At 63.1% G+C, this 57,671-nt stretch carries 46 protein-coding genes and 1 pseudogene; 36 read left to right on the forward strand and 11 right to left on the reverse strand.

Annotated elements, in window-relative coordinates; translation table 11 throughout:
- Nucleotides 1-88: 88 nt before the first annotated feature.
- A complete protein-coding gene (locus ACTV8E_RS19185) occupies nt 89-871 on the reverse strand; it encodes an enoyl-CoA hydratase (protein WP_273538160.1) in 783 nt (260 codons plus the stop codon).
- Between the two features lie 130 nt (nt 872-1,001).
- Between ACTV8E_RS19185 and ACTV8E_RS19190 the strand changes: the two genes are divergently transcribed.
- Entirely contained in the window at nt 1,002-1,778 is a 777-nt protein-coding gene (locus tag ACTV8E_RS19190) for an SDR family oxidoreductase (RefSeq protein WP_443200509.1), read from the forward strand.
- 49 nt (nt 1,779-1,827) lie between these two features.
- On the opposite strand, the gene ACTV8E_RS19195 is transcribed toward ACTV8E_RS19190, so the two are convergent.
- Nucleotides 1,828-2,661 (reverse strand): alpha/beta fold hydrolase, encoded by an 834-nt coding sequence (locus ACTV8E_RS19195; protein ID WP_443200510.1) that lies wholly within the window; start codon nt 2,659-2,661, stop codon nt 1,828-1,830.
- A gap of 235 nt (nt 2,662-2,896) precedes the next feature.
- On the opposite strand from ACTV8E_RS19195, the gene ACTV8E_RS19200 reads away from it, so the two are divergent.
- The 4 genes from ACTV8E_RS19200 to ACTV8E_RS19215 all read left to right on the forward strand — a co-directional run bounded on the left by ACTV8E_RS19200 (nt 2,897) and on the right by ACTV8E_RS19215 (nt 6,226).
- The gene (locus ACTV8E_RS19200) at nt 2,897-3,631 is read left to right on the forward strand and encodes an SDR family NAD(P)-dependent oxidoreductase (protein ID WP_443200511.1); all 735 of its coding nucleotides are present in this window, start codon (nt 2,897-2,899) and stop codon (nt 3,629-3,631) included.
- A gap of 14 nt (nt 3,632-3,645) precedes the next feature.
- Nucleotides 3,646-4,416 (forward strand): SDR family NAD(P)-dependent oxidoreductase, encoded by a 771-nt coding sequence (locus ACTV8E_RS19205; RefSeq protein WP_443200512.1) that lies wholly within the window; start codon nt 3,646-3,648, stop codon nt 4,414-4,416.
- A gap of 7 nt (nt 4,417-4,423) precedes the next feature.
- Complete coding sequence (locus tag ACTV8E_RS19210) at nt 4,424-5,053, forward strand: nuclear transport factor 2 family protein (protein ID WP_251837519.1); 630 nt, start codon at nt 4,424-4,426, stop codon at nt 5,051-5,053.
- 108 nt (nt 5,054-5,161) lie between these two features.
- Nucleotides 5,162-6,226, forward strand: coding sequence for an alkene reductase (locus ACTV8E_RS19215; RefSeq protein WP_443200513.1), 1,065 nt, complete (start codon nt 5,162-5,164; stop codon nt 6,224-6,226).
- A gap of 88 nt (nt 6,227-6,314) precedes the next feature.
- Here ACTV8E_RS19215 and ACTV8E_RS19220 read toward each other — a convergent pair whose 3' ends face one another.
- Both ACTV8E_RS19220 and ACTV8E_RS19225 read right to left on the reverse strand, forming a co-directional pair.
- Entirely contained in the window at nt 6,315-7,499 is a 1,185-nt protein-coding gene (locus ACTV8E_RS19220; protein ID WP_443200514.1) for an acyl-CoA dehydrogenase family protein, read from the reverse strand.
- The gene (locus ACTV8E_RS19225) at nt 7,496-8,656 is read right to left on the reverse strand and encodes an acyl-CoA dehydrogenase family protein (protein ID WP_443200515.1); all 1,161 of its coding nucleotides are present in this window, start codon (nt 8,654-8,656) and stop codon (nt 7,496-7,498) included. Before ACTV8E_RS19225 ends, ACTV8E_RS19220 begins: the two co-directional genes overlap by 4 nt.
- A 223-nt stretch (nt 8,657-8,879) precedes the next feature.
- Here ACTV8E_RS19225 and ACTV8E_RS19230 point away from each other — a divergent pair, with 223 nt between their 5' ends.
- The 20 genes and pseudogenes from ACTV8E_RS19230 (at nt 8,880) to ACTV8E_RS19325 (ending at nt 30,773) form a co-directional block, all read left to right on the forward strand.
- On the forward strand, nt 8,880-9,773 hold the full coding sequence (locus ACTV8E_RS19230) for a VOC family protein (protein WP_443200516.1): 894 nt from the start codon (nt 8,880-8,882) through the stop codon (nt 9,771-9,773).
- A gap of 9 nt (nt 9,774-9,782) precedes the next feature.
- Complete coding sequence (locus ACTV8E_RS19235) at nt 9,783-10,661, forward strand: CoA transferase subunit A (RefSeq protein WP_251837524.1); 879 nt, start codon at nt 9,783-9,785, stop codon at nt 10,659-10,661.
- Nucleotides 10,662-10,671: 10 nt separating this feature from the next.
- Nucleotides 10,672-11,469, forward strand: a complete 798-nt coding sequence (locus ACTV8E_RS19240) for a CoA-transferase subunit beta (protein WP_251837525.1) — start codon at nt 10,672-10,674, stop codon at nt 11,467-11,469.
- Nucleotides 11,470-11,485: 16 nt separating this feature from the next.
- Entirely contained in the window at nt 11,486-12,379 is an 894-nt protein-coding gene (locus ACTV8E_RS19245) for an enoyl-CoA hydratase (protein WP_443200517.1), read from the forward strand.
- Entirely contained in the window at nt 12,376-13,479 is a 1,104-nt protein-coding gene (locus tag ACTV8E_RS19250) for an NAD(P)H-dependent flavin oxidoreductase (RefSeq protein ID WP_443200553.1), read from the forward strand. The genes ACTV8E_RS19245 and ACTV8E_RS19250 overlap by 4 nt, the downstream gene beginning before the upstream one ends.
- Nucleotides 13,476-14,228, forward strand: a complete 753-nt coding sequence (locus ACTV8E_RS19255; protein ID WP_251837527.1) for an enoyl-CoA hydratase family protein — start codon at nt 13,476-13,478, stop codon at nt 14,226-14,228. The genes ACTV8E_RS19250 and ACTV8E_RS19255 overlap by 4 nt, the downstream gene beginning before the upstream one ends.
- An 8-nt stretch (nt 14,229-14,236) precedes the next feature.
- The gene (locus tag ACTV8E_RS19260) at nt 14,237-15,403 is read left to right on the forward strand and encodes an acyl-CoA dehydrogenase family protein (protein ID WP_443200518.1); all 1,167 of its coding nucleotides are present in this window, start codon (nt 14,237-14,239) and stop codon (nt 15,401-15,403) included.
- Nucleotides 15,404-15,413: 10 nt separating this feature from the next.
- Nucleotides 15,414-16,463 carry an acyl-CoA dehydrogenase family protein gene (locus ACTV8E_RS19265; protein ID WP_251837529.1) on the forward strand — a complete coding sequence of 350 codons (1,050 nt, stop codon included), beginning with the start codon at nt 15,414-15,416 and terminating at the stop codon, nt 16,461-16,463.
- A 3-nt stretch (nt 16,464-16,466) separates the two neighbouring features.
- A complete protein-coding gene (locus ACTV8E_RS19270) occupies nt 16,467-17,618 on the forward strand; it encodes an acetyl-CoA C-acetyltransferase (RefSeq protein ID WP_443200519.1) in 1,152 nt (383 codons plus the stop codon).
- A 51-nt stretch (nt 17,619-17,669) separates the two neighbouring features.
- A complete protein-coding gene (locus ACTV8E_RS19275) occupies nt 17,670-18,554 on the forward strand; it encodes an SDR family oxidoreductase (protein ID WP_443200520.1) in 885 nt (294 codons plus the stop codon).
- A gap of 164 nt (nt 18,555-18,718) precedes the next feature.
- Nucleotides 18,719-19,504: an SDR family oxidoreductase gene (locus tag ACTV8E_RS19280; RefSeq protein ID WP_443200521.1), complete on the forward strand. Its 786-nt coding sequence runs from the start codon at nt 18,719-18,721 to the stop codon at nt 19,502-19,504.
- A gap of 10 nt (nt 19,505-19,514) precedes the next feature.
- Entirely contained in the window at nt 19,515-19,985 is a 471-nt protein-coding gene (locus ACTV8E_RS19285) for a MaoC family dehydratase (RefSeq protein ID WP_443200522.1), read from the forward strand.
- Between the two features lie 7 nt (nt 19,986-19,992).
- Complete coding sequence (locus ACTV8E_RS19290; protein WP_443200523.1) at nt 19,993-21,195, forward strand: acetyl-CoA C-acyltransferase; 1,203 nt, start codon at nt 19,993-19,995, stop codon at nt 21,193-21,195.
- 473 nt (nt 21,196-21,668) lie between these two features.
- Nucleotides 21,669-22,619 (forward strand): WD40/YVTN/BNR-like repeat-containing protein, encoded by a 951-nt coding sequence (locus ACTV8E_RS19295; protein ID WP_443200524.1) that lies wholly within the window; start codon nt 21,669-21,671, stop codon nt 22,617-22,619.
- Entirely contained in the window at nt 22,616-25,003 is a 2,388-nt protein-coding gene (locus ACTV8E_RS19300; RefSeq protein ID WP_443200525.1) for an efflux RND transporter permease subunit, read from the forward strand. The genes ACTV8E_RS19295 and ACTV8E_RS19300 overlap by 4 nt, the downstream gene beginning before the upstream one ends.
- A 191-nt stretch (nt 25,004-25,194) precedes the next feature.
- Nucleotides 25,195-26,433, forward strand: coding sequence for a helix-turn-helix transcriptional regulator (locus ACTV8E_RS19305; protein WP_443200526.1), 1,239 nt, complete (start codon nt 25,195-25,197; stop codon nt 26,431-26,433).
- Between the two features lie 204 nt (nt 26,434-26,637).
- The gene (locus ACTV8E_RS19310) at nt 26,638-28,023 is read left to right on the forward strand and encodes a DUF1329 domain-containing protein (RefSeq protein WP_251837538.1); all 1,386 of its coding nucleotides are present in this window, start codon (nt 26,638-26,640) and stop codon (nt 28,021-28,023) included.
- Between the two features lie 102 nt (nt 28,024-28,125).
- On the forward strand, nt 28,126-28,707 hold the full coding sequence (locus tag ACTV8E_RS19315) for an EthD domain-containing protein (protein WP_251837539.1): 582 nt from the start codon (nt 28,126-28,128) through the stop codon (nt 28,705-28,707).
- A gap of 121 nt (nt 28,708-28,828) precedes the next feature.
- Nucleotides 28,829-29,875 (forward strand): Rieske 2Fe-2S domain-containing protein, encoded by a 1,047-nt coding sequence (locus tag ACTV8E_RS19320; RefSeq protein ID WP_251837540.1) that lies wholly within the window; start codon nt 28,829-28,831, stop codon nt 29,873-29,875.
- An 82-nt stretch (nt 29,876-29,957) separates the two neighbouring features.
- Nucleotides 29,958-30,773, forward strand: a pseudogene (locus tag ACTV8E_RS19325) (enoyl-CoA hydratase/isomerase family protein).
- A 285-nt stretch (nt 30,774-31,058) separates the two neighbouring features.
- Here ACTV8E_RS19325 and ACTV8E_RS19330 read toward each other — a convergent pair.
- Nucleotides 31,059-32,321: an OprD family porin gene (locus tag ACTV8E_RS19330; protein WP_443200527.1), complete on the reverse strand. Its 1,263-nt coding sequence runs from the start codon at nt 32,319-32,321 to the stop codon at nt 31,059-31,061.
- 461 nt (nt 32,322-32,782) lie between these two features.
- On the opposite strand from ACTV8E_RS19330, the gene ACTV8E_RS19335 reads away from it, so the two are divergent.
- Entirely contained in the window at nt 32,783-33,910 is a 1,128-nt protein-coding gene (locus ACTV8E_RS19335; protein ID WP_273538125.1) for a mechanosensitive ion channel family protein, read from the forward strand.
- Here the strand turns inward: ACTV8E_RS19335 and ACTV8E_RS19340 are convergent.
- Nucleotides 33,897-34,364, reverse strand: coding sequence for a YiiD C-terminal domain-containing protein (locus ACTV8E_RS19340; protein ID WP_251837543.1), 468 nt, complete (start codon nt 34,362-34,364; stop codon nt 33,897-33,899). The genes ACTV8E_RS19335 and ACTV8E_RS19340 overlap by 14 nt on opposite strands.
- Nucleotides 34,365-34,570: 206 nt before the next feature.
- On the opposite strand from ACTV8E_RS19340, the gene ACTV8E_RS19345 reads away from it, so the two are divergent.
- The 6 genes from ACTV8E_RS19345 to rarD all read left to right on the forward strand — a co-directional run bounded on the left by ACTV8E_RS19345 (nt 34,571) and on the right by rarD (nt 41,542).
- A complete protein-coding gene (locus tag ACTV8E_RS19345) occupies nt 34,571-36,508 on the forward strand; it encodes a DNA topoisomerase III (RefSeq protein ID WP_443200528.1) in 1,938 nt (645 codons plus the stop codon).
- A 107-nt stretch (nt 36,509-36,615) separates the two neighbouring features.
- Nucleotides 36,616-37,602, forward strand: a complete 987-nt coding sequence (locus ACTV8E_RS19350) for a diaminopimelate dehydrogenase (RefSeq protein WP_443200529.1) — start codon at nt 36,616-36,618, stop codon at nt 37,600-37,602.
- Between the two features lie 154 nt (nt 37,603-37,756).
- Nucleotides 37,757-38,206: a cyanase gene (cynS, locus tag ACTV8E_RS19355; protein WP_443200530.1), complete on the forward strand. Its 450-nt coding sequence runs from the start codon at nt 37,757-37,759 to the stop codon at nt 38,204-38,206.
- Nucleotides 38,207-38,316: 110 nt separating this feature from the next.
- Nucleotides 38,317-39,330, forward strand: coding sequence for a tRNA dihydrouridine(20/20a) synthase DusA (gene dusA, locus ACTV8E_RS19360; RefSeq protein ID WP_443200531.1), 1,014 nt, complete (start codon nt 38,317-38,319; stop codon nt 39,328-39,330).
- A 174-nt stretch (nt 39,331-39,504) separates the two neighbouring features.
- Nucleotides 39,505-40,437, forward strand: a complete 933-nt coding sequence (tal, locus tag ACTV8E_RS19365; RefSeq protein WP_443200532.1) for a transaldolase — start codon at nt 39,505-39,507, stop codon at nt 40,435-40,437.
- A gap of 178 nt (nt 40,438-40,615) precedes the next feature.
- On the forward strand, nt 40,616-41,542 hold the full coding sequence (gene rarD / locus ACTV8E_RS19370) for an EamA family transporter RarD (protein ID WP_443200533.1): 927 nt from the start codon (nt 40,616-40,618) through the stop codon (nt 41,540-41,542).
- On the opposite strand, the gene gcvT is transcribed toward rarD, so the two are convergent.
- The 4 genes from gcvT to ACTV8E_RS19390 all read right to left on the reverse strand — a co-directional run bounded on the left by gcvT (nt 41,539) and on the right by ACTV8E_RS19390 (nt 48,131).
- Nucleotides 41,539-42,663 carry a glycine cleavage system aminomethyltransferase GcvT gene (gcvT, locus tag ACTV8E_RS19375; RefSeq protein WP_443200534.1) on the reverse strand — a complete coding sequence of 375 codons (1,125 nt, stop codon included), beginning with the start codon at nt 42,661-42,663 and terminating at the stop codon, nt 41,539-41,541. The two genes, rarD and gcvT, sit on opposite strands and share 4 nt — an antisense overlap.
- A gap of 113 nt (nt 42,664-42,776) precedes the next feature.
- On the reverse strand, nt 42,777-44,153 hold the full coding sequence (locus ACTV8E_RS19380; protein ID WP_443200535.1) for an L-serine ammonia-lyase: 1,377 nt from the start codon (nt 44,151-44,153) through the stop codon (nt 42,777-42,779).
- 101 nt (nt 44,154-44,254) lie between these two features.
- Nucleotides 44,255-47,116: an aminomethyl-transferring glycine dehydrogenase gene (gene gcvP, locus ACTV8E_RS19385; protein ID WP_443200536.1), complete on the reverse strand. Its 2,862-nt coding sequence runs from the start codon at nt 47,114-47,116 to the stop codon at nt 44,255-44,257.
- 85 nt (nt 47,117-47,201) lie between these two features.
- Entirely contained in the window at nt 47,202-48,131 is a 930-nt protein-coding gene (locus ACTV8E_RS19390; RefSeq protein ID WP_251837553.1) for an EamA family transporter, read from the reverse strand.
- Between the two features lie 438 nt (nt 48,132-48,569).
- Between ACTV8E_RS19390 and smc the strand changes: the two genes are divergently transcribed.
- The 4 genes from smc (at nt 48,570) to ACTV8E_RS19410 (ending at nt 57,079) form a co-directional block, all read left to right on the forward strand.
- A complete protein-coding gene (gene smc, locus ACTV8E_RS19395) occupies nt 48,570-52,058 on the forward strand; it encodes a chromosome segregation protein SMC (RefSeq protein ID WP_443200537.1) in 3,489 nt (1,162 codons plus the stop codon).
- A gap of 200 nt (nt 52,059-52,258) precedes the next feature.
- A complete protein-coding gene (gene zipA / locus ACTV8E_RS19400) occupies nt 52,259-53,071 on the forward strand; it encodes a cell division protein ZipA (protein WP_251837555.1) in 813 nt (270 codons plus the stop codon).
- Nucleotides 53,072-53,242: 171 nt separating this feature from the next.
- Nucleotides 53,243-55,609: an NAD-dependent DNA ligase LigA gene (gene ligA, locus ACTV8E_RS19405; protein ID WP_443200538.1), complete on the forward strand. Its 2,367-nt coding sequence runs from the start codon at nt 53,243-53,245 to the stop codon at nt 55,607-55,609.
- A 150-nt stretch (nt 55,610-55,759) separates the two neighbouring features.
- Nucleotides 55,760-57,079, forward strand: coding sequence for a Na+/H+ antiporter family protein (locus ACTV8E_RS19410; protein WP_443200539.1), 1,320 nt, complete (start codon nt 55,760-55,762; stop codon nt 57,077-57,079).
- A 116-nt stretch (nt 57,080-57,195) separates the two neighbouring features.
- On the opposite strand, the gene ACTV8E_RS19415 is transcribed toward ACTV8E_RS19410, so the two are convergent.
- Nucleotides 57,196-57,462 (reverse strand): hypothetical protein, encoded by a 267-nt coding sequence (locus tag ACTV8E_RS19415; protein WP_251837558.1) that lies wholly within the window; start codon nt 57,460-57,462, stop codon nt 57,196-57,198.
- Nucleotides 57,463-57,671 lie beyond the last annotated feature (209 nt).

A 57,671-nucleotide genomic window follows, 5' to 3' on the forward strand; every position in this document is an offset into this window, starting at 1 on the left:
GCCATAGCCCTGCTATGACTCGTCGTGGCGCCTTGTCTCGGAACCTCAGGCATCCGAACTTGAGGGAACCAACTAACCGCACAGGCCACTAGCGGCCTTCGAAACGGGGCGGGCGTTTATCGAGAAACGCTTGCATGCCTTCCTTCTGGTCGCGGGTGGCGAACAGCAGTGCCGCGGCTCGCCGCTCCAGTGCAAGGCCGGCGTCCAGCGACGCATCCATGCCCAGGAGGATGACTTCCTTGATCTGCTCGGCGGCAAGCGGCGACATGGCGGCTATCGAGCGGGCCAGCCCCAGTGCGTGGCCAAGCACTTCGTCGTCGGCGACCACCTCGCTGACCAGTCCGGCGATCCACGCCTGTTCGGCATTCAGGGGCAGGCCAGTCAAGGCCATGTGCATCGCCTTGGCCTTGCCGACCGCGCGAACCAGGCGCTGAGTGCCGCCGATGCCGGGCATGATGCCGAGCCGGATTTCCGGCTGGGAAAAACGTGCGCTGCGGCCAGCAATTATGATGTCGGCGAGCATCGCCAGTTCGCAGCCGCCGCCATAGGCATAGCCGCAAACCGCCGCGATGACCGGCTTGGGGCAGTTCCGGATCGGCGCCCAGAGCCGTTCGGTGTGGCGCTTGTAGAGGTCCATTGCGCCGACCTCAAGCATGTCCTCGATGTCACCTCCGGCCGCGAACACCTGCTCGCCGCCTGTGATCAGGATGCAGCGGGTCTGCGGATCGTCCGACAACATCGAAAACTGAGCGGCCAGCATCGCCTGTAGGTCTGGACTGAGCGCGTTGCGCACGTCCGGGCGATGCAGGCGCAGCAGGGCAATGCCGGGCTCCGGTCGCTCCAGCAGAACGGGGGGAGATAGATCCTTCATGCCATGACTCCGATGCTGGCGGGACGCCGATTGTCAGAGGGGCACGATCAGCGCTCATCGTCCGTTCAGACGACGAGCGCGCCCGCAGTGTTTGCCCAGAATGCAGGCAACATTGCAACAGGAGCAATTCATGGATATCCACGCGGGCTTGGACTATAGCGGCAAGGTGGTGCTGGTGACAGGCGGCGCCAGAGGTGTGGGCGCAGGCATCACGCGCACCTTTCTGGCGGCCGGTGCGCAGGTGGTGGTGTGCGGACGCAACGAGCCGGAGGCACTGCCGCAGGTGGCGGAAAACCGCGCCAGCTTCATTGCCGCCGACGTGCGCGATCTGCACTCGTTGGAGGTCCTGTTCGGCGAGATCCGTCAGCGTTTCGGTCGCCTCGACGTGCTGATCAACAACGCCGGCGGCAGCCCGCCTGCGGACGCCGGCAGCGCCTCGCCTCGCTTTCACGAAAGCATCATTCGGCTGAACCTCATTGCGCCGCTGAACGTGGCCCAGCAGGCCAATGCGCTGATGCAGGAGCAGGCCGACGGTGGCGTGATCGTATTCATCGGCAGCATCAGCGCGCTTCGGCCGTCGCCGCTGACTGCGGCCTATGGCGCGGCGAAGGCGGGCATCCTCTCACTGGCCAGTTCGCTGGCTGTGGAGTGGGCGCCGAAAGTGAGGGTGGTGGCGGTCAGCCCCGGCCTGGTGCACACCGAGCAGTCGCACCAGCACTACGGTGACGAGGCGGGCATCGCGGCGGTGAGTGCCACCATTCCCGCCAATCGCCTGGCGAAACCCGAGGATATCGGCGCCGCCTGCCTGTTCATCGCTTCCCCGCTGGGTGGCTACGCCAGCGGCTGCAACCTGCTGCTGCATGGCGGGGGCGAGCGCCCGGCCTTCCTCGACGCATCGAACGCCTGAGTTCTCGCCAGGCAGGCGGGGTGTGCAGATGCCACCCCGCTTGTCGCCCTCAACCGTGGCGGAGGAAGTCCAGGCAGCTGCGGTTGAACAGGTCACGGTGCTCGACCTGTACCCAGTGGCCGCAGCGATTGAGGATAACCACCTGGGCCCGTTGGGCGTTGTCGACAATGTGCCGTGCGCCGCCGACCGGGTTGAAGTTGTCGTTGTTGCCCCAGAAGCACAGGATCGGGCAGTCGATCTCACCCAGGCGCGAGGTCATGTTGGGGATCATCATGGTGCTGAAGAGATTCTTCGGTTGGGTGACTGCGACCGCCACGCGTTCGGCCAGCAGTTCCTCGGGCAGGATCGAGGGATCGAACAGCTGCAGGCTCATCATGCTGCGCATCTCCGGCAAGCCGATGGGACCGGCGCCGAACAGCGAGACCATGCGCTGGATGCCCGGCATCTGGAAATAGGTCTCGCGCTCCTCCACGCCGCCAGGCGCCAGCAAGATCAGTTTCTCCGCCAGCGCCGGTTCAGCCAACGCCAGGCCCAATGCTATGGCGCCGCCCAGCGAGTTGCCCAGCAGGGTGCAGCGCGTGATGCCCAGTGCCTGGGTGAATGCCTGAAGCGTGGCGACGAAGAACGCCAGGTCGTACTGGCCATCGTCCGGTTTGTCGGAGCGGCCGAAGCCCGGCAGGTCGAGCACGATATTGCGGTAGCCCGCCTCTGTCAGCAGCGGATAGTTGCCCTTGAAGTTGCTGAAACCACTCGCACCAGGGCCGCTGCCATGCAGCCAGAGCACCACTGGGCCCTGGCCCTCGTCCAGGTAATGCAGGCGCAGGCCGTTGTGCAACGTGAGGTAATGGCCCACCGGCAGGGGCAGGTCTTGGAACTGGGTCATCGCGAATTCTCCGATAGCTGGGAAGGGGCATCGGCGCGCCCGGCGCCGTTACTCCCGTCACGCGATGGTCGGACGCTCGGTGGCGAAGGGCATCGTTCGTTCAGACGAGTCGGGGGACGATCGCAGGCCAGGCGGCCCCTTTAGTCTCCTTGGACGATGCGGCGCGTGGCGGCGACCCGAATCATGCGGGCAAAACAAGAACCAGGGCGTCAAGCCCGTCCGTAGGAGACTCGTTATGAAATTGCAGGACAAAGTAGCGTTCGTGACCGGCGCCGCTCAAGGTATGGGCCTGGCCATTGCCCGCCGCTTCGTGGAAGAGGGCGCACGGGTAGTGGCAGCCGACATCAACCTCGACAGCCTGCGCGAAGGCCTCGGCGATCTGGGTGACAAGGTGTTGCCGGTGGTCTGCAACGTGGCCGACAGCGCATCTGTGGCCGACGCGGTGAGTCTCGCCGAGAAACACTTCGGTCGCCTCGACATCCTGGTCAACAACGCCGGCGTCGGCGGCCTGGACAGCTTCCTCGACACGCCCGACGAGAGCTGGCAGCGGGTCATCGGCGTCAACCTCACCGGCGCCTTCTTCTGCGCCCGGGAAAGCGCCCAGCTGATGGTCAAGGGCGGCGCGGGCGGCAGCATCATCAACCTCTCCAGCACGTCGGCGCTGACGGGTGAAGGCCCCAATCACTACTGCGCTTCGAAGGCCGGAATCATGGGGCTGACCCGTGGTATCGCCAGGGAGCTGGCGGGCCATGGTATTCGCGTCAACACCCTGGTGCCCGGGCCGACCGACACGCCGATGATGGCCGGCATTCCCGACGAAATGATGGCGGACCTGCTCAAGGGCGTACCGCTGGGTCGCCTGTGCAGCACTGACGAAATCGCCCGCGTCGCGGCCTTCCTGGCCAGCGAGGAAGCCAGCTTCATCACCGGCCAGAACATCGCCGTCAACGGCGGCATGGCCTTCATCTGATCAGGGGAATTGCAATGTCACGTCTCGCAGGAAAAATCGCATTTGTCACCGGTGCCAGCTCCGGAATCGGCGAGGCCACGGCCGTTCGTTTTGCCGAAGAGGGTGCTTTGGTGGTGCTCTGCGGCCGCCGCGAAGAGGCCCTGGCTGTTGTTCAGGAAAGAATTCTGAGCGCCGGTGGCAAGGCTGAAATCGCTGTGGCTGACGTCAGCAACGAGGCCGCTTATGTCGGCGCGATCGAAGCCACCGCTCAGCGTCATGGCCGCCTGGACATCCTGGTCAACAACGCCATGGCCTTTACCTGGGGCGCGGTGGACAGCATGTCCACCGCGGACTGGCACGCCAATTTCAAGACCACCGTGGACGGCACCTTCTGGGGTACCCGGACCGCGATGCGTCTGATGAAGGAAAAGGGTGGCGGCAGCATCGTCAACATCTCCTCGATCTGCGGCCAGTTCGGCACGGCCCGGATGAGCGGCTACTCGGCTGCCAAGGCCGCGGTGAACAACTTCAGCCGGGCGGTGGCCAGTGAAGGCGCGCCTTACGGCGTGCGCTGCAACGTTGTCGTCCCGGGCGTGGTCGATACCCCCGCCATGGCCGGCATGATGAGCGATGACAAGGCCCGCGGTAACACCGAAAAACTCATCCCGATGAAGCGCGTGGGCAAGCCGCTCGAACTGGCCAACGCGATCCTGTTCCTGGCCAGCGATGAAGCGTCCTACGTCACCGGCGCCTGCCTGAACGTTGACGGCGGCCGCAGCTCCGACCTGTACACCGTGTTTGAGTGAGGTGCCCATGAGCGATCAGGATCTTTTGACGCGTATCGACCGCCTGGAGTCGCTCGACGCGATTCGCCAGCTGGCCGGCAAGTACGCACTGTCGCTGGACATGCGCGACCTGGATGCCATGGCCAACTGCTTCGCGCCGGACGTGCGCGTGGGCCGTGACAAGGTGGGCCGCGCGCATCTGAAGGCCTGGCTCGACGACACCATGCGGCTGCAGTTCCACGGCACCTCCCATCACCTGGGCCAGCACATCATCGAGTTCAGCGATCCGGACCACGCCACCGGCGTGGTGTATTCGAAGAACGAACATGAAACCGGCCCCGAGTGGGTGATCATGCAGATGCTCTACTGGGACGACTACGAGCGTATCGACGGGCGCTGGTGCTTCCGCCGCCGACTGCCGTGCTACTGGTATGCGACCGACCTGAACAAGCCGCCCATCGGCGGTTTGAAGATGCGCTGGCCGGGCCGCGAACCGTATGCCGGGTCTTTCCATGAGCTGTTCCCGTCGTGGGATGCCTTCTGGGCCAATCGCCCGAACAAGGATGAACTGCCCCAGGTCGCGGAACCGGCGCCGCTGGAAGGCTTCCTCGCGACGATGCGTGGCGGGGCGGCCGATCCGAAAATCCGCGTGCGCTGACCTTACACCCCCCTTGCCCATTCGCCCGCCCCGGCGGGTGGGCTTTTTTTTTGCCGCCTGGCATCGCCGAGGCCGCTTCTCGGCGTCGGCCCCATTGAGGATCGATCGATGAATCCATTGTTCCAGCCGCTGCAGCTGGGTGAGCTGCAGCTCGCTAACCGTATCGTGATGGCTCCGATGACCCGCAGCCGCGCCGATGCGCGTGGCGTACCGACCGCCGAAATGGTCGATTACTACCGCCAGCGTGCCGGGGCGGGCCTGATCGTGGCAGAAGGCACCGCGCCTTCGCCTGAAGGCCTCGGCTATTGCCGCACGCCAGCGATCTACGATGAGCAACAGGTCGCCGCCTGGCGCGCGGTAACCGATGCCGTGCATGCCGAGGGCGGCCTGATCGTCCTGCAACTGATGCACGTCGGCCGTGCCGCCAGCCGTCACAACAAACCCGTGGGCGCGCGCACCGTCGCACCATCGGCGCTGCGCGCCAACGCCCAGGTGTACAGCGACGCCGCAGGGATGGTGGACACCGAGGAACCGCACGCGTTGAGCACCGAGGAAGTGGCCGAGGTGGTGCGTCAGTATCGCGACGCCGCCGTGCTGGCTCGTGAAGCCGGATTCGACGGCGTCGAGCTGCACTGCACCAGTGGCTACCTGCCGATGCAGTTCATGGCCAGCGGCAGCAATCAGCGCGAGGACTGCTATGGCGGTTCCGTGGAAAACCGCGTGCGCTTCCCTGCCGAGGTGCTGGCGGCCATGGCCCAGGCCATCGGTGCGGGTCGTGTCGGCTATCGGATGTGCCCGGGCAATCCGTACAACGACATCCAGGACGAGGACCCCGCCGGTACGGCCATTGCGCTGATGAAGGCAGTCGCTGCGCTGGGGCTGGCCTATCTGCATATCATGCGTTCACCCGTCGATGGACTGGATGCCTTCGCCCTCGCGCGCGAGCACGGCAACACGGCGCTGATCCTCAATGATGGCTTCGACGGCCCCGGCGCGTCGGCCGCGATTGAGGCAGGGCAGGGCGAAGCGGTGTCCTTCGCTCGCCATTTCATCGGCAATCCCGATCTGCCGCAGCGTCTGCGCAACGGCTGGCCGCTGGCGGGTTTTGACCGCAAGTCGCTCTACAGCTCAGGCCCAGCAGGTTATAGCGACTATCCGGCCTGGTCGGCCTGAGCTCGCGCTTGAGCGTGCGGCGGTAAAGAAAAAGCCCGCTTCGCTGAATGCGAAGCGGGCTTTCTTCGAGGGAGCGCTGTGGCTTGAATCAGCGGGCCCGCGGCTCGCGAGGCATACCCAGGGCGCGCTCGGCGATGATGTTGCGCTGGATCTCGTTGCTGCCGCCGTAGATGGTGTCCGAGCGGGTGAAGAGGAACAGCGACTGCAGCCGTGTCAGCTGGTAGGGCGCACCCTCGAGCAGCTCCGCCTGCGGGCCGAGCACGTCCATGGCCAGCTTGCCCAGGTCGCGGTGCCAGTTCGACCAGGCCAGCTTGTAGATCATCGCCTCGCCGCGCAGGCTGCCGTCCTGGGTGCCGGAGAGCATGCGCAGCGAGTTGTAGCGCAGCACCTTGAGGCCGGCCCAGGCCTGGGCCAGGCGCTGGCGGATCAGCGGGTCGCGGTCGGCCCCGTTGTCTTGGGCGGCGCGGATGACCTCCTCGAGTTCGTTGCGAAACTGCATCTGCTGGCCGAGGGTCGACACGCCGCGCTCGAAGCCGAGCAACGTCATGGCCACCTTCCAGCCATCGCCTGGCGCGCCGATGATGTTGTCCGCCGCGGTGCGGGCGTCGCTGAAGAACACCTCGTTGAATTCGCTGGTGCCGGTCAGTTGCTGAATCGGCTGCACGGCGATGCCGGGCTGCTCCATCGGTACCAGCAGAAACGTCAGGCCGTGGTGGCCGACGCTGCCGGGCTCGGTGCGCGCCAGCACGAAGCACCACTGCGACTCATGGGCCAGGGAGGTCCAGACCTTCTGCCCGTTGATGATCCACTCGCCATTTTCCAGCTGGGCGCGGGTCTTGACGCCGGCCAGGTCCGAGCCGGCGCTGGGTTCGGAATACCCCTGGCACCAGAACTCGCGACCTTCGAGGATGCCGGGGAGGAACCGCCGTCGCTGCTCCTCGCTGCCCAGCGCCACCAGCGTCGGCCCGATCAGACCCTCGCCGATGTGGCCCATGCGGCCGGGGCCGCCGGCGCGGGCGTACTCTTCATGGAAGATCACCTGCTGCGAGATGGACAGGCCGCGGCCACCGCACTCGCTGGGCCAGCCGATGCCGATCCAGCCGCCTTTGGCCAGCTCTCGCTCCCAGGCTTTGCGCTCCTCGGGGAACATGTGCTCATCGCCCGGTCCGCCGCGAAAACGCAACGGCTCGAATTCACCGCACAGGTGCGTCTGGAGCCAGTCGGCGACCTGCCGGCGGAACGCTTCGTCTTCGGCACTGAATCCAATTTTCATGGGCGGGACTCCAGGATGTGGGCGGCCAGGCGTTCACGGTGCCAGGCCGGGGTGCCCAGCAGCTGCTCGCTGGCGCGGGCGCGTTTGAAGTAAAGGTGGGGATCGTATTCCCAGGTGAAACCGACGCCGCCGTGCAGCTGGATGGACTCGGCGGCGCAGAGCATGAAGGCCTCGCTGGCCTCGCTCTTGGCAATGGGGGCGGCTTCGCTCAGTTCGGCCTTGAGTTGCGGGTCGCCGTCCGGCGCCAGCACCTGCTGGGCGATGCAGGCGGCGTAGTAGGCGGCTGAGCGGCTGTTCTCGATGTGCAGCATGAGGTCCGCGCAGCGGTGCTTGATCGCCTGGAAGCTGGCAATCGGACGGTTGAACTGCTGGCGCTCGCTGATATAGCTCAGGGTGAGGTTGAGGCAGCGCTGGGCGGCGCCGGTCTGCTCGCAGGCGAGGGCGATGGCGCCGATTTGCAGCGCTTGTTCCAGCAGGGCGGTGGCGTCCTGGTCGAGCGTCAGGCTCTGCGCCGGCGCGACCGCCACGTTGGTGAGCCTGATCCGCGCCAGCCGGCGGGTCTGGTCAAGGGTCGGCAGGGCGCTGCGCTCGATACCGGCCTGGTTCGCGGGTACCGCGAACAGGGCAAGACGACCGTCCTCGTGCTCGGCGGCAAGGATCAGCAGATCGGCGCTGGCGCCGTCGAGCACCGCGTCGTATTCGCCCTCCAGTCGCCAACCTTCGGCGTCTACGCGTGCGCTCGGTTGGCGGGAGGCCAGCCAGCCGTTGCGCTCCTGCCGGAAGGCGAGGGTGGCGGTCATCGTGCCTGCGGCCAGCTCGGGCAGCCAGGCTTCGCGCAGGGGTTCGTTGCCGACCAGCAGCAGCGCCGGCGTGGCCAGGCAGGCGCTGGACAGGAAGGGCGCGCAGAGCAGGTGTTGGCCCATCTGTTCGAGCAGGACCGCCTGCTCGACGAAGCCCATGCCGACGCCGCCGTACTGTTCGGGAATCATCAGGGCAGGCCAGTAAAGTTCCTCAGCAATCTGCTTCCAGACCCCGATGTCGTAGCCCTGCGGGCTTTGCATGGCGGTGCGTACGGCTGCCGAGTCCGACGCTTTGGCCAGGAAGCCGACGGCGCTCTCTTGAATCATCAATTGTTCTTCGTTGAAGGCGAAGTCCATGAACTGGCTCCTTAGGTAATTACGCGGCGAGTGTGGCCACTGAGATGCCGATGCGAATCCCCAAAAAGGACTAGCCCTGATCCGGAGCGCTGCCGACGTGAACGTCGCTGAAAAGCCCGGGTTCACGAGGCGGTCACCCGTAGTCTCAATGGACGATGAACCCACGGCGCGCCTTTCGCAGAATGCCGCTCAACTGGCCAGAAACCTTTGCAGGAGCAGCGGCATGATCAAGATCCGTGGTTTGAGTTACCTCGTCGCCCAGGTGCAGAACCTGAGCGAGTGGCAGCGTTACGCCGAGGACGTGCTCGGCATGCAGGTCAATCCCGCGCCGGGTGGCGGCCTCTATGTGAAGATGGATGAGCGTCCGTTTCGCATGCTCATCGTTGAAGGTGCGGATGCGCGTTATGTTGCCTCCGGCTGGGAAGTGGCCGGCGAGAAGGCCTACGCGCAAGCGCTTCAAGTATTTGCCGACAAGGGTGTGGCCGTTGAGCAGGGCTCAGCCGCCGAATGCGATCAGCGCGGCGTGCAGGCGCTCGCCCTAGTCGTTGACCCCTCCGGCAATCGCCACGAACTGTCGTGGGGCCATCGTTCCGACTGTCAGCCCTTCGTCTCGCCCCAGGGCGTACCGCGCTTCGTGACCGGCGACATGGGGTTGGGCCACACGGTGTTGCCCGCGCCCAACTTCGACGCCACGTCGGCGTTCGCGCGCGATGTGCTGGGCTTTGAGGTCTCCGATGTCTTCAATTTTCGCCCGGCGCCTGACGCGCCGCCAGTCCGCATCCACTTTCTGCATTGCGCCAACGCCCGCCATCACAGCCTGGCCCTGGCCGAGTACCCCGTGCCCAGCGGCTGCGTGCACGCCATGGTGGAAGTGGACTCGATGACCGAGGTCGGTCGCGCCCACGACCGCATGCAGGCCGCCGGCGTAGCGCTGTCGGCGACGCTCGGTCAGCACCTCAACGACCGCATGACCAGTTTCTACATGAAAACTCCGTCCGGCTTCGATCTCGAATACGGCTACGGCGGCCTGCAAGTGGACTGGAACGAGCACAGCACCTTCGAATTCACCCGCGTGAGCATCTGGGGGCACGACTTCTCGGTCGGCCGCCAGCAATAAGGAATCGCCATGAACAAGCAGATGACAACCCAGGAGGCCGTGGCCCTGCTGAAGGACGGCATGACCGTAGGCTTCGGCGGCTGGGGCCCGCGCCGCAAACCGATGGCCGTGGTGCGCGAGATCCTGCGCTCGGACGTCAAGGATCTCACCGTGGTCGGCTATGGCGGCCCGGAAATGGGCATGCTGTGCGCCGCTGGCAAGGTCAAGAAGCTGATCTTTTGTTTCGCGACGCTGGATGCCATTCCCCTGGAACCCTGGTTTCGCAAGTGTCGCCAGGCCGGCCAGCTCAAGGAGCTGATGGAGCTGGACGAAGGCATGTACCAGTGGGGGCTGCGGGCCGCCGGCATGCGCCTGCCATTCCTGCCCACCCGCTGTGGCCTGGCCACCGACGTGACGCGCCTGAATCCCGAACTCAAGACCATCCGCTCGCCTTACGACGACGGTGAAGTGCTGCTGGCGATGCCGGCGCTGAACCTGGACATCAGCTTCCTGCATGTCAATGAAGCTGACCGCCTGGGCAACACCCTGATCACCGGCAACGATCCCTACTTCGATCATCTGATGGCTCGGGCCTCCGCCCAGTGCGTGGTGTCCTGCGAGCGCATCAGCGATCGGCTGGAACTCTCCGCCGAGCAGGCGCGCTTCAACCTCTTCGAGCGTTATCTGGTGACCGGTGTCGTGCATGCGCCCTTCGGCGCGCACCCGACCATCTGCGCGCCGGAGTACGGCTGGGACATGACGCACCTCAAGCGCTACGCCGAGTCGGCAGAGGGTGAAGGCGGCTGGGCGGCTTACATGGACGAATACGTCCACGTCAGCGAGGCCGATTACCAGACCAAGAACGGCGGCCAAGACCGCCTGCGTACGCTGGCCCTGCCGGTGTTCTGAGGAGTTCGACATGAGCGTTGCAGAGAATTATTCACTTGCCGAACTGATGATCGTCGCCGCCAGCGAAGCCTGGCGCGACAACGGCGAGGTCTTCGCGTCGGGGCTTGGCATATTGCCGCGGCTGGGCGCCAGCCTCGCCAAGCTGACCCACACCCCCGAGCTGCTGATGACCGACAGCGAGTGCTTCCTCGTGGAAGAGCCGATTCCGGTCGGCCCGCGTGGCGACTACGTACCCAAGTATTCCGGTTATCTGGGTTTCGAGCGCGTGTTCGAAAGCGTGTGGGGCGGCCGCCGCCACGCGATGATCGGCCCGACCCAGGTCGACCGCTTCGCCCAGACCAACCTGTCGGCCATCGGCGGCGACTACTACCAGCCGAAGATCGCCATGCTCGGCGTGCGCGGCCTGCCAGGCAACAGCATCAACCACAAGAACTCCTTCCTGGTGCCCAACCACTCGACCCGCTCGCTGGTGGCGGACGTGGACATGGTGTCAGGCGTCGGCTTCAACCCGGAGCGCTGGGAGGAGGGCATGGACGCTTCGCTGATGTCGGTGGGCATTCTCCTGACCGATCTGTGCGTGATCGACTACAACGGGCCGAACCATGCGCCCCAGGTGCGTTCTCTGCATCCCGGCGTGAGCTTCGCGCAGGTGCAGGAAAACACCGGCTTCGAGCTGCTGGCCGCACCGGACATGGGTATCACGCCGGCGCCCACCGAGGCCCAGCTGGAACTCATCCGCCGCCTGGACCCGCACGATCTGCGCAGCAAGCAGCTCAAGGGTAATCCGCCCGGCATTCGTCAGGCCTGAATCGGGAGCCTCGTCAATGAGCGAATTTATCGAACGCGTGGACGCCAGCGAGTACGAGACCGACGAGCCGGTGCGCTACGCGGTGCAGGACGGCATCGCCACGGTGACCATGAGCCGCCCCAGCTTCAACAACGCGCAGAACTCGCAGATGACCTATGCGCTGGATGCGGCCTTTCGCCGGGCGGTGGCCGATGACGCGGTGAAGGTCATCGTCCTGCGTGGCGAAGGCAAGCACTTCTCCGCCGGACACGACATCGGCACGCCGGCCCGCGATATCAACAAGTCGTTCGACCGGGTCAATCTGCTCTGGGATCACACCAACAAACCCGGCGGCGAGTTTCTTTACATGCGCGAGCAGGAGGTCTACCTCGGCATGTGCCGGCGCTGGCGCGAGATGCCCAAGCCGACCATCGCCATGGTGCAGGGCGCTTGCATCGCTGGCGGGCTGATGCTGGCCTGGGTTTGCGACTTCATCGTCGCCAGTGACGATGCCTTCTTTCAGGACCCTGTGGTGCGCATGGGGATACCCGGCGTTGAATACTTCGCTCATCCCTATGAAATGAGTCCGCGCATCGCCAAGGAATTTCTCATGACCGGCGATCGCATGGGCGCGGCGCGGGCCTACGAGGTGGGCATGGTCAATCGCGTGGTCCCGCGCGAGGCGCTGGAAAGTGCTGTGCTTGAGCTGGCCGGCAAGATCGCCGCTCAGCCGCGCATGGGGCTGGCGCTGACCAAGCAGGCGATCAACCACGTCGAGGATCTGGCCGGCAAGCGCACCGCCATGGATGCCGTCTTCGCCTGGCACCACTTCGCCCACACCCACAACGAACTCTTGTCCGGCGACAAGCTTGGTGGTTACGACGCCAAGGCCATGGCCGCGGCGAACAAGAAATCCGCGGGAGAACGCTGATGTCCTGGCTCGAGACGGAACTGACGCGGCGCCTGGGTTGCCGCTATCCGGTGGTGCAGACCGCCATGGGCTGGGTCGCCGATGCCAACCTGGTGATCGGTACCACCCGTGGCGGCGGATTTGGCTTTCTCGCCGCCGCCACCCTGAACACGGCGCAGACCCGCAGCGAGATTGAAAAGATCATTGCCGCCACCGGCAGCCGCAACTTCGGCCTGAACTTCCACATGTTTCAGGAGAACGCCGCCGATTGCGTGGACATGGCCATCGAATACGGCCTTAAGGCCGTCAGCTACGGCCGTGGCCCGGATGCCGCGACCGTGCAGCGCTTCAAGGATGCCGGCGTGCTCTGCATCCCTACCGTCGGGGCGGTCAAGCATGCGCTCAAGGCGGTGCAGATGGGCGCCGACATGATCACCATCCAGGGCGGCGAGGGCGGCGGCCACACCGGCGGCGTGCCCAGTTCGATCCTGTTGCCGCAGGTGCTCGATGCGGTGAACGTGCCGGTCATCGCAGCCGGTGGCTTTTCCACTGGGCGGGGGCTGGCCTCGGCGCTGGCCGCAGGCGCCTGTGGCATTGCCATGGGCACGCGTTTTCTGATGAGCCAGGAGTCGCCGACCCCGGCCCAGACGCTGGAACGCTACCTCAAGGTGACCGACCCGCAACAGATTCGCGTAACCCTGGCGGTCGACGGCATGCGTCACCGGATGATCGAGAACGCCTTCATCAACCGCCTGGAAAAGGCCAGCGGCCTGGGCCGGTTGCTGATCGCCCTGCGCAGTGCCTGGAGCTGGAAGCAGCAGACCGGCATGAGCAGCGCACACATGCTGCGCACCTTGCTGCAGGTGCTGAAGGAAGAGCCTGAAGCGCTGTCGCAAACCATCATGGCCTCGAACCAGCCGGTGTTGTTGCAGAAATCCATGCAGGACGGCCTGCCGGACGAGGGCATTCTGCCGTCGGGCCAAGTGGCTGCGGCCATCGATACGCTGGCCAGTTGCGAAACCATCATCCGCGAAATCGTCGAGCAGGCCGACGCCCGCCTGGCCGATCTCTATCAACGCAGCGCCCAGCCACGGGGCCAGGCAAGCAGGAGCGCATCATGAGCACCGCATTTAGCGTCATAACCGAAAACGGCATTGCCGAACTGGTGATTGCCAAGCCGCCGGTCAACGCCCTGGACAGCCACGAATGGCAGGGCCTGGCCAACCTGATCAACGAACTGGGCAGCGACCCGGAAACCCGTGTGATCGTGATCCGCGCCGAGGGCCGTGGGTTCTGCGCAGGTGTCGATATCAAGGAGTTGGATCAGCACCCTGAGCTGATCGTCAAGGTCAACCGTGGCAACTACGAAACCTTCAAGGCCGTGCACCGTTGCCCGGTGCCGGTGATCGTTGCCGTACACGGTTTTGTCCTCGGCGGCGGCATCGGCATCACCGGCGCGGCCGACATTGTTGTGGCCTCCGAATGCGCCACCTTCGCGCTGCCGGAGGTGGATCGCGGCGCCATGGGCGGCGGCGCGCACCTGCAGCGCCTGTTCCCGGTGCAGAAGGTCCGCTACCTGTTCTTTACCGGCGAGAAAATCGGCGCCCGTGATGCCGAGCGTTACGGCTTTATCGAACGTGTGGTGGCCAAAGACGAGCTGCGTGGCGCGGCCATGGACATCGCCGCCAAGATCGCCGCCAAGAGCCCGGCCATGATCCGTATCGCCAAGGAAGCGCTCAACGGCATCGAAGACGGCAACCTGGAAGACAAGTACCGCTGGGAGCAAGGCTTCACCCTGCAGGCCTACAACGAGGCCGATTCGGCGGAGACCCGCCGCGCCTTCGTCGAAAAACGCGACGCGAAGTTCTGAGGCACGCCATGGACCTGACGTATACCGAAAAACAAAAAGCCTTCCGCGCCGAAGTACGCGCCTGGCTGGCGGCCAACCTGCCCAAGGAACCCTTGGCCAGCTACGACATCCGCGAAGGCTTCGAGCAGCACCGCGCCTGGGAAGGCACATTGTTCGAGGCGCGCTACTCCATGGTGATGTGGCCCGAGCATCTGGGCGGCCGAGGCTGCGACCTGATCGAATGGCTGATCTTCGAGGAAGAGTATTACGGCGCCGGCGCGCCCATGCGGGTCAACATCAACGGCCAGCTGCTGCTGGGTTCGACGCTGATGGAGTTCGGCACCGAGGAGCAAAAGCGCGATTTCCTGCCGCGCACGGCGTCCAGCGAGATCATGTGGGCCCAGGCCTGGTCCGAACCCAATGCTGGTTCAGACATGGCAGCCATCACCTCCAAGGCGACCCGCGACGGCGACCACTATGTGCTCAACGGCCAGAAAACCTGGTCCACCCGCGCCAGTTTCGCCGACATGGCCTTCGGCCTGTTCCGCAGCGATCCGGCTTCTTCGCGCCACCACGGCCTGAGCTTTCTGATGGTGCCGCTGGATACCCCCGGCGTGACCATCCGCCCGATCAAGGCGCTCAATGGCAAGGATGCCTTCGCCGAGATCTTTTTTGATGACGTGCGGGTGCCGGTGGCGCAGCGTATCGGTGACGAAGGCCAGGGCTGGCACGTGGCCATGGCCACGGCCGGCTTCGAGCGCGGCCTGCTGCTGCGCTCGCCCGCGCGCTTCCAGTCCGCCGCCACGCGACTGGTCGAGCTATATCGCGCCAACCGCGAGCTGGCCGACCGTGACCCGAGCATTCGCGATGCGGTGGTACGGGCCTGGATGGGCGCCGAAGCCTATTGCCTGGGCGCCTACCACACCGTGGGCCGCCTCAGCCGTGGCGAGAAGATCGGCGCCGAGTCGAGCACCAACAAGATCGTCTGGTCCGAGCTGGATCTGCTGATCAACGAGACCGCGATGCGCATCCTCGGTGCCCGTGGCGAGTTGCGCAGCGGCGCGCCGCTGCTGGAGGCCGAAGAGGATGGCTGGCTGGAGGGCTTCCTGTTCGCCCAGGCAGGGCCCATCTACGCCGGCACCAACGAAATTCAGCGCAACATCATTGCCGAGCGGATGCTCGGTTTGCCGAAGTGAGGGGCGGGCGATGAACTTCATCTTTACCGACGACCAACTGGCGTTCCGTGAGGCCATCAGCCGTTTCCTGATGACCGAGGCTGCCCCCGAAATGCTCCGCGACATCTGGGAAACCGATGCCGGACGTTCGCCCGATCTGCGCGGCAAGATCGCCGAGCAGGGCCTGACCGCGCTTTCGGTGCCCGAAGAATGTGGCGGCCTGGGCATGGACGACATTGCCTGGGCGCTGATGACCCAGGAGCTTGGCTACTACGCCATTCCCGACTCGCTGGCCGACACCGCCTATGTGGCGGTGGGCCTGCTCGCCGCTCTGCCGCAGAGCGAGCAACGCGATGCCTGGCTGGCGCAGATCGCCGAAGGCAGCGTCCGCGTGGCCGTGGGCCACCCGGTCAATCCCTGGGTAGCTGATGCAGGACTGGCCGACTGGCTGTTGCTGGCCCATCAGGATGAAGTGCACATGGTCCCGCGCAATCAGGTATCGGTGCAGGGCAATGCCAGCATCGATGCCTCGCGGCGTCTGTACACCGTGACCTGGACACCGGGCAGCGCGACCCGTGTGGCAGAGGCCCAATCGGGGCGCGCGCTGTGGGCCGAGAGCCTGAATCGCGGCGCCTTGTCGGTGGCCGGTCAGTTGATCGGCCTGGCCCAGCGCATGCTCGATCTGTCGGTCGACTACGTGGCCCAGCGCAAGCAGTTCGGCAAGCCGATCGGCAGCTTCCAGGCGGTCAAGCATCACCTGGCCGATGTCGCCACCCAGGTTGAATTCGCCAAGCCGGTGCTCTACCGCGCCGCCCATGCCCTGGCCAAGGGCGAAGCGGATGTTGACGTGCGCATTTCCCACGCACGCCTGGCGTGCTGCGAAGCCAGCTGGCTGGCCGCCCGTCACGGTATCCAGGTGCACGGCGCCATGGGGTACACCTGGGAGGTGGACCTGCAGATGTTCATGAAGCGTGCGTGGGCACTGGACAACGCCTGGGGCGACCGTGCGCTTCACAAAACCCGGGTCGAACAGCACCTGCTCGGTGCCGCGTTGCTGCCTGGCAACACTTTCGAGGAATGAACCATGCCTGAAGCCTACATAGTCGACGCCCTGCGCACGCCTACCGGCAAGCGCAAGGGCAGCCTGGCCCACGTGCATGCCGTCGACCTGGGCGCCCATGTGCTCAAGGCGCTGGTGGAGCGCAATGCAATTCCGGACGATGAATACGATGACGTGATCTTTGGTTGCGTCGATACCATCGGATCGCAGGCCGGTGACATCGCGCGTACCAGCTGGCTGGCCGCGGGGCTGGCGCTGAACGTGCCGGGTACCACAGTGGACCGCCAGTGCGGATCGTCGCAACAGGCGCTGCACTTTGCCGCCCAAGCGGTGATGAGCGGCACCCAGGACGTGATTGCCGTCGGGGGTGTGCAGACCATGACGCAAATCCCCATTTCCTCGGCCATGCTGGCCGGTCAGCCGCTGGGCTTCCCGGACCCCTTCTCGGGCAGTGTCGGCTGGCGTGCGCGTTTCACCGATCAGCCGGTGAACCAGTTCTATGCCGCGCAGCGCATTGCCGATCACTGGCAGGTCAGCCGCGCCGACATGGAAGATTTTTCGCTGGAGAGCCATCGCCGTGCCCTGGCGGCCATCGAGGCGGGCCGTTTTGCGCGCGAGACAGTCGCCTGCGAAGGGCTGTCGGTCGATGAGACCCCGCGGGTCACCACCCTGGAGAAGATGGCCAGCCTGGAGCCGGTCGATCCACAGTACCCGAGCATCACGGCGGCGGTCTCCAGCCAGACCTGCGATGCCTCGGCAGCGCTGCTGGTGGTGTCGGAGGCGGCGCTCAAGCGCTACAACCTGACCCCTCGCGCGCGCATACATCACCTGAGCGTGCGCGGCGACGATCCGATCTGGCACCTCACCGCGCCGATCGAGGCGACCCGTCATGCGCTGAAGAAAGCCGGCATGCGCATCGCCGACATCGGCCGGGTGGAAATCAACGAGGCCTTCGCCTCGGTGGTGATGGCCTGGGCCAAGGAGCTGGATTACGACCCGGCACGCACCAACGTCAACGGCGGCGCCATCGCCCTGGGCCATCCCCTGGGCGCAACGGGTGCGCGCCTGGCGACCACGCTGCTGCACGAACTGGAGCGCAGCGGCGAGCGCTACGGCTTGCAGACCATGTGCGAAGGCGGTGGTCAGGCCAACGTCACCATTATCGAACGCCTGTAACAAGGCCCCTGCCCCGAATGGGCGCAGGCTACGGACTCTGGAGAGCAAAACATGGGAATTCTCAACGAACGCGTCGTGATCGTTACCGGCGCCGGGGGTGGTCTGGGTGCGGCCCATGCACGGGTTTTCGCCGCCGAGGGCGCCTGCGTGGTGGTCAATGACATCAATCAGGCAGCGGCGCAGAAGGTGGTCGATGAGATCCTCGCCGCCGGCGGTCGTGCGCTGGCCAACGCTAGCGACATCACTGATTACGCCGACAGCGAGAACGCGGTGAAGCAGGCCATCGAGGCCTTTGGCGATCTGCACGTGGTGGTGAACAACGCCGGCATCAACCGCGACCGCATGTTTGCTTCGATGACCGAGGCCGAGTGGGACGCCATCATGGCGGTGCACTTGAAGGGTCATTTCTGCATCAGCTCGCATGCGGTGCACTACTGGCGCGACCAGTCCAAGGCGGGCAGGAAGGTGGATGCGCGCATCATCAACACCACCTCCGGGGCTGGCCTGCAGGGCTCCATCGGGCAGTCCAACTATGCCGCCGCCAAGGCCGGCATCGCCGCGCTGACGCTGAACCAGGCGGCAGAGTTGGGTCGCTACGGGATCACCGCCAACGCCGTTGCGCCGGCGGCGCGCACCGGCATGACCACCGCGGTGGAAGCCATGGCCGCGCGCATGGCCGCACCGGACGATGGCAGCTTCGACTACTGGGCGCCGGAAAACGTCTCCTCGCTGCTGGCCTGGCTGGCGTCCGCCGAGTCGGCCCATGTCACTGGGCGGGTGTTCGAGGCCGAAGGTGGCAAGATCTCCATCGCCGACGGCTGGCGCACCACCCAGGGCGTCGACAAGGGTGATCGCTGGCAGCCTGCCGAAGTCGGTGAGGCCATGCAGGCGCTGCTCGCCGCCGAAGTGCCGGCGCAGAAGGTCTACGGAAGCTGAGACCCCAGCACCCTTAAAGCACCGTGGCCGCTCTATGCGGTCACGCGTGTTTCTGGCCACCGGCATTCTGCCGAGCCATGGGCGGCCACGTCCGTTTTGACGATGTTGCCACTGCCCGCGACCGGTATACCTGGCAGTGAACTGTCATTACCGAGGTATGCACCGTGAGACAAGCTCCCGCCTATGTTCCTGGTCATCAACTGCTGGCCGGCAAATCCGTGCTGATCACCGCCGCCGCCGGCGCCGGCATCGGCTACGCCGCAGCCAAGCGCTGCGCCGAGGAAGGCTGCCGCGCGCTGATGATTTCCGATATTCATCCGCGCCGCCTGGAAGAGGCGGTGGAGCGGCTGAAGGCCGAAACCGGTCTGCAAGCTGTCTACGGCCAGTTGTGCAACGTGGTGATCGAAGACGAGGTGCAGGCCTTGGTGGCCGCCGCTGAGCAGGCGCTTGGCGGCGTCGATGTGCTGATCAACAACGCCGGGCTCGGCGGGCAGAAGCGTGTCACCGAAATGACCGATGAAGAATGGTTGCGGGTCATCGACGTGACGCTCACCGGTACCTTCCGCATGACCCGCGCGATGCTGCCGCACATGGAGCGCCGCGGGACCGGCGCCATCGTCAACAACGCGTCGGTGCTCGGCTGGCGCGCGCAGAAGGAGCAGGCGCACTACGCCGCGGCCAAGGCCGGGGTCATGGCGCTGACCCGCTGCAGCGCGGTGGAGGCTGCCGAACATGGGGTGCGCATCAATGCGGTGTCGCCGTCCATCGCGCTGCACGACTTCCTGAGGAAAGCCTCCAGCGAAGAGTTGCTGGAGCAATTGGCCAGCCGCGAAGCCTTTGGCCGTGCCGCCGAGGTGTGGGAAGTGGCCAACGTGATGATTTTCCTGGCCAGCGACTATGCCTCCTACATGGTCGGCGAAGTGCTCTCGGTCAGCTCGCAGCACGCCTGAGGACGCCGCCATGACAACCGTATTCAAGAGTGCAGAAGACATGCTGGCGTCCACCGGCCTGGCGCTGGGGACGACCGAATGGGTGCTGGTCGACCAGGCGCGCATCGACCTGTTCGCCGAGGCCACCGGCGATCACCAGTGGATTCACGTCGACCCGGTCCGCGCCGCCGAGGGTCCGTTCGGCTGCACCGTTGCCCACGGCTACCTGACGCTGTCGCTGGCCAATCTGTTTCTGCCCCAGCTGATGCAGGTGCAGAACATGCAGATGGGCGTCAACTACGGCTGCGACAGGGTACGTTTCCCCGCGCCGGTAACGGTCGGATCGCGGGTGCGCGGTCGTGGAGAAGTGGTCAAGGTCGAGCAGGTCGGCGCGGCGGTGCAGCAGACCGTGCGCGTGACCGTGGAAATCGAGGGCGCCGACCGCCCTGGCTGCGTGGTGGATACCGTCAGCCGCTACACCTTCAATTCCCTTAGCGAGTGAGAAACCCATGAACGAAGTCGTCATTGTCTCCACGGCGCGTACCGCGCTGGCCAAATCCTTCCGTGGTTCGTTCAACGACACCGAGGCCCCCGTGCTGGGCGGGCACGTGGTGCGCGCGGTGCTCGAGCGCGCCGGGGTCGAGGCTGAAGCGGTTGAGGACGTGATCATGGGTGCCGCGGTGCAGCAGGGTACCCAGGCCTACAACATCGGTCGGCTGTGCGCCTACACCGGTGGGTTGCCGCCAAGCGTGCCGGGCATGGCACTGGACCGCATGTGCGCGTCGGGCCTGATGAGCATCGGCGTGGCGGCGAAAAGCATCATGGCCGGCGAAATGAACATTGCGATTGCCGGTGGGGTGGAATCCCTCTCGCTGACCCAGACGAAGCACAAGAACACCTACCGGGCGCAGTCCGAGGCCGTCATCGAATGCATGCCGAGCGCCTACATCCCGATGATCGAGACCGCCGAGATCGTCTCGCAGCGCTATGGCATCAGCCGCGCCGCCCAGGACGAATACGCGCTGCAAAGTCAGCTGCGTACCGCGTCGGCGCAGCAGGCCGGACGCTTTGCCGACGAAATCGTGCCGCTGGCCGCGCGCAAGCTGCTGTTCGACAAGGAAGGCACTCCGACCGGGCATGAGGATGTGCTGGCCGAACGCGACGAATGCAATCGGCCCAGTACCCGTATCGAGGACTTGCAGGCGCTCAAGCCGGTCTGGAAGGGCGGCAAGTGGGTCGAGCAGGGCGAGTTCGTCACCGCTGGCAATGCCTCGCAGTTTTCCGACGGCGCCAGCGCCTGCCTGTTGATGAGCGCCGCCGAGGCCCAGCGTCGCGGACTCCAGCCCTTGGGTATCTACCGCGGTATCGCCGTCGCGGGCTGCGCGCCGGAGGAAATGGGTATCGGGCCCGTTTTCGCAGTGCCGCGGCTGCTTCGGCGCTTCGGTCTGACGGTTAACGACGTCGATCTCTGGGAAATCAACGAAGCCTTCGCCAGCCAGGTGCTGCAGTGCCGCGATGCCCTGGGCATCGATAACGACCGCCTGAACGTCAACGGCGGCGCCATCGCCATCGGCCACCCGTTCGGCATGTCCGGGTCGCGGATGGTCGGCCATGCGCTGATTGAAGGGCGCCGTCGTGGTGCGCGCTTCGTGGTGGTTTCCATGTGCATCGGCGGCGGCATGGGCGCGGCGGGCCTGTTCGAGCTGCCGTGACCTGACGCAGGCGCCCCTCCGACCGTCGGGGCGCAGTTGTATGTAATCCGTTTGGACGATGTTGCGGGCGCGGCCCTGGCCAGATGATCAAGGCGGTCGTCAGGGTTGCTCCCCAGGCGTCCCGCAAGCCCAGATGTCTATAAAAATAAAAAGGATGCAGCCATGCGTTTATCAGAACTCGCTTCGCTTCCCAAGCGTCGCTGGGGCCGGACCACGGCCTATTCACTCACCGCCCTCGGATTTGTCGCCCTGGCGGCAGCCCAAGCCCTAGAGCAACCTAACGCTCCTAGCCGGGGCGCAAGCCTCAATGCCCATTCCATCCAGCTGCCCTTTGGCTTGAACGTCCCCTCGGACTCATTTCGCTGATTGGTAATGTTTGAAGAGGACGCGAAATGCCATCCTACGAGACTGCCGGCTGCCGTCGATCGACAGGCAGGCGTCAATTGATTGCCTATGCCCTAAGCGGCCTGGTCATGGCAACCGTTGCATTTGCCTTCGCCCCGCGTGCCCCGGCGATGCTAGAACCCACTCAACTTCATCCCGATCGCGTGCATATCAACGACATGTTGATCAACGGCGAGCGTCTGGTCGCCGTCGGCGAGCGTGGCACCATCCTGGTCAGCCTGGACCATGGACGCTCTTGGCAGCAGGCGACACTGGCCACACAGCGCGCGGCAACCTTGACCGGCGTCGCGGCGCTGGATGAAAACGTATTGCTGGCCGTCGGTCATGATGGCTGGAAGCTGCGCTCCGCAGACGGTGGCGCCACCTGGCATGAGGTCGCCTTCGGGGGCGAGCTGGGCGAACCGCTACTGGACGTCTGGAGCGCAAACGGGCTGGACGCCTTCGCGTTGGGCAGCTTCGGCAAGTTTTACGAGTCCGCTGACGGGGGCAATACCTGGGCGGCCCGCGAGATGACAGCGGACGGCTGGCACCTCAATGGAATGGGGGGAGCCCGCAACGGCCGGCAGATGCTGGTGGGCGAGCAGGGGTTGGTGCTTCGCAGCGAAGACGCCGGCCGCACCTGGGAAACCCTGCCGGCGTTCTACAACGGTTCACTGTTCGGGGTAGTGAGACTGAGCGATGAGCGGTGGGTGACCTACGGCATGCGTGGGCGGGTGTTCCTTACCGATGATTTCGGTGAGAGCTGGACGCAGGTCGAGCTCGGTCACAGCCACGCGCTGTATGGCCATGTCCTGCTGCCCGATGCGGCGGGAGTCATGCTGGTGGGTGCTGACGGCAGCGTGGTGCACTTGGCTGCCGATGGACGCCTGCTGCAGAGTACCCAGCGCAGCGGCCTGGGCACCCTGACCTCGGCGGTTGCAGTGAACCAACGACTGGTGCTGGTAGGAGGCGAACGTGGCGTTTTTCAAGGCGTTGAAGCGCAACGCCTGGCGGTCAGCACACACAGGAGCATGCCATGAGCCATAAACCGAGCAGAATCGAGCGTTGGGTAGAGTGCTGTGCCGACGGGCTGATGGCGTGGAGAAGGAGCCTGCTGGCGCTGTTCGTGCTGATCACGCTTGGCTTGGGCTACAGCGCGACCCAGGTTCGGCTGGACCCTGCATTCAACAAGCAGATTCCGGTCAGCCACGACTACATGCTGAACTTCCTCGACTACAGTCGCATTTTTACCGGTGCCAACCGGGTGCTGGTGAGCGTGCGCTGGAAAGGCGAGGGCGACATCTATAACCGGGAGTTCCTCGAGACGCTGCAAAAGGTCACTGACGACGTCTTCTTCATCTCAGGTGTCAGCCGACCCAGTGTGACATCGCTGTTCACCCCGAACGTGCGCTATATCGAAGTCACCGAAGAAGGCTACGTGGGTGATATGGTGGTGCCGCCACACTACGCGGGGTCGGCGGAGGATCTGGCGCAGGTGCGCAGCAACGCGGCCCGTTCGGGGCAAATCGGCAGCCTGATTGCCAACGACCTCAAGTCGGCCTTGGTTCGCGCCGACCTGCAGGACAGCGACACGAGAACCGGCGAGGCGGTGTCCTATGCGGCGATTGCCGAGGAGCTCGAAGCCATCCGGGAGCGTTACGCCAGCGACACCATCGAAATCAACATTGTGGGTTTCGCCAAGCTGGTGGGCGATGTGATGGAGGGGCTGAGCACGGTGATCGGCTTCTTTGTGGTGGCCTTTGTCATCACCGCCGTGCTGCTCTGGCTTTACACCCGGTCGCTGAAGCTGACGGTGGTTTCGCTGATCGTGGCCCTGCTGCCGGTGGTCTGGCTGCTCGGTCTGCTGCCGCTGCTGGGGCTGGGCATCGACCCGATGTCGATCCTCGTGCCGTTTCTGATCTTCTCTATCGGTGTTTCCCACGCCGTGCAGATGACCAATGCCTGGAAGCAGGATGTGTTGCAGGGCTGCGACTCGATTGGCGCGGCGCGCTCGGCGTTCTGCAAGATCTTCATTCCCGGCGCCCTGGCGTTGCTGATGAATGCGCTGGGCTTCGCCGTGATCATGCTCATCGACATTCCGATCGTCCACGAGCTGGGCATCACTGCCTGCATCGGCGTGATGCTGATGATCATCACCAACAAGATGATGTTGCCCATCATCATTTCCCACCTGAGCCTGGAAGGCAGCGCACGTTCGGGCAGCAGGCCGGCGTCAGCCGGACGGCATCCGCTGTGGTGGCGCCTCTCCGCGCTGGCGCTGCCGGGGCCGGCGCTCGTCGTGTTCGCCTGCTGCGTGGCGCTGCTCGGCTTTGGCGTAAGCAAGGCGCGTCAGCTGGAAGTTGGCGACATCGGCACCGGCGCGCCGGAGCTGCGGGCCGATTCGCGTTACAACCAGGACAACGAAAAGATCATTGGCAGCTATTCCATAGGCCTCGACGTGCTGGCAGTGTTTGTCGAGTCACCCGGGGGGCAGGAAGCATGCCTCGATCCGAAGGTGATGCGCGCCATCGAGGCGTTCGATTTCGAGATGCGCAATGTCACCGGCGTACAGTCTGTGCAGAGCGTGGCGAGCATGGCCAAGGCGGTGATTGCCGGAAACAACGAGGGCAACCCGCGCTGGTCAGCCATTCCCGGCGCCTCGCGGGGCCTGCAGCAGGGCTCGCTGGCGTATTCGCCGGACCACGGGCTGGTCAGCGAAGGCTGCCAGCACCAGCAGATCCTGGTGTTCCTGACCGATCATGAGGGCGCGACGATTTTCCATGTCATCGATGAGGCGAAACGGGTCATCGCCGACGTCTCGATCCCCGAGGCGCGCTTCAAGCTTGCCGGTGGCAACGTCGGGGTGATGGCGGCGTCCAACGAGGCGGTCAAGCGGGCCGAAGTGATCATGCTCGCCGCACTGTTTTGCTCGGTGGCTTTGTTCTGCCTGCTGACCTTCCGTTCGCTGCGAGCCGTTCTGTGCATTCTGGTGCCGCTGGGCATCGTCGCCATCCTCTGCAATGCCCTCATGGCCATGCTCGGTATCGGTCTGAAAGTGGCAACCTTGCCGGTGATGGCGCTTGGGGTGGGCGTCGGCGTGGACTATGGGATCTACCTCTACGAGCGCATCCAGCATGAAATGGCCGAGGGCCGGGATTTGCGAACGGCGTTCTACGAGGCCATGTGCCAACGCGGTACAGCGGCGGTATTCACCGCAGTGACCATGTCCATCGGCGTCTGCACCTGGGCATTCGCACCGCTCAAGTTCCAGGCGGACATGGGGGTGCTGCTGGCTTTCATGTTCCTGGTCAACGTGTTCGGCGCAATCCTTGTGCTGCCGGCGCTGGCGGCCTGGTTCAACCAGGGCAGGGCACTGGTCAAACCCAGCAAGACGGCGGCACCGCTCGCCCAGGCCCAGGCCTGATCGAGCCGTGCAGTGTTATCAGCGGCCTCTTTCGAAACCCGGGAGAGCCGCTCTATAGTGAGGCTTCCGGAGTAAGGGCCTAGCGCCTGAACTGCCGTTCAGCGGTCTGGGCATGACCAAGGTCTGCCCAGACCGCAAGCAAATAATAACAACAAGGGGGCTGCAGGCCCCCAATGCCGAGGTGAGCGAGCATGAATTCACAGCAGAGACAATTGCTGGCCCAGGCGGGTATCGGGGTTGAGCAGTACGATGAAATCATCAGCAGCATGTACGACGCTGCACTCGATTCGCTGAGCCTTGGGCGTGCGATGAACCTCATGCGCAACTTGTTCCAGGCCAACTACGTCACGCTGATTCTTCGCGTCTCGGAGGATGCGGTGATGGCGCCGATGATCGTGTCGGGTGAGGTGGACGGCATAGATGATCCCAGTTGCGCAGTCACGTACCTGACCTATCAGAACGAGGGCGCGCCGTTCAACGCCATCGAGCCGGACGTGGTGTTTACGATCGAAGACTTGATGACCTTGGCCGAGTGGTCGAGCTCCACCTACTATCTGATGTACTGCCATCCCCATAGCACCTTCCACATGCTGGGCGTGAATATCGCCACGTCTGAGGGCGGTGTGCTGCGTTTTCGGATCAATCGACCCAAGTCCGCGCCCGCCTTCAGCGAGACGGATCGCCTCCTATGCGAGCTGCTGGTTCCGCATCTGCGTAGAGCGATGCGTTTTTACTCGCAGCTCGATCGCAGTGCGTCGCTGGGTACGTTGTACTCGCAGGCCATCAGTCGCCTTTCCGTGGCCACCCTGGTGCTCGACGAAAATGGCAAGGTGCTTGAGTACAATCCCGTGGCCAGCGAGATCCTGGAAAGCAATGACGGGCTCAAGCTGGTCGGAGGCCGTCTGGAGGCGACCTATCCAAGCGACAATCGAGAGTTGCAGCGGCTGCTGCGTGCAGCCTTCGCGGGACAGAATGTGGAGGGCGAGAGCGCTACGGCTGCGGTATCGATTTCGCGCCCGTCGGGGCAGGTGAACTTCGGCGTCGTGGTCGAGAGCGTGCCCTCCCAGGACCTCGCCGACAGCAAGGCGCGGCCAGCTGTGGTGGTCTACATCCGCGATGCGGCTGGAAGATCCCTGGCCAACACCATGGTAACCAAACAGCTGTTCAACCTGACCCCCGCCGAGACCGCCCTGGCGCTGGAGCTGGCCAACGGTCTGTCGCTGGAGGAGGCGGCCGAAGAGCTGAATATCCGGCGCAACACGGCGCGCGCGCACCTGCGTTCGATCTTTTCCAAAACCGGCGTGCGACGCCAGACGGAACTGGTCCGGATCATGCTCAACAGTGTCATGGCCTTGGGCAGTTCACCCAGCGTTTACGAAAGTTCGGTACCGCGTCCGCAACTCGCGACCTCGGTCAGACGCTCCGCCTGACCTGCACGTCGTCCTCCGTAGTCCGTGCGGACGATGCTGCGCTCCGACGCCCCTGTTGATACTCGATGCACTGCTACACGCAGTTACAGGGGCTGATCGGGGCTACGCCGCCTACGTGTTTTTAATCCAGGCGTTGAAGCCTTCCGGTCCTCCTGTCATTCGAGCCGTGCCGCGCACTGCCGTCGAACCAATAAGGAGAACAATATGCGACGTAAAAAGATATTGGGCCTGGGCCTCGCCAGCGTACTCGCCTTGCAAATCCATTCTGGCCTGGCGCTGGCACAATTGCCGGCGGATCAGATTGCCCGTCTTGGTACGGAGCTGAGCTGCTTCGGCGCCATCAAGGCGGCTAATGCGGAGGGGTCCATTCCTGAATTCAGCGGCAAATGGTTCGGGGCGCCGGATGGCATCGACCCCGAGGCAAGCAGCCACCCGCAAGATCCCTACGCCGGCGAAAAGCCGCTGTTCGTGATCACTGTCCAGAACATGGATCGCTATGCCGAGCGCCTATCCGCTGGCCAGAAGGCCCTGTTCAAGCAGTATCCAGACACCTTCAAAATGCCTGTATACCCTTCGCACCGCGACTTCAGCTACAGCAAGGGCGTGTGTGACGCCACGCTGGAGAACGCGCGCATCGCCAAGCTGGTGAACAATGGCGAGGGCATTGAGGGGCGCGCCGGAGGGGTGATGTTCCCCATCCCGCAATCGGCCGAAGAAATACGCATGAATGCGACCATGGGCGGCCGTTACGCCTGGACCGAGGACTACATCTCCGACAACGCCTACGTCCTGAAGGACGGCAAGGTCAACTGGGGACGGGTGCACTCGCGCAACTCGGCGCCGGGTAACGAACCGGGCAAGGTGATCTACACCAAGGATCTGAAGGCGTCGGCCTACTACAGCAACCTGACCCTCCTGCCGCAGCGCGACAAAGGCGAAGTGAACAACGGGATTCACAGTTGGGATTATGTCGCCAATCCCTCCCAGAGCTGGCGCTACGACCCCGGCACCCGCCGCGTGCGCCAATCACCGGGCTACGGCTACGACATGTCGTTCCCCGGCACCGGCGGTTCCATCACCGTGGATGAGGTGCGGATCTTCAATGGCTCGGGTCAGCGCTACGACTGGGAAATCCTGGGCAAGAAGGAAATGTACATTCCGGCGAACAACTACAAGATTCATTCTAACGAATGGAAGTACGCCGACATGCTCACGCCCAACCACATCAATCCCGACGTGATGCGCTATGAGCTGCGTCGTGTGTGGGTGATACGGGCCACGCTGAAGGCGGGTTACCGTCACCTCTACGGCAAGCGTGACTTTTACATTGACGAAGACAGCTGGATGCCGGTGATGGGCGACAACTACGACAACCGTGGCGAGCTGTGGCGTACCTCCATGCTCAACACCATTCATCTGCCGGAGCTGCAAGGCTGGCAGGCGGGGGTTGGCCTCTACCACGACCTGAATGCCGGAACCTACCTGGCCTTCAACCTCATCAATGAGCAGCGTCGCGGCTACTACCTGAACCGGGGCGGCATCACGCCCAGCGATTTCGGGCCCGAGGCGGCCCGGCGCGCAGGACAGTAAGCGCAGCACTGACGCATGAGTAACCGTCGCGGCGCTCAGCCGCGACTTCATCGGTAACGAACCGTGCGTCGGCGCTCCCCGCGACGGCGTACCGGAGGTTCCTTGAAATACCTGAGCCTGATCCGGCGCCGAGAGGATTTCACTCCTGAAGCCTTTCGGCGCTATTACGAAAACCAGCACGCGCCCCTGGCGCTTGGTTTCTTTCCGCCGCAACTGTATCGCCGCAACTACGCGGATCCGTCCGTGTCGGTGGGGTTCGATTGCCTCTGCGAGTTCGCCTATCCGGACGACTTCGATATCGAGGCGGCCATGGCGACGCCTGCTGGGCCGGCGCTGGCAGAGGACGAAAGCAAGTTCATCGAGCGTGAACGTACCCGAACAGCGCAGGCATCTCTGTTGTGTGGCGAGCCGCTTGCGCCGCGCCCGCTTGCTGAGCGCGAGCTCTGGCTGATCCCGCACAGCACGGTCGACCGCCAGGCGTTGACAGCAGCGTTCCAGAACATCCCGCTGCATTTACGCTCGGCTGCTTGCCTGGAAGAGCTGCAGCCCTACTGGTGCAGCGATTTCCCCTATGCCGCGTTGCTCAGTTTGGAGTCGCCAACAGTCGATGCGCTGCCAGCGGCCTTCTCGGCGCTCGGTGCAATACGTCTGAACGTCGCTTCCTGCGCCTCCGTGTGCAACTGAGCGGTATGGCGTTATGACCTTTGGCCTAGTCCATGCGGAGGATGAATGGCGAGCTGCTGTGCTCGAAGATGCGGGCCAGCAGTACCTGACAGTCACTGGGTTTCATTAGAGGATAATAATGATGACGAAACTCGTAGAAATCAGTGTCGAAGACACGCTCAAACCCTACCGCTATGCCCGTGGATGGCACTGTTTGGGGGCGGTTGAAGAATACCGTGACGGTAAACCGCACACCTTGGAGGCCTTCGGCACCCGCCTGGTGGCTTTCGCCGACACCAAGGGCGATATCCACGTACTTGATGCCTACTGCCCGCACATGGGGGCCGACCTTTCCCATGGCACCGTGGAGGGCGACCGCATCGTCTGTCCGTTCCACCACTGGAAGTACGATGCCAGTGGCAAGTGCGTCGACATTCCCTATTGCAAGCGGATACCGCCGAAAGCCAAGACGCGCAGCTGGCTGACCTGTATCGAGAACGGGCTGGTGTTCGTCTGGAACAATCCTGAAGGCAGGCCCCCGCGCGAAGGCGTGGTGATTCCTCATCTGCCGGAAATGGACAGCGACGAGTGGATCCATGAGTGGAACATCGACACCATGGTGATCGAGACCAACCCGCGCGAGTTGGTAGACAACCTGGCCGATGCGCAGCACTTCGGGCCCGTGCATGGCACGCCGACCACCTATTTCACCAACATCTTCGAAGGCCATATCGGCCATCAGATCTTCCGCGGGGACTCCGAGCGCCTGGGCGGCGGCCTGTCTGCGGACTCGGCCTATTACGGCCCGGCGACGCATTTCACCCGCCTCAGCTCCACCTTCGGCGGCGTCGAGGTGCATGCCATTCTGCTCAACAGCCACGTGCCGATCTCGCCCAATAGCTTCGTGCTGCGCTTCGGCTGCATGGTCAAGCGAGTGGAAGGCATGACCGAGGAGCAGACCCGCGAGGTCGCCAAGCAATACGTCACCGGCAACCGCAACTCGTTCTACCAGGACGTGGTGATCTGGAAGAACAAGATCCGTATCGACAAGCCGGTCCTGGCCGAGAACGACGGCCCGGTGTACCAGCTGCGCGAATGGTACGAGCAGTTCTTCACCGACGAGGACCAGGTGCCGGCGAGCATGGCCGAGCGCCGCGAAATCGTCACGGTTGATCTGCGTCCGAAATGATCAGGCGGTTTGCCCTGAGCGGCCGCTCCTACCTGTCTTAACCGAGGCCCAAAAGGGCCTCCTTGGTTCGGTGACCCGGAACATGCCCCGTTCTCCCGTTTTGCTTGAGCGTAATGGCCATGTCGCCCACATCCGCTTCGCGCGGCCCGAGGTGCTCAACGCACTGAATGCCGAAACGGCTGAAGCCCTGTTAGAGGCCTGCCTGCAGGTCACGAACGATCCTGACGCCCGTGTCGTGCTTCTGAGTGGTGAAGGGCGCGCATTCATGGCTGGGGGCGACCTTCACGAGCTGAGAAAGCAGGGTCTCGATGCCGCCAAGCGCATACTCACGCCGTTGCACCAGAGCATCCGCCTCTTGGATGCCATGCCGTTCCCGGTTGTGGCAAGCGTGCACGGTGCGGTTGCGGGTGCCGGCCTCAGTCTGATGATGGTCGCGGATCTCGCGATAGCCGCCGAAGGCACGCGCTTCAATTTCGCCTATAGCGACATTGCGACATCCTGTGACGGCGGCGCGTCGTGGGCGCTGCCGCGGCTGGTAGGGGTGCGCAAATCGATCGAGATCGCAATGCTCAGCGAACAATTCGATGCTCAGTAGGCACTGAAGCTGGGTTTGCTCACTCGCGTCGTCCCCGCTGCGCAGTTGACGCAGGCAACGTGGAACATGGTGGAGCGCCTCCAGGCACGTGACCCGTTTGCGCTAGCGCACCTCAAGCGGCTTCTGCGGACTTCATTCGATAACTCCCTCGACCGTCAGTTGGAGGCCGAGCGGGAGGCGTTTGTCGAATGCGTGGCACGCCCCGGTTTCCCAGCTGCGCTGGACGTTTTTTTCGAGGCCAAAGCACGACGCAGCGTTCGCCAAGACCAGCTGGCGGCGACAACGGCCTCGACATCGACGTAACGGCGGCTGCGATCCTGGTCGCAGTCGCGCTCCTCATGGTAAGGCCGCTATCCCCGTGATTGCTCGAGCGCCTTTTGCTGACCGAAAAATCCAAAAAACCCAGGCACCTGGCGGTGACTGGGTTTTTTTATGCCTGGTGTTTTGTTTTCCCATACGCCGGGCCGTACGGCACCGCCTTTGCTCAATCAGCACCTGACGGTGTGGTCTTCCGTGAGGAAAAAGCCCGTCGCGCAGACGGGCCAACCCTGCGTAAAGGAATCAAACGCCAAGGAACCGCTGACCGCCTTACAAAATCGACAGCGGGTAGTGAACGATCAAACGGTTTTCATGCAGGTCGAAGCCTGGGCCCACACCGCTATCGCGACGCACGTTGGAGTTACGCCAGCGTACGCTGAGGTGTTTTAGCGCACCTTCCTGGAGGGTGTAGGCCAGCTCGGATTCACGGCCCCACTCTTCAGCGTCCTTGCGGCCTGCTGCGGTATGGATGCTGTCGCCGCTGATGTAGCGGTTCATCAGGGTCAGGCCGGGTATGCCCATGCCCGCGAAATTGTAGTCGTGGCGAATCTGCCAGGAGCGCTCGTTGGGGTTGCCGTAATCGTTGGTGAAGCTGTCGTTGACCAGGGTGCGGCCGCTGGAGCCATCGATACGCATGAACTTGGTGTCGCCGCTGAGCTTTTGGTAGGCAAGGGTGAAGCGGTTGTTGCCGGTCTGGGCCGAGAAGCTGCCTTGGTAGACCTTGTTGTCCAGTTCGCCCGCCTTGGCAGCACCTTCATCCTTGCCGTTAACGTAGCCAAGGTTGGCGCCCAGTACCCAATCACCGATCGGTTGCCTGTGGGTCAGTTGCACGTAACTCTGCTTGTAGATGTCTTCCAGGCGAGCGTGCCAGACGCCGACCAGGGTGTTGTTGTCGTTGAAGCGGTACTCACCACCCGCAAAGTCGAAGGCACTGCTGTAAATGCCGTTGAAGGACATGCGCTCCATGCTGGCGTCGTTGCGCTGGCTGTTACCGTTGAAACGGCCGCCGTACAGGCCTAGCCCATCGATCTCCCTGGAGGTGAGCTGGCCACCTTTGAATGTTTGCGTCAGGGAGCGACCATCGTCAGCCCACAGCACGGGCAGTGCAGCAGCCCACTCACCAACCTTCAGCTCTGTATTGGAAAACTTCGCCTTGGCGGCCACTGCGAGGCGACCGAAGTCATCGGCAGCACGGCCGTCATCCTGTATCGGCAGCAAATCGCTACCGCTGGCGGTGCCGCGACCGCCGTCGAGTTTGACTGCGTACAAACCCAGCACATCAATACCGAAGCCGACGGGGCCTTCGGTGAAGCCCGAGCGGGCGTCGAGGATGAAGCTCTGCGTCCACGCCTCGGCCCGGTCTTGGTCCGTACGAGGGTGCTCGAGGTAGTTGCGGTTGAAGTAATAATTACGCATGCCCAGGTTGACCTTGGCATCTTCGATGAAGCCTGCGGCCTGGACGCCAACCGAGAGGCTGGAGGCCATGACGGCAATGGCAAGCGTGCAGGGAATGAAGTAAAGCGATGCTTTCATTCTTATTGCTTCCTTTTTTCAAGGTGAAAAGCTCCCCGCCGCGCTTGCGGATAGGCGTTTGCAGAGGGGAGGGTGTTGGCTGTTATAAGATTTTTAGTGTTGCTTGCGGCGTTTCAGCATGGCGCGCCTCGGTCAGGCCAACCTGCGCGTTGCGAGGGTGCCGTTGCGGGGCGGGCAGTCTGGGAGGTCAAGTGAGCGGATTCAATTCGGTTAATGCCTTTTTGTGCGATTAACGAACGCGTTAATGCTGACTGAAGACGCCATAAGAACCGGTCTAGAAAAGGGGTTTCGGGCGATGAGGTCATCACGGAGCGTGCGACCGCTCGGCGGACCTTATGCCGGTCTTGACCTCCCGGTTATTGAACTTATCGACCTGAGGGGACCCGAAAAGCTGTGCCTGCGCGTCCGGCCGTTGCCGGAGCAGGCCGGCATTTGGCGTTTTTTCGGGAGAGGCTCAAATAATGAATTGGGATGTAGTGCTGGACGAATCCTTGTGGATTCGGGTCGCCCTGGTACTGGCCGTTACGCTGACCAGTTACGGGGTGCTGCGCGTTGTACTGTCCTTTGTCACGAAGCGGCTGCAAGAGCGTGCCGGGAAATCCAATGGCCGGTTGACGGCCATCGCGGCGCAGATGCTGGCGCGTACCAGCCACTTGCTGCTGTTCGCCTTCTCGTTGTTGATCGGCCTGAAAGTGGTGGAGCTGCCGGAGCGCTGGCAAGCCATGATGTCCCACGGCTGGTTCATTGCCCTGGCGTTTCAGATTGCGCTTTGGGCGGATGTCGGCGTGCGCCTGTGGATGGACAGCCTGACGCGCGATGGCACCGCGCGCAATCCGGTGACGACCACCCTCATCGGCATCATGGTGCGCCTGGTCGTGTGGACCATGATGCTGCTGTCCATCCTGGCCAATCTTGGCGTCAACATTACCGCTCTGGTGGCCAGTCTTGGTGTGGGCGGCATCGCCATCGCATTGGCTGTGCAGACACTGCTAAGCGATGTGTTCGCCTCGTTGTCCATCGGTATCGACAAGCCTTTCGAGATCGGCGATTTCGTGGTGTTTGGGTCGGTGTCCGGCACCATTGAGCACATCGGGCTGAAAAGCACCCGCATTCGCGCGTTGAGCGGCGAGCAAGTGGTCTGCTCGAACGCTGATTTGCTCGGGCAAGTCGTGCACAACTATAAGCGCATGAATACCCGCCGCATCGTCTTCACGTTCGGCATCGCCTACGACACGTCGAGCGATAAGGCGCGTCAGGTTGGCCAACTGGTAAAGCGCATCATCGACGCTCTGGATGAGGTGAAATTTGATCGCGCCCATCTTCTTGCCTTCGATGAAAGCCGGATGACTTACGAGGTGGTCTACATCATGCAGACGGCCGACTACAACCGGTACATGGATATCCAGCAGGAGATCAATCTGGGCCTGATCGACGGGCTCAAGGAAATGGGCGTGCGCTTTGCCTTTCCGATTCGCCGCGTGGAATTCAGCGGTGGGCGATTGCCCGAGGTCAGAGTCGGCGGGCTGCCGATGGAAGCTCCGCCCGCCAACCAGCCAGAGGGGGACGCGCAGCGGCTTACTCGCCGCTAGTTGCGCGTTGCAGTACATACTCGCCGTGTAGCCGCACGGCGTCGGCGCCACCAGCGGCAGGAATGCGGATGTCCAGGTACAGCCGAGCCAAGCCGCGGCGGCGGTACTGGGCGACGAACTTATCCCAGACGTCATCGGCGGGGGCGGCGCAGATGGCCACTGAATCCTCGGCCACCGGCAGTGGGTATTCAATTTGGCCACCCTTAATGACAATGTGCCCCGCGTCCAGGTCGCTTTCTCGCAGGCGCAGCGTCAGCCAGCCCCAGCCGGCGAGCACGCTGAGGCTATACAGGCTGCCCCCGAACATGGTGCCCTTGTGGTTGCTGTTGGCGGCCAGGGGCATGGCCAGTTGCAGTTCATTGCCGTCCCAACTGCGGACCGTCAGGTCCATGGCACGGGTCAACGGGATGTCTTGATGGATTAGGTCTTCAAGGAAGCGGCATTCGGAGGTCATGGTGCGGGCCTGCGTGTGGTACGTGGGCGCATGATCCTCGCCGGTCACGCAAGCTGCAATGTTCTGTCAGTCGGTGCGGCGCAGGCAGCGGGTGGCAATAGAGTCGTCGGCAGGGTGTATGACTGTACATCCATCCAGATAAAGTCCTTGCCTCAACGCGTCCCTCTGCGCATCCTGTGGCCATCGCAACAATCCAGATGGCAGCTATGCGGCTTTTTTTGTGTGAAAAACCTTCCCAGGCCAAGGACATTGCCAAGGTGCTCGGCGCCAGCCGCCGTGGCGACGGGTGCTGGCTGGGTGCCAATGTCACGGTGACCTGGTGCATCGGCCATTTACTGGAAACCGCGCCGCCGGATGCCTATGACGCGCGCTACAAACGCTGGGCGCTGGCTGATCTGCCGATCATCCCGGCGCAGTGGAAAATGCAGGTCAAGCCCAGGACGGCTAGCCAGTTCAAGGCGGTCAAGCGTTTGCTGGGCGAGGCGCGTGAGCTGGTGATTGCCACGGATGCGGACCGCGAAGGAGAGATGATTGCCCGCGAGCTGGTGGAGCATTGCCGTTATCGCGGGCCGATCCAGCGGCTCTGGCTGTCGGCGCTGGACGAGGCGTCGATCCGCAAGGCGCTGGCCTCGCTCAAGCCGGGTGCCGAGACCTTCAACCTTTACCATGCCGCGTTGGGGCGTTCGCGTGCCGACTGGTTGATCGGCATGAACATGAGCCGCTTGTTTACGCTGCTGGGTCGGCAGTCTGGTTATCAAGGTGTGTTGCCGGTGGGGCGAGTACAGACGCCGACGCTGCGGTTGGTGGTGGACCGTGATCGCAGCATTGCGGACTTTGTACCGGTGCCGTTCTGGGCGATCGACGTCGCGTTGCTGGCAGAGGGGTGTGCCTTCACCGCCCAGTGGCGAGCGCCGGACGATGCCTGCGATGAACAGGGCCGTTGCTTGAATCAGGCGCTGGCGCAGGATGCCGCGAACGCGATGGGCACGGCAGCTCACGCCCGGGTGACGAAGCTGCGCACTGAGCGTGTGCGCGAAGCGCCGCCCTTGCCGTTCGATCTGGGCACGTTGCAGGAGGTCTGCTCCAAGAAGCTGGGACTCGGCGCCCAGGAAACCCTGGATATTGCCCAGGCCCTCTACGAAACCCACAAGCTGATTACCTACCCGCGCAGCGATTGCGGCTACCTGCCGCTCAGCCAGCATGGCGAAGCGCCGGCGATTCTGGCAGCCCTGGGACATGCCGATCCGGGGTTGGCCGCGTTGCAGGCGCATCTGCAGCCGCAGCGCCGCTCAAGGGCCTGGAACGATGCCAGGGTCAGCGCTCACCACGGCATTATTCCGACGGCCGCCGCGGCGGGTCTGGAGCGGCTGCAAGGCCGGCAGCGCGCGGTCTATACCTTGATCCGGGCGCGTTACCTGGCGCAGTTTCTGCCCAACCATGAATACGACCGCACTCAGGCGGATTTCGAGTGCGCGGGACAGGCGTTACGCGCCGTGGGCAAGCAGATTGTCGAACCGGGCTGGAAGCGTGCCTTGCCCGAGGCCTTGGCGCCTGCCAAGGGTCGCGAAGCGGTGCAGCCGCAAACCTTGCCGGCGCTGGCCGAAGGGTTGGATTGCGCGGTAACCCAGGTCACGCTCAAGGACCTGTGGACACAGCCGCCGAAGCCTTTCACAGAGGGTGACCTGATCAAGGCGATGAAAAACGTCGCCAAGCTGGTGGATGATCCTTTGCTCAGGCAGAAACTCAAAGACACCACCGGCATCGGCACCGAAGCGACGCGCGCCGGGATCATCCAGGGCTTGCTGGATCGGGGTTATCTGACCAAGCAGGGCAAGGCCCTGGCGGCCAGTCCGGCGGCGTTCAGCCTAATCGATGCGGTACCGCGTGCCATTGCCGATCCCGGCACCACGGCGATCTGGGAGCAGGCGCTGGACATGGTGCAAAGCGGCGAGATGTCGTTAGAGGAGTTTGTCGCCAAGCAATCGGCGTGGATGAGCAAGCATGTGCAGCGCTGTCTCGGTTTGCGTCTGACCATCAGCGGGCCGGCACATCCGGGCGGGCAGGGCAAAGCACCCTGGAAGAAAAAGCGTACCGCTGGCGCTACAAAACGCACGACGAAACCGGGCCGAAAAACAGCGCGTTGAGCGCTCAGGTGCATCATTCGGCCTGGGATGGTGTAGAGTTTCGCGCCGTCGCGCTCAGCCGCTGTGTGCGCCGCGACGGTTTTTTTGGTGAACGAGAACGGGGATTTATGGGCAAGCAGATTCGCATCGGTATCGTCGGATACGGCAACCTGGGGCGCGGCGTCGAGGCCGCTATCGCGAAAAATCCGGACATGACGCTGGTGGGGATTTTTACCCGCCGCGCGCCGGCTGACCTGAAACCGTTGTTCGCGCACACACCGGTGCATGCCATGGCGTCGCTAAACGAGTTCCAGCAGGCCATCGACGTGCTGATCCTCTGCGGTGGCTCCAAGGACGACCTTCCCGAGCAGGGGCCGGCCCTGGCCGCGCTGTTCAATACCGTGGACAGCTTTGACACCCATGCACGCATTCCCGAGTATTTCGCGGCGGTGGACGCTCCGGCCCAGGCCCACGGCAAGACGGCGCTGATATCCATTGGTTGGGACCCGGGCATGTTCTCCATCAACCGCCTGTATGGCGAAGCGCTGCTGCCCGATGGCGTGACCTACACCTTCTGGGGCAAGGGCCTGAGTCAGGGGCATTCCGATGCCGTGCGCCGGGTGCCGGGCGTCAAGGCCGGTGTGCAGTACACGCTCCCTTCGCCGGATGCCATCGAGCGGGTACGTAGCGGTGCGCGTCCCGACCTGTCCACTCGCGACAAGCACACCCGTGAATGCTATGTGGTGCTGGAAGAAGGCGCCGATGCCGCTGTGGTGGAGCAGGCGATTGTGGGCATGCCGCATTACTTCGCCGATTACGACACCCACGTGAACTTCATCAATGAAGAAACCTTGCGCACCGAGCACAACCGCATGCCCCATGGCGGTTTCGTGATTCGCAGCGGCAACACCAGCGAGGCCCATGCGCAAGTGGTCGAGTATTCGCTGCAGCTGGAAAGCAACCCGGAGTTCACTGCCAGTGTTCTGGTGGCCTATGCGCGTGCGGCTTACCGCCTGAATCAGCAGGGCCAGTTCGGCGCCAAGACCGCTTTCGACGTTGCACCGGGCCTGCTGTCGATCAAGTCGCCGGCGCAGCTGCGCGAAGAGTTGCTGTAACGCGACAAGCCGATCGGCTGTTTTAAGGCTGTCTTTCTGGGACTGCGAGTTGCTTGGGATCAATTTTTGCTTTGTACGGGACGGCTATGGTCTCCCGTACCGTTGCTGATCCGTTCAAGCACATTCGGTGTTCAACCCACAGAGGAAGACAGACATGATTTCCAGTCGTGAAGACGTCACCAAAATGATTCTGGCCGCCAAGGTCAGCAAAGGTCTGAAATGGCGGCAGGTTGCGGAAACGCTCGGTTTGTCCAAGGAATGGACCACCGCTGCCTGCCTGGGCCAGATGACGTTTGACAAGGCCCAGGCGGAAGCCGTGGGCGACCTGTTTGGCCTGTCTGACGAAGCCGTGGCCTGGCTGCAGATCGTGCCCCATAAAGGGTCATTGCCCAGCGCTGTGCCCACCGATCCGCTGATCTATCGCTGGTACGAGATCGTCAATGTCTACGGCAGCACCCTCAAGGAGCTGATCCATGAGGAATTTGGCGACGGCATCATGAGCGCCATTGATTTTTCCATGGACATCCAGCGCGAGGAAGACCCCAAGGGCGACCGGGTCAACGTGGTGCTGTCCGGCAAATTCCTGCCTTATAAAAGCTACTGAGGCGACAGGGCTGACCGGCCTGCCGTGGCCGGTCACGGGGCTGCGTTCGATTGCGTCTCTGGCTTCCTGTTAGAATCGCCGCCCGGCAATTCCACACCAGACGTTATCGAATGCACGCTGAACCCGTTTTGACCTCCGCCACAACGCTTCCCTCTCTGTCCCGGCGCTTCTCCGTGGCGCCCATGATGGATTGGACGGATCGGCATTGCCGGTACTTCCTGCGCCAATTGTCCCGCCATGCTTTGCTCTACACCGAGATGGTCACCACCGGGGCGTTGCTGCATGGCGATCATCCCGAGCGCTTTTTGCGCCATGATGAGTGCGAGCATCCACTGGCGCTGCAGCTGGGCGGCAGTCGGCCGGACGAGCTGGCCGCCTGCGCGAAAATGGCCGAGGCCGCCGGGTACGATGAGGTGAACCTGAACGTTGGCTGCCCCAGCGACCGCGTGCAGAACAACATGATTGGCGCCTGCCTGATGGGCCATCCGGCGCTAGTGGCTGAGTGCGTGAAGGCGATGCGCGACGCGGTTGGCATCGAGGTGACGGTCAAGCACCGGATCGGCATCAATGGCCGTGACAGTTACGCCGAGTTATGCGATTTCGTCGGCCAGGTGCGCGAGGCGGGTTGCCGCAGTTTCACCGTGCATGCGCGCATCGCCATTCTCGAAGGCCTGTCGCCCAAGGCCAATCGCGAAATCCCGCCGCTGCGTTATGACGTCGCCGCGCAGCTGAAACGCGATTTTCCGGACCTGGAAATCATCCTCAACGGCGGGATCAAGACCCTGGATGAATGCCGAACCCATCTGCAGACCTTCGATGGTGTCATGCTCGGCCGCGAGGCCTACCACAACCCTTATTTGCTGGCCCAGGTGGATGCAGAGCTGTTTGGTAGCGAGGCGCCGTCGATCAGTCGCGCTGAAACGCTGGCGCGCATGCGTCGGTATATCGAGCGTCACCTGGCCGAAGGCGGCGTGATGCATCACATCACTCGTCATGTGCTCGGCCTGGGTCAGGGCTTCCCGGGTGCCCGGCGCTTCCGCCAACTGTTGTCAGTGGACGTACACAAGGCGCCTGAGCCGCTGGCGGTGCTCGATCAGGCCATTGAGATGCTGGCCGGGCGCTGAGTTAAGTCGGCCTTAGCGGTAATGCAGGGCCGGTGATCTCCGGTCATCAACTTGCTGATATGCTCCAAAGGCTTGTGCCCTTCGCTACGGCGAAAAAAACGGGAGCGATGAGAATCTCTCATCCATTACCGTGTCAGGGAATGACTCTTTCGATCTGCATATCAGGTACCGCCCATGTCTTCCAAGCTGGAACAGCTCAAAGCCATCACTACCGTCGTCGCCGACTCGGGCGATCTGGAGGCGATTGCTCGCCTTAAACCCGTGGATGCCACCACCAATCCGTCGCTGCTGCTCAAGGCCGCCGCCATGCCGGGTTATGCCGCGTTGCTCGATCAATCGATCGCAGCCAGCGGCGGCGATTTGACCCTGGCCTGCGACCGCTTCGCCGTAGCCGTGGGGCAGGAAATCCTCAAGATCATTCCCGGACGGATTTCCACCGAGGTGGATGCCCGACTGTCTTTTGATACCCAGGCGACCCTGCGTCGTGCCGAACGACTCATCGATCTGTATGAGCAGGCAGGCATCGGCCGTGAGCGGGTGCTGATCAAGGTCGCCGCCACCTGGGAAGGCATTCGTGCCGCCGAGCTACTGGAAAAGGCCGGCATCCAGACCAACCTGACACTGCTGTTCTCATTTGCCCAGGCCGTGGCCTGTGCGGACGCCGGTGTATTTCTGATTTCACCTTTCGTGGGGCGTATCTACGACTGGTACAAAAAAGCCGAAGGGCGAGATTTTACCGGCGCAGAAGACCCTGGCGTGCGTTCAGTGACGCGTATCTACAACTATTACAAAGCCAACGGTTACGCGACCGTGGTCATGGGCGCGAGCTTTCGCAATCAGGGCCAGATCGAACAACTGGCAGGCTGCGACCGCCTGACCATCAGCCCCGAGTTGCTGCAGCAGCTGTCCGAGGATACCCAGGCGCTAGAGCGTCGCCTGCAACCAGGTGCCTCCGCCGAGCCGCGCCAGTCTCTGGATGAAGCCGCGTTCCGCTGGGCCTTGAACGAAGACGCCATGGCGACGGAAAAATTGGCTGAAGGGATTCGCCAGTTCGCCCGGGACCAGGAAAAGCTTGAGGCGTTGCTCAAGGCTCGCGCCGGGCGCTGAAAACGGTGCAGGATGGACAACAACGGTTGTCCATCCTGCACGCTGGCTGTTTCGTTGAGAGAAAAGACGGTAGCCGCGACGCCATCGAAAGGGCACACGCGGCGCCGGTTTATTCCAGTGGCATTTGCAAGGTCGGGATCGCACACTAGCGCCCCTTTTCTGGTCGGTGAGGTTTGAAGTGTCCAAAGGCGTAGTGCTTTCGGTCATGGCGTCGGTGCTGTTTGCCGCTCTGTATTACCTGTCGACCCTGTTGGTTCCGCTGAGCGGGACCGAGATTTTCGGCTGGCGGGTCATCCTCACGTTGCCTTGCTTGATGCTGTTCATCAGCCTGACCGGCGGATGGTCCGCGGTGGCCGAGTTGACGCGGCGCGTTCGCGCCGCGCCCTGGTTGGTGCCTGGCATGGTGCTGTGCGCCTTCCTGTTCGGCGTGCAACTCTGGCTGTTCCTCTGGGCTCCCCTGCAGGGGCGCGGCCTGAATGTCTCGCTGGGTTATTTTCTTTTGCCGCTGAGCATGATCCTGGTGGGCCGCTTACTGTTCAACGAGCGACTGAGCCGGCTGCAGCAGCTGGCAACGCTACTGGCCGTATGCGGCGTAGCCAATCAGATACTGGTGGTTGGCGGCCTGGCCTGGGAGACCTGGTTGGTAGCGCTGGGCTATCCCGGCTATTTTGCCTTGCGCCGCAAGATGGGCACCGATGGATTGGGCGGCATGTGGTTCGAAATGATCCTGATGGTGCCGGTGGCGCTCTGGTTTGCCTGGGCGGGTGGCGAAATGGTGGTGCATTTCAGCGAGCGACCCCGTCTGTTCGGCCTGGTACCCTTGATGGGTATGATCAGTGCCTGGGCCTTGATCAGCTATCTGATGGCCAGTCGCCTATTGCCACTGGGCTTGTTCGGGTTGCTGGGTTATGTCGAGCCCGTGCTGCTGGTGCTGGTTTCGCTGTTGATCGGTGAGCGGATTCAGAGCAACGAATGGCTTACGTATATCCCCATCTGGGCGGCCGTGCTGGTGCTGGTGCTGGAAGGCGCGCGGCATGTCTGGCGCCGGCACGGGGCTGCGCCCAGCACCCAAGCACAGCGTGAGCCAAGGCCCACCCGGCATTAGCCGCGGTAATAGCGTTGCGGCACGAACGGCATCTTGGCCACCGTAACCGCCACACGTTTGTCGCGCACCCGTGCCCAGAGCTGAGTTCCCAGCGTTGCCTGGTCGCTGTCCACATACCCCATAGCCACCGGAGCGCCCAGGCTGGGCGCAAAACCACCGCTGGTAACCTGGCCGATCACTGTGTCGTTGGCGTCCAGCAGGTCGGCGCCTTCTCGAACCGGGATGCGCTCCTGGGGTAGCAAACCAACGCGTTTGCGGGCCACGCCGTCGCGCTGCTGGGCGAAAATACGCTCGGCACCTGGAAAGCCACCAGCCCGGTCACCCTCGGCACGGCGTACTTTGGAAATGGCCCAGAGCAGGCCGGCTTCGGCCGGCGTGGTGCTGGTGTTCATGTCGTGGCCGTACAGGCACAGCCCGGCTTCCAGGCGCAGCGAGTCGCGGGCGCCAAGGCCGATGGGTTGGACTTCTTTTTCGCTGAGCAGATGGCGGGCAAGGGCGTCGGCATGGCTGGCGGGCACGGAGATTTCGAACCCGTCCTCGCCGGTATAGCCGGAACGGCTGGCCAGGCACTCGCAACCGAGCAGTTCGACGGGCGCGATCTGCATAAACGTCATTTGCGCCACCTGGGGGGCCAGGCGGGTGAGCACGGCGGCGGCCTGCGGCCCCTGCAAGGCAAGCAGTGCGCGCTCTTCGAACAGCGGCTCGATGCCGCACAGGGTGCCGAGATGCTGCTGCAGGTGCTGCAGGTCGTGCGCCTTGCAGGCGGCGTTGACCACCAGTAACAGCCGGTCTTCAGCGAGCTTGGCAACCATCAGGTCGTCGAGGATGCCGCCCTGTTCGTCAGTGAACAGGGCATAGCGCTGCTGGCCTACAGGCAAGTCGATAATGTCCACCGGCACCAGGCTTTCCAAGGCGCTCGCCGCCGCACTGCCATGCAACAGAATCTGGCCCATGTGCGAAACATCGAACAGGCCAGCCTGCTCACGGGTGTGCAGATGCTCCTTGAGAATACCCAGCGAGTAGTGCAGCGGCATCTCATAGCCTGCGAATGGCACCAAGCGGGCACCACGTTCTTGGTGCAGGGCGTGTAACGGGGTCTTTGCCAAGGCTTCGGTGGTCATAGGGTTCTCCTTCGGTAGCTAGAAGCTGCAAGCGCCAAGCCGCAAACAGAGGCAGCGAACAGTGGGTGATTTGGACAAGTGGATTTAGCTGTCGCTGAAGCTTGCCGCTGCTTTCAGCATTCGATGATGTTCACCGCCAGTCCGCCGCGAGAGGTTTCCTTGTATTTGCTTTTCATGTCGGCACCGGTCTGGCGCATGGTGCGAATCACCTTGTCCAGCGAGATGGAATGCTGGCCGTCGCCGCGCAAGGCCATGCGCGCGGCGTTGATCGCCTTGACCGCGCCCATGGCGTTGCGCTCGATGCACGGAATCTGCACCAGCCCACCGACCGGGTCGCAGGTCAGGCCCAGGTTGTGCTCCATGCCGATTTCAGCGGCGTTCTCCACTTGCTGTACGGTGCCACCGAGCACTTCGCAGAGCGCGCCGGCGGCCATCGAGCAGGCCACGCCAACTTCACCCTGGCAGCCGACCTCGGCGCCGGATATCGACGCGTTTTCCTTGTAAAGGATGCCGATGGCGGCGGCAGTGAGCAGAAAGCGCACCACGCCGTCTTCATCGGCGCCGGGAATGAAACGTCGGTAGTAATGCAGCACTGCCGGAATGATCCCGGCGGCGCCATTGGTGGGCGCGGTGACCACCCGCCCGCCGCTGGCGTTTTCTTCATTGACCGCCAGCGCGTAGAGGTTGACCCAGTCAAGCACATTGAGGCTGTCGCGCAGGTTGGCTTCGGGGTTTTCACTCAGCTGGCGATACAGCCCGGCGGCGCGGCGACGCACCTTGAGGCCGCCGGGCATGATGCCTTCATGGTGACAACCGGCGGCCACGCAGTCCTGCATGACCTGCCAGATCTCCAGCAGCGCGCGGCGGGTGTCGGCCTCCGCGCGCCAGGCGCCTTCGTTGGCGAGCATCAGCTCGCTGATGGACAGCTCATGCTCAACGCACAGGGCGAGCAGTTCCTGGCCGCTGTGGAAGGGGTAGGGCAAAAGCGTCTGGTCTTCGACGATTCGGTTAGCGCCGGCTGCCTGCTCGTCCACCACGAAACCGCCGCCGACCGAATAATATTCCTGGCTGCACAGTTGCATGCCGAACAGGTCGAAGGCCCGGAAGATCATCCCGTTGGGGTGGTACGGCAGCGGTTTGCGGATAAACGCCAGGTGGTCCTTTTCGACAAAGGGGATGCTTTTCTGGCCCGCCAATCGCAGTTCGCCGCGCTCGCGAATGGTCGCCAGTCGAGCTGGCAGGCTGGCAATGTCCACATGTTCCGGCTGCTCTCCCTCCAGCCCGAGTAAGACCGCCTTGTCGCTGCCATGCCCCTTGCCCGTTGCACCCAGTGAACCGTACAGCTCGACCTTGATGCTGGCGGTGGCGTCCAGCAGGGCCGTGCGTCTAAGTCCCTCGGCAAAGCGTGCGGCGGCTCGCATCGGCCCCACGGTATGAGAGCTGGAGGGGCCGATACCGATCTTGAACAGATCGAGAACGCTGAGGGACATGTGACACTCCGAAGATAACGTTCAATGTAAATCTCAGCTCAGTACAGTTGGCCAGGCCGGGGAATGCCAGCTTCCCCTGGACGCTTGCCGAGCTCAGAGTTTTAGTCCTCATAAGCCTCCATAGGCGGACAGGCGCACACCAGGTTGCGATCGCCGTAGGCGTTGTCAATGCGCCCGACCGGCGGCCAGTATTTGTTGTTTACGAGGCTGGATACGGGGTACACGGCCTGTTCACGGCTGTAGAAGTGCGTCCAGTCACCGACCAGTTCAGCCGCGGTGTGAGGGGCGTTTTTCAGGGGGTTGTCCTCGGGGTCCAGGTCGCCTTTTTCCACCGCCTTGATTTCCTGGCGGATGTGGATCATGGCAGCGCAGAAACGGTCCAGCTCTTCCTTGGATTCGCTTTCGGTGGGTTCGATCATCAGTGTGCCGGCCACGGGGAAGGACATGGTGGGCGCGTGGAAGCCGAAGTCGACCAGCCGCTTGGCTACATCATCGACGCTGATGCCGCTGCTGTCCTTGAGAGGGCGCAGGTCGAGAATGCACTCGTGGGCAACCAGTCCGTGGCTGCCGCTGTAGAGAATCGGATAGTGCGCTTCCAGGCGTCGGGCAATGTAGTTGGCATTCAGGATCGCCAACTGCGAGGCCCGCGTGAGGCCAGCGCCGCCCATCATCTTCAGGTACATCCAGGAGATCGGCAGAATGCTGGCGCTGCCGTAGGGCGCCGCGCTGACCGCGCCTTCCTGGCGCTCCAAATGAGCGTGTCCGGGCAGGAACGGCGCCAGGTGCGACTTGACGGCGACCGGCCCGACACCCGGGCCGCCGCCGCCGTGGGGAATACAGAAGGTCTTGTGCAGGTTGAGGTGCGAGACATCGCCGCCGAAGCGCCCCGGCGCGCAGAGGCCGACCATGGCGTTCAGGTTGGCGCCGTCGATATATACCTGGCCGCCATGCTCGTGAATGATCCGGCAGATTTCGCCGATGCCTTCCTCGAATACGCCGTGGGTAGACGGGTAGGTAATCATCAGTGCCGCCAGTTGGTCTGGATGGGCTTCGGCCTTGGCGCGCAGGTCCTCGATGTCCACATTGCCCTGGGCGTCGCAGGCCACCACCACCACGCGCATGCCGGCCATGCTGGCGGTGGCCGGGTTGGTGCCGTGGGCCGACGCGGGAATCAGGCACAGGTCGCGCTGTCCTTCGCCGCGGCTGCGATGGTACGCGCGGATGGCCAGCAGCCCGGCGTATTCGCCTTGCGAGCCGGCGTTGGGCTGCAGAGAGACCGCGTCATAACCGGTGACCGCGCACAGCATGGCTTCCAGTTCGTCGGTGAGCTGCCGGTAACCCTGACTCTGTTCGGACGGCGCGAAGGGGTGCAGCTGGGAAAATTCCGGCCAGCTGATGGGCAGCATTTCGCTGGCGGCATTGAGTTTCATGGTGCAGGACCCGAGCGGGATCATGCTGCGGTCCAGGGCCAGATCCCTATCGGCCAGCCGGCGCAGGTAGCGCATCAGCTCGGTTTCCGAGTGGTAGCGGTTGAATACGGGATGTTCGAGAAAGCGAGAGGTGCGCAGCAGTTCGCTCGGCAACGCATCAGGCGTGGCTGTAACCAGGGAGGCGAAATTGGGCAGCGTTTTCTGGTCTTCGGCAAATATTGCCCATAGGCGCTCGACCAAACTCTGCGTACTGGTTTCATCCAGGGACAGTCCGATCTGGTCGTCATTGATTTCGCGCAAGTTGATGCCGGCCGCGCGAGCTCTGGCATGCAGCTCACGGGTGCGAGCGCCGCTGGCCAGGGTCAGGGTGTCGAAGGCGTATTCCTGTTGTACGTCCAGGCCCAGCTGGCGCAAGCCGGCGGCGAGGATGGCTGTCAGCCGATGCACGCGAAGGGCAATGCGGGTCAGGCCTTGGGGGCCGTGGTAGACGGCATACATGCTGGCGATATTGGCCAGCAGCACCTGGGCCGTACAAATGTTGCTGGTGGCCTTCTCGCGGCGGATGTGCTGCTCGCGGGTCTGCATGGCCAGGCGCAAAGCCGGCTGGCCGTGACGATCCACCGAAACGCCGACCAGGCGACCGGGCATATCGCGTTTGAAGGCCTCGCGCGTGGCGAAATAGGCGGCGTGGGGGCCACCGAACCCCAGCGGTACGCCAAAGCGCTGGGCGCTGCCGATGGCCACGTCGGCGCCGAACTCTCCGGGTGGGATGAGCAAGGTCAGGGCCAGCAGGTCGGCGGCGACCACCACCAACGCCTGGGCGGCGTGCAGGCGTTCTACCAGGGCGCGGTAGTCGAACAGTTCGCCCGTACTGGCCGGGTATTGCAGCAGGGCCCCGAAATAGCGTCCCGGATCGTCGAGTTGCTGCTCATCGCCAATCACCACTTCAATACCCAGGGGCTCGGCGCGGGTGCGCAGCACATCGAGGGTTTGTGGGTGACAGTGTTGTGAGGCGAAGAACGCATGGCTCGCCTTATTCTTTGAGAGGCGCCGGCAGAAGGCCATGGCTTCGGCGGCGGCGGTGGCTTCGTCGAGCAACGAAGCGTTGGCGATAGGCAGAGCGGTGAGGTCGATGATCAGCGTCTGGAAATTCAGCAGCGCTTCGAGGCGACCCTGGGAGATCTCCGGCTGGTAGGGCGTGTAGGCGGTGTACCAGGCCGGGTTTTCCAGTAGGTTGCGCAGGATCGGTGTGGGGGTGTGGGTGGCGTAATACCCCTGGCCGATGCAGCTGGTGAAAAGTTGATTGCGCGCGGCGATGGCCTTGAGCTCGCTGAGGGCTTCGGCTTCACCCAGGCCTTCTGGCAGTTCGAGCCCTAGGGTGTCCTTGATGCTGGTGGGAATGACGCGGTCCGTCAGGGCATCCAGGGAGTCGAAACCGAGCGAATCGAGCATGGCCGCGATATCGGCTTCGCGCGGGCCGAGGTGGCGATCGATGAATTCGTTACGGGTGTACAAGTCATGCAAGGTGGTCATCGGGCGGTTCCTTTGAGCGGCGGTCTGGCTGCCATGCCGCTCAAGTGTTGACCCCGACGGTGATGCCGTCCAGTAGCCGCGTTGTTCAGCCCACCCGGCGCAGGCTGAGCATGACGATACCGCTGAGAACGATGGCACCACCGACCATTTGTAGCCCACCGAGCATCTGGCCAAGAATCAGCCAGCCCAGCATCAGGCTGGCAATGGGTTCGATGTTCATCACGGGTGTGTTCTGCGCCATGTTCAGGCGGGGGAACAGGATGAACAGCAGCGAAAAGGGCGTGCCATACAGCACCGCCAGTGCGGCCAACCCCAACCAGCCGCTGGTACTGGCTGGCAGGCTCAGCGCGCCGGGCATGAGGTCGCTGACCCCGACCAGCAACATGCTGGTGAACACCACGGACATGGTCAGCATGCTGCGCAGCGCCCCTCGCACGTCGGCCAGCTTGTGATCGGTGACCCAGAGTGCTCCAGCAAACGCACTGGCCGCGCAGAACGCCAGCAGCACCCCAAGCAGCCAGTCACTGCTCGGTGATGCTTCGGCGCTCAAGCGGGCTGGCACATCCAGCGCCAGGACCAGGCCGAACAGAATCAGCGCCATTAGCAGGCTGGTGCGCCGTCCCGGTGCGCTGCCGCCCAGTGCCCAGGTAAGCAGCGCCAGCAGAATGGGGAACACGTTGGCCACCAGTAACGCCAACGCAACCGGGATGCGGGCGACTGCCGAGTACAGGGTCAGGCTCTGGGTCGCAATCAGCAGGCCGAGCAGCAACTGCCAGCCGCGCGTCCCGCCAGGCAGCTGCAGGCGTTGGCGCTGCCAGCACAGAATGCCGATCAACACCAGCAGGGTCAGTCCTGACCGGCACAGGACAGCTAGCAAGACACCCGCACCATCATCGAAGGCGATGCGTGCGGCGATGTGGTTGGCGGCGAATGAACAGGCCAGGCAGGCCAGTATCAGAACCGCGACGGGACGTGAGAAAGGCGTCGCAACAGCAAGAGAACTACGACTGGACATGAACGGAAGAGCGCCTGGGGCAAGAGGGCTGAAAAGCGTTCGAGCATACTCTTTTCTGCCGCTTGGGTGTGCGGACCGGGCGTGGTAGAGCAGCCGCAAAGTGCTCGTCAGCAAGGATTGCCCGCACAGACGAGGCGCTGTCAATTGCCTGTGAAACGGCCGTTCGTCTGCTTTTGCCAAGGAGGCTCTGTGGTACACTTCGCGCCTTTCGTATGCCGCGCGCAGACGGCTTTTGGGGCCGATTTTCGACGTGCCCGAGCCTGAGAAAAACACACGCGTCCACCGAAGGAAACCCATGACGTTCAAGGGGTCGAACAATTTTGCCCGGCTGGCGTTACGCGCTCGTACGCTACGCCGTTTCGTAAACCCGCTGGGTACCTGCGGCCGCCCTTGTTCCGCGCAGAGCGTCGGGGTTGTGCCGGTTGGCGGAGTGCGTCCATGCGCCTGAAGAGCATCAAGCTGGCGGGCTTCAAGTCCTTCGTCGACCCCACCACCGTGAGCTTCCCAAGCAACATGGCGGCGGTGGTCGGGCCCAATGGTTGCGGCAAGTCGAACATCATTGATGCGGTGCGCTGGGTGATGGGCGAAAGCTCGGCAAAAAACCTGCGTGGCGAGTCGATGACCGACGTCATCTTCAACGGCTCCAATACCCGCAAGCCGGTGACCCAGGCATCGATCGAGCTGATCTTCGACAACTCCGACGGCACCCTGACCGGCGAATACGCGGCGTTCGCGGAAATTTCCATCCGCCGCCGGGTGACCCGCGACAGCCAGAACACCTATTTCCTCAATGGCGTGAAGTGCCGTCGCCGCGATATCACCGATATCTTCCTGGGCACCGGTTTGGGGCCACGCAGCTACTCGATCATCGAGCAGGGCATGATCTCCAAGCTAATCGAGGCCAAGCCTGAGGATCTGCGCAATTTCATCGAGGAAGCCGCCGGCATCTCCAAGTACAAGGAGCGCCGCCGCGAGACCGAGAACCGCATTCGCCGCACCCACGAGAACCTGGAGCGTCTGACCGATCTGCGCGAGGAGCTGGAGCGTCAGCTCGACCGTTTGCACCGCCAGGCCCAGGCGGCCGAGAAGTATCAGGAGTACAAGGCCGAAGAGCGCCAGCTCAAAGCCCAGCTGGCCGCCTTGCGTTGGCAGGCGCTCAACGAACAGGCCGGCCAGCGGGAACGAATCATCGGCGACCAGGAAGTCGCCTTCGAGGCGCTGGTGGCCGAACAGCGCAGTGCCGATGCGAGCATCGAACGCCTGCGCGACGGCCATCACGAGCTGTCGGAATCGTTTAACCAGGTGCAGGGGCGTTTCTATTCAGTAGGCGGTGATATCGCCCGCGTCGAGCAGAACATTCAGCACGGCCAGCAGCGGCTGCGCCAAATGCAGGACGACTTGCGTGAAGCGGAGCGCCAGCGCGAGGAAACCGAGTCCCATCTGGGGCACGACCGCACGTTGCTCGCCACCCTGGATGAAGAACTGGCCATGCTCGAACCCGAGCAGGAGGGCAGCATCGCCGCGGCTGAAGAGGCCGCCGCCGCGCTGGAAGAGACCGAAGCCGGCATGCATGCCTGGCAGGAACAGTGGGATGCGTTCAGTCAGCGCAGCGCCGAGCCGCGCCGCGCCGCCGAAGTGCAGCAATCGCGCATTGTGCAGTTGGAACAAAGCCTGGAGCGGTTGGCCGAACGCGAACGGCGCCTGCGCGATGAGCATGCGTTGCTTGCCGCCGATCCCGAGGATGCGGCGATTCTCGAGCTCAACGAGCAACTGGCCGTCAGCGAGCTGCAACTGGAAGAGCTGCAGCTGGAAGAACACAGCCTGGGCGAGCAACTCGATCGACTGCGCAGTGAGTTGCAGCAGGCGACCCAGGCCCAGCAACAGGCCCAGGGCGACCTGCAGCGGCTGAACGGCCGGATCGCCTCGCTGGAGGCCTTGCAGCAGGCGGCGCTCGATCCCGGCAAGGGTGCCGTCGAGTGGTTGCGTGGCCAGCAACTGGAGCAGCGTCCGCGCCTGGCCGAAGGCCTGCGTGTCGAGTCCGGTTGGGAGTTGGCGGTAGAAACCGTACTCGGTGCAGATTTGCAGGCGGTGCTGCTGGATGATTTCGCCGGGCTTGATCTGGCGGGCTTTGCCCAGGGCGAGTTGCGGCTATTGACGCCGTCATCGGGCGCAGCGCGTGTGCCGGGCAGCCTGCTGGACAAAATCGAATCGCGCAGCGATCTGGCGCCCTGGTTGGGTCAGGTGCGGCCGGTGGAAACGCTGGAAGAGGCGTTGGCGCGCCGCAGCCAGCTAGGCGACGGAGAAAGCCTGATCAGCCGCGACGGCTATTGGGTTGGTCGACATTTCCTGCGTGTGCGTCGTGCCGGCGAAGCCGAATCCGGAGTATTGGCTCGTGGCCATGAGCTAGAGCGTTTGCACGCCGAGCGCGAAGAGCGCGAAGCGACGCTTGAAACCCTGGAAGAGCGGCTGCAGCAGCTGCGCGACAGTCAGCTCCAGCAGGAGGAACGGCGCGAACAGCTGCGTCGTCAGCAACAGCATGAAGCCCGCCGCCTGGGCGAGTTGAAGGCTCAGTTGTCCGCTCAGCAGGCCAAGGTGGAGCAGTTGATCCTGCGTCGTCAGCGCCTCGATGAAGAGTTGAGTGAAGCTGCCGAGCAACAGGCTCTGGAGCAGGAGCAACTGGGCGAGGCGCGCTTGCATCTGCATTCGGCGTTGGAGTCGATGGAGCAGGACAACGTCCAGCGCGAAAAACTGTTGAGCGGCCGCGACCAGTTGCGGGAGAGCGTCGAACGCAGTCGCCAGGAGGCTCGTCAGCACAAGGACCAGGCCCATCAGTTGGCGGTGCGTATCGGCTCGCTCAAGGCGCAGCACGACTCCACCCGCCAGGCGCTGGAGCGGCTGGAGCTGCAGTTTGAGCGGGCGCTGGAGCGCCGAGAGCAACTCTCGCTGAACCTGGAAGAGGGTGCCGCGCCGCTCGAAGAACTGCGTATGAAGCTAGAAGAGCTGCTCGAGCTACGCATGGGCGTGGAGGAAGAACTTCAGCGAGCCCGGCTGGCCCTGGAAGACGCCGACCGCGAGCTGCGCGATGCCGAAAAGCGCCGCACCCAGGCCGAGCAGCAGGCGCAACTGCTGCGTGGCCAATTGGAACAGCAGCGCCTCGACTGGCAGACCCTCGACGTGCGCCGCAAGGCGCTGCAGGATCAGTTGGTGGAGGACGGCTACGACTTGCACGGCGTACTTGCCACCTTGACCGCCGAGGCCTCGGAGGTCGCCTGGGAAGAGGAGCTCGAACGTCTGGCCGGACGTATTCAGCGCCTGGGGGCGATCAACCTGGCGGCCATTGATGAATACCAGCAGCAATCCGAGCGCAAGCGCTACCTGGATGCCCAGGATGCCGATCTGGTGGAAGCGCTGGATACCCTGGAAAACGTGATCCGCAAGATCGACAAGGAAACCCGCAACCGTTTCAAGGAGACCTTCGACCAGATCAACGCCGGTCTGCAGGCCCTGTTTCCCAAGGTATTCGGTGGCGGCACTGCGTACCTGGAACTTACCGGCGAGGATTTACTCGATACAGGGGTGGCGATCATGGCGCGCCCGCCGGGCAAGAAAAACAGCACCATCCATTTGCTCTCCGGCGGTGAGAAGGCGCTGACCGCGCTGGCGTTGGTATTTGCCATCTTCCAGCTCAATCCGGCACCTTTCTGCATGCTTGACGAAGTCGATGCGCCATTGGACGACGCCAACGTTGGCCGCTATGCGCGGTTGGTCAAGGAAATGTCGGAGAAGGTGCAGTTCATCTATATCACCCACAACAAGATTGCCATGGAGATGGCCGACCAACTGATGGGTGTGACCATGCACGAGCCCGGCTGCTCGCGGTTGGTGGCGGTGGACGTCGAAGAGGCGGTAGCGTTGGCGGAGGCGTAGGCACGCCGGCTTTCGCAATTCCGTCGAAAGAACGTAAGAGTGGAACGGGGGCGGTACAAAACAGCGGGACAGCGTGTTAATTTATCGGGCCTTTCCAGCTCTTGGAAAGACTTGCAAGAGCTTTCAGCTAACGTCACGACCATTTTTTCGCAGGCCGGATGTGCCTGTTTTTCATCACATTTTCAGGGGTCAAGGATTTCATGGGTATCGGTCTGCGGGAGTGGCTGATCGTCATCGGCATTATTGTGATCGCCGGCATTCTGTTTGATGGCTGGCGCCGTATGCGTGGCGGCAAGGGAACACTTAAATTCAAACTCGACCGGAAGCTTGCCAGCACATTCGCTGATAATCCCGAAGATGAGACGCTCGGTCCGGTACGCATCGTTGAGCCTGGGACTGCGCGTGGCGATGAAAAGAGCCGGCCCGCTGCGGGCAAGCCTGGCGTTGGGAAGAAACGGCTCGAGCCGGAGATCCGCCAGCGCAACCTCGACCTTGCGATTGATGAGCCGGTACCGACCTTGCTAAATCCACTGGATGAAGGCGACTCGGAAACTCAGGCGGCGGAAGGGAGCGAAAGCCCCGTCGAAGAAGTGTTGGTGATCAACGTGGAATGCCGCAATCCGGAAGGCTTCAAGGGGCCCGCACTGTTGCAGAGCATCCTGGAAAGCGGTTTGCGGTTCGGCGAGATGGATATCTTTCACCGCCATGAGAGCATGACTGGTCACGGCGAAGTGTTGTTTTCCATGGCCAATGGGGTGAAGCCTGGCACGTTCGATCTGGACGATATCGATCTGTTCACCACCCGTGCGGTGAGCTTTTTCCTCGGGCTGCCGGGGCCGCGTTATCCGAAACAGGCGTTTGACGTGATGATTGCCGCTGCCCGCAAGCTATCCCAGGAACTTGATGGCGAGCTGAAGGACGATCAGCGCAGCGTGATGACCGCGCAGACCATTGAGCACTATCGTCAACGTATCATGGAGTTTGAGCGTCGGCAGATGACGCAAAAACGCTAAATCCCCATGACAAGGCCTCAAGCTGCAAGCCGCGCGCTTGGCTTGAGGCTTTGTCATGTCTGCAATACACCCGCTTGCTTCAGCTACGAACTGCGCATTGAACTTCGGTTTTTGGTCAAATAGCAGGGACGTCGCCCGGTAAGCGGATAATCATCTGTACGAGAATTTGCAATGACCGATGCTCAATCCGCCGCCGAACGCATAGCCGCGCTGCGCAGTGAAATAGATGCGCATAACTATCGCTATTACGTGCTCGACGAGCCCAGCGTTCCGGATGCCGAATACGACCGATTATTCAGCGAACTCAAGCGCCTGGAAAACGAGCATCCCGAGCTGGTGACACCGGAGTCGCCGACGCAGCGAGTAGGCGGCGAAGCACTGGCGGCGTTTGGTCAGGTGAAGCATGAAGTGCCGATGCTCAGCCTCGGCAATGCTTTTGAAGAGCAGGACCTGGTGGATTTTGATCGCCGCGTGCGCGAGGGGCTGGACCTGCCGGCTGGCGATCTCTTCGGCGGCGGTGCTGAGGTGGAATACAGCTGCGAGCCGAAGCTCGATGGCCTGGCGGTCAGCCTGTTGTATGAGAACGGTCAACTGGTGCGCGGTGCGACCCGCGGTGACGGCAGCACCGGCGAGGACATCAGTGCCAATGTGCGTACGGTGCGCAATATTCCCCTCAAGCTGCAAGGCTCCGGCTGGCCTGTGGTGCTGGAGGTGCGCGGGGAGATTTTCATGCCCAAGACGGGGTTTGAAGCCCTCAACGCCCGCCAGTTGGAAAAGGGTGGCAAGCCGTTCGCCAATCCGCGTAATGCTGCCGCCGGCAGCCTGCGCCAGCTCGATCCGAAGATTACCGCCGGGCGTCCACTGGAATTGTGCGCTTATGGCGTGGGACGCAGCGACGGCGAGCTGCCGGATACCCATATAGGCATTCTCCAGTCGCTTAAGGGCTGGGGCCTGCCCATCAGCCGGGAATTGAAACGGGCCCATGGGGTGGCGGAGTGCCGTGCCTATTTCGATGATATGGGCACTCGGCGTGATGCCTTGGCCTATGAAATCGATGGCGTGGTATTCAAAGTCAACGCGATGGCCCAGCAGCGTGCGCTGGGCTTTCGTGCCCGTGAACCGCGCTGGGCCATTGCCCGTAAATTTCCGGCCCGCGAAGAAATCACCGAGCTGCTCGGCGTGGAGTTCCAAGTCGGGCGCACCGGGGCGATCACACCGGTGGCGCGTCTCAAGCCGGTACAGGTGGCGGGGGTGACGGTATCCAACGCCACCTTGCACAACATGGATGAAGTTGCGCGCCTCGGCGTGATGGTCGGCGACACGGTCATCGTCCGTCGCGCTGGCGATGTGATTCCGCAGATTCTCGGTGTGATTGCCGAGCGCCGCCCGGCCGATGCACGTGCGGTACAGATTCCGCAACAGTGCCCGGTATGCGGCTCGGCGGTGGAGCGCACCCAGTTGATCAAACGCAGCAAGGGCAAGGAGTCGATCAGCGAAGGTGCGGCGTATCGGTGCATCGGGCGCTTGAGCTGCCAGGCGCAACTCAAGCAGGCCATCATCCATTTTGTCTCGCGGCGCGCCATGGACATCGATGGTCTGGGCGACAAGATCGTCGAGCAACTGGTGGACAAGGGGCTGGTCAGTTCGCCGGCGGATCTCTACACCCTGACATTCGAGCAAATTGTCGAGCTGGACGGTTTCGCCGAGCTGTCGACACGTAACCTGCTGGCGGCCATCGAGCACAGCCGCCGGCCGACTCTGGCCCGGTTTATCTATGCCTTGGGCATTCCCGATGTGGGCGAAGAAACTGCCAAGTTGCTGGCACGCGCCCTGGGCACGCTGGCGCGCATCCAGGTGGCCTTGCCAGAGCTGCTGTCCTGGCTGCCCGAAGTGGGACTGGAGGTCGCCCATGAGATTCACAGTTTCTTCCAGGATACGCACAACCTTGAAGTCATCGAGCAACTGCTTGCGCGCGGAATTGAATTGCAAGAGGAAGGCGAGCTGCATCCCGACTTCGCCGGCTGCGTCAGCCTGGCCGGTTTTATCGACAAGCTGAACATTCCCTTTATCGCCGCCACGGGGGCGCAGCGCCTGGCGGACAGATTCGGCAGCCTGGAAAGCCTGATCGATGCAGACTGGCTGGATTTGCGACAGATCGAACGGCTTACCGAAAAAGCTGCGCGCTCGTTGCGTGATTTCTTCGATCAGCCGGAAAACGCAGAGCGCGCCCGCTCTATCGAAGCGCAGCTGCGTGAGTTCGGCATGCATTGGCACAGCGAAAAGCAGCAGGTTGAGGCGCTGCCGCTGGCCGGGCAGACCTGGGTGCTTACCGGCAGCCTGGAAAGCATGAGTCGCGATGTTGGCAAGGCTCGCCTGGAAGAATTAGGTGCCAAGGTGGCAGGCTCTGTATCGGCCAAGACCAACGCGGTGGTCGCAGGTCCGGGAGCCGGCTCGAAGCTGGCCAAAGCCACTGAGCTGGGCATCAAGGTACTGGACGAGGCGGCATTCGTGGCGCTGCTGGCGGAGCTGAATGGCTGATTGCAGGCTACGCAGGCTTTACCAGACAGTTGGCTAAGCCTACTGCTCGCTGATCGGCACCAATGGACCGGTGGAAAGTGGATTTTCCCCGTGTTTTTCGTCAGACTCCGCGCCGTTTTCAACGGTCGCGATGGCTGACGGGAGTTCATGATGAATGCGGTAATTGCAGCAGTCGGCATCATGCTGGTGCTCAGCTTGTGCCGGGTGCACGTAGTGGTGGCGTTGATTGTCGGCGCGCTGGCCGGTGGCCTGCTGGGCGGCCTGGGTATCGAAGGTTCGCTGACCGCCTTTAATAAAGGGCTGGGGGGCGGCGCCACGGTGGCTTTGTCCTATGCCTTGCTGGGTGCTTTTGCGGTGGCAATCGCCAAGTCTGGTGTGGCGCATGTGCTTGCTGACAAGGCGCTGGCTATGGTGGGCCGGCAGGGCGACCGCGGCAGCGCCCGCACCTTGAAATGGATGATGATCGGCCTGCTGCTGGCAGTGGCGGTTTCTTCGCAAAACATCCTGCCCATTCATATCGCCTTCATTCCCCTGCTGGTGCCGCCACTGCTTTACGTGCTGACCAAGCTGCAGATTGATCGCCGGCTGATCGCTTGCACGCTGACGTTTGGCTTGATCACGCCCTATATGTTTCTGCCGGTCGGCTTCGGCAATATCTTCCTCAACGAGATTCTCCTCGCCAACGTGGCGCGTAGTGGTGTGGATGTAACGGGCATCCATATCACCGAAGCCATGCTGATTCCGGCGCTAGGCATGGTGGTCGGGTTGTTGATCGCGATGTACAGCTACCGCAAGCCGCGAGTCTACGATCTGGAACGCATCGAGCAGGCCGAGCAGGTGGATGTGCGTTATAACGCGCGCAGCCTGCTGGTAGCCCTGGTGGCGATTGCCGCCGCCTTTATCGTCCAGTTGTGGGTGGGCTCGATGATCATTGGCGCACTGGTAGGATTCGTGATCTTCTCGGTATCGGGGATCGTGCGTTGGCGGGAGGCTGACGACCTGTTCACCGAGGGCATGAAGATGATGGCGATGATCGGCTTCATCATGATCGCTGCGTCCGGCTTTGCCGAGGTCATGCGGGAGACAGGCGAGATCAAGGGACTGGTAGATGCCTCGGTTGCCTGGATCGGCGACAGTAAGGCGGTGGGCGCGCTGATGATGTTGCTGGTTGGCCTGGTAGTCACCATGGGCATTGGTTCGTCCTTCTCTACCGTGCCGATCATCGCCGCGATCTTCGTTCCCCTGTGCATACAGCTGGGCTTCAGCCCGCTGGCCATCGTCAGCATCATCGGCAGCGCCGGCGCCCTCGGCGATGCCGGCTCACCCGCCTCGGACTCGACGCTCGGCCCTACCGCGGGGCTCAACGTTGATGGCCAGCACAACCACATCTGGGATACGGTGGTGCCGACGTTCTTGCATTACAACCTGCCCGTGCTGGTGTTCGGCTGGGTTGCTGCGATGGTCCTGTAATCTCGTTGCCTGATGCAAAAAATCCCCGGTAGAGAAATCTTCCCGGGGATTTTTTTGTTTGTAGGGGCTGCACGGCTGGCTTCAGACGGTGCGATCCCGCGAACGAACGCAGCAGGTTAGACCGGCATGCTCCAATCATTCAGAGCGAAGCCTTCTGCGCTGAGCTCCTGGCGGGCCTTGTGTAGGACTTTGGCCAGGTGTTCGCTGTCACTGTAATCCTTCATCGAAACCTTGGAGCGGCTGACCACGCTGGAATTGGTACGGTCGATTACACTCAGGCTCAGTTCGCCTGTGTAATCGGCCGCCCAGGCAATGCATTGAAATGGTTGAAAGGCGCGGTCGGCGATGAGAAGTGCTTCGTTAACACGGAGCGGGGCGGTCATGGGGTAATTCTCCAAAAAAGTGCCCAAGGTGTGAGTGCCGGAGCGTTGGCTACGGCTGGGTTACAAACTGATAGATGGTCGAACATTAGCCAAAAGTCACATGGTGTCGTTCGGTTCATTTTTTTTGGCGTGTTTTCATAAGCTCGTTTAAACGAGCAAGGCACGTATGGTTTGCTGAAACTCACACAAGGTTGGGTAGCAGACAGGCG

This window comes from Pseudomonas sp. B392_1p (genome assembly GCF_052245235.1).
In the GTDB taxonomy this organism is placed as follows: domain Bacteria; phylum Pseudomonadota; class Gammaproteobacteria; order Pseudomonadales; family Pseudomonadaceae; genus Serpens; species Serpens gallinarum.

Excerpts from the sequence above, each read along its gene's own strand:
- ACTV8E_RS19185 (WP_273538160.1), bottom strand. The coding sequence starts at position 871 with ATGAAGGATCTATCTCCCCCCGTTCTGCTGGAGCGACCGGAGCCCGGC.
- ACTV8E_RS19190 (WP_443200509.1), top strand. The coding sequence starts at position 1,002 with ATGGATATCCACGCGGGCTTGGACTATAGCGGCAAGGTGGTGCTGGTG.
- ACTV8E_RS19195 (WP_443200510.1), bottom strand. The coding sequence starts at position 2,661 with ATGACCCAGTTCCAAGACCTGCCCCTGCCGGTGGGCCATTACCTCACG.
- ACTV8E_RS19200 (WP_443200511.1), top strand. The coding sequence starts at position 2,897 with ATGAAATTGCAGGACAAAGTAGCGTTCGTGACCGGCGCCGCTCAAGGT.
- ACTV8E_RS19205 (WP_443200512.1), top strand. The coding sequence starts at position 3,646 with ATGTCACGTCTCGCAGGAAAAATCGCATTTGTCACCGGTGCCAGCTCC.
- ACTV8E_RS19210 (WP_251837519.1), top strand. The coding sequence starts at position 4,424 with ATGAGCGATCAGGATCTTTTGACGCGTATCGACCGCCTGGAGTCGCTC.
- ACTV8E_RS19215 (WP_443200513.1), top strand. The coding sequence starts at position 5,162 with ATGAATCCATTGTTCCAGCCGCTGCAGCTGGGTGAGCTGCAGCTCGCT.
- ACTV8E_RS19220 (WP_443200514.1), bottom strand. The coding sequence starts at position 7,499 with ATGAAAATTGGATTCAGTGCCGAAGACGAAGCGTTCCGCCGGCAGGTC.
- ACTV8E_RS19225 (WP_443200515.1), bottom strand. The coding sequence starts at position 8,656 with ATGGACTTCGCCTTCAACGAAGAACAATTGATGATTCAAGAGAGCGCC.
- ACTV8E_RS19230 (WP_443200516.1), top strand. The coding sequence starts at position 8,880 with ATGATCAAGATCCGTGGTTTGAGTTACCTCGTCGCCCAGGTGCAGAAC.
- ACTV8E_RS19235 (WP_251837524.1), top strand. The coding sequence starts at position 9,783 with ATGAACAAGCAGATGACAACCCAGGAGGCCGTGGCCCTGCTGAAGGAC.
- ACTV8E_RS19240 (WP_251837525.1), top strand. The coding sequence starts at position 10,672 with ATGAGCGTTGCAGAGAATTATTCACTTGCCGAACTGATGATCGTCGCC.
- ACTV8E_RS19245 (WP_443200517.1), top strand. The coding sequence starts at position 11,486 with ATGAGCGAATTTATCGAACGCGTGGACGCCAGCGAGTACGAGACCGAC.
- ACTV8E_RS19255 (WP_251837527.1), top strand. The coding sequence starts at position 13,476 with ATGAGCACCGCATTTAGCGTCATAACCGAAAACGGCATTGCCGAACTG.
- ACTV8E_RS19260 (WP_443200518.1), top strand. The coding sequence starts at position 14,237 with ATGGACCTGACGTATACCGAAAAACAAAAAGCCTTCCGCGCCGAAGTA.
- ACTV8E_RS19265 (WP_251837529.1), top strand. The coding sequence starts at position 15,414 with ATGAACTTCATCTTTACCGACGACCAACTGGCGTTCCGTGAGGCCATC.
- ACTV8E_RS19270 (WP_443200519.1), top strand. The coding sequence starts at position 16,467 with ATGCCTGAAGCCTACATAGTCGACGCCCTGCGCACGCCTACCGGCAAG.
- ACTV8E_RS19275 (WP_443200520.1), top strand. The coding sequence starts at position 17,670 with ATGGGAATTCTCAACGAACGCGTCGTGATCGTTACCGGCGCCGGGGGT.
- ACTV8E_RS19285 (WP_443200522.1), top strand. The coding sequence starts at position 19,515 with ATGACAACCGTATTCAAGAGTGCAGAAGACATGCTGGCGTCCACCGGC.
- ACTV8E_RS19290 (WP_443200523.1), top strand. The coding sequence starts at position 19,993 with ATGAACGAAGTCGTCATTGTCTCCACGGCGCGTACCGCGCTGGCCAAA.
- ACTV8E_RS19295 (WP_443200524.1), top strand. The coding sequence starts at position 21,669 with ATGGCAACCGTTGCATTTGCCTTCGCCCCGCGTGCCCCGGCGATGCTA.
- ACTV8E_RS19300 (WP_443200525.1), top strand. The coding sequence starts at position 22,616 with ATGAGCCATAAACCGAGCAGAATCGAGCGTTGGGTAGAGTGCTGTGCC.
- ACTV8E_RS19305 (WP_443200526.1), top strand. The coding sequence starts at position 25,195 with ATGAATTCACAGCAGAGACAATTGCTGGCCCAGGCGGGTATCGGGGTT.
- ACTV8E_RS19310 (WP_251837538.1), top strand. The coding sequence starts at position 26,638 with ATGCGACGTAAAAAGATATTGGGCCTGGGCCTCGCCAGCGTACTCGCC.
- ACTV8E_RS19320 (WP_251837540.1), top strand. The coding sequence starts at position 28,829 with ATGACGAAACTCGTAGAAATCAGTGTCGAAGACACGCTCAAACCCTAC.
- ACTV8E_RS19330 (WP_443200527.1), bottom strand. The coding sequence starts at position 32,321 with ATGAAAGCATCGCTTTACTTCATTCCCTGCACGCTTGCCATTGCCGTC.
- ACTV8E_RS19335 (WP_273538125.1), top strand. The coding sequence starts at position 32,783 with ATGAATTGGGATGTAGTGCTGGACGAATCCTTGTGGATTCGGGTCGCC.
- ACTV8E_RS19340 (WP_251837543.1), bottom strand. The coding sequence starts at position 34,364 with ATGACCTCCGAATGCCGCTTCCTTGAAGACCTAATCCATCAAGACATC.
- ACTV8E_RS19345 (WP_443200528.1), top strand. The coding sequence starts at position 34,571 with ATGCGGCTTTTTTTGTGTGAAAAACCTTCCCAGGCCAAGGACATTGCC.
- ACTV8E_RS19350 (WP_443200529.1), top strand. The coding sequence starts at position 36,616 with ATGGGCAAGCAGATTCGCATCGGTATCGTCGGATACGGCAACCTGGGG.
- cynS (WP_443200530.1), top strand. The coding sequence starts at position 37,757 with ATGATTTCCAGTCGTGAAGACGTCACCAAAATGATTCTGGCCGCCAAG.
- dusA (WP_443200531.1), top strand. The coding sequence starts at position 38,317 with ATGCACGCTGAACCCGTTTTGACCTCCGCCACAACGCTTCCCTCTCTG.
- tal (WP_443200532.1), top strand. The coding sequence starts at position 39,505 with ATGTCTTCCAAGCTGGAACAGCTCAAAGCCATCACTACCGTCGTCGCC.
- gcvT (WP_443200534.1), bottom strand. The coding sequence starts at position 42,663 with ATGACCACCGAAGCCTTGGCAAAGACCCCGTTACACGCCCTGCACCAA.
- ACTV8E_RS19380 (WP_443200535.1), bottom strand. The coding sequence starts at position 44,153 with ATGTCCCTCAGCGTTCTCGATCTGTTCAAGATCGGTATCGGCCCCTCC.
- gcvP (WP_443200536.1), bottom strand. The coding sequence starts at position 47,116 with ATGACCACCTTGCATGACTTGTACACCCGTAACGAATTCATCGATCGC.
- ACTV8E_RS19390 (WP_251837553.1), bottom strand. The coding sequence starts at position 48,131 with ATGTCCAGTCGTAGTTCTCTTGCTGTTGCGACGCCTTTCTCACGTCCC.
- smc (WP_443200537.1), top strand. The coding sequence starts at position 48,570 with ATGCGCCTGAAGAGCATCAAGCTGGCGGGCTTCAAGTCCTTCGTCGAC.
- zipA (WP_251837555.1), top strand. The coding sequence starts at position 52,259 with ATGGGTATCGGTCTGCGGGAGTGGCTGATCGTCATCGGCATTATTGTG.
- ligA (WP_443200538.1), top strand. The coding sequence starts at position 53,243 with ATGACCGATGCTCAATCCGCCGCCGAACGCATAGCCGCGCTGCGCAGT.
- ACTV8E_RS19410 (WP_443200539.1), top strand. The coding sequence starts at position 55,760 with ATGAATGCGGTAATTGCAGCAGTCGGCATCATGCTGGTGCTCAGCTTG.
- ACTV8E_RS19415 (WP_251837558.1), bottom strand. The coding sequence starts at position 57,462 with ATGACCGCCCCGCTCCGTGTTAACGAAGCACTTCTCATCGCCGACCGC.